Raw genomic sequence first — 56,924 nt, 5'->3', positions numbered from 1 at the left:
GGAACTGGTTGCGGCGCAGCGCATCCACGACATGGACCGGGTGCCCTCGCTCGTGCAGCGCGACGATGAGCGGCTCCAGGAAGCGCCAGGTCTCGTAGACACCGGCGAGCACCACGATCGGGGCGCGGTCTCCGGTGGTGAAGTCATCCGCCTGGTCACGGCCGAAGAACGATCGGACCTGCCAGAACCCCGCGTAGGCGTAGTCCGCGGCCCACCAGCCCAGAATCCTCAGGACGCTGATCGTGCCCTCCCCCGCCGGATGGGTGCGGCCGGCACCGCCGTCGGCCATGCTCCGGTCGTGTGGGCCAGGATCGCGGAAGCCACCGCCCGGGGCGCGGACTGCTGCGCGACATGATGGTGACCGGGGATCTCCACCAATCGCGAGACGGCCGCCGCGTCGCGCAGGCGCCGGCACCACGCGCGTCCTGCGATCGGATCGTCACTCCCCCGGACGACGAGCACCGGCATGGTGAGAGCCGCGACCCTCTCCTCCAGGGGATACGCGAGCATGTGCCGGAGCTGGCGGAGATACCACCGCACGCCGCAGCGCAGGTAGTCGGTGAAGACGACCGTGTTGATCGCGGGGGTCTCGCCGACGGTGTCGACGGCCAGGGCCCGGGCCTGCGCGCCGAGAGTCCGGTGGGCGTCGTCGGTGACGGGACCGATCGTCACGACGGTCCGGACGTACTCGGGATGCCGCAGCGCCGTCTCCACGGCCCACTGCACGCCCATCGAGTGTCCGACGAGCACGACCCGGTCGTCGTCGAGGCTCGCCACCACCTGGGCCAGGCCCGCCGCCATTTGCGGGATCGAGACGTCGAACCGGGGCTTGGGCAGGCCGCCGAAGCCCGGGAGGTCGACGGAGACCACTCTGGTCGTGTCCGCGAGCACGGCGTGCAGCCGCGACAGATACCGATGCGACATCCCGATCCCGTGCACGAGGACCACGGTCGGGGCGGTGCTGCCGGCGGGCCGGGGACTCTCCAGGATGCGGAACGTCAGCCCGGAGGTGACGAGGAGACGACGGAGGACCATGGCAGCACGCTAACCGAGGCCGCCGTCACGGCCGAGAGGCTTGACGCACCGGCCCGGAGATGACAGGGAGGGGCGAGGCCGAAGCCCCGCCCCTCCCGGAACGCCCTGCGTCAGACGCCGGCCTTGTAGATCGGCGCGGCGCCACGGAGCGCATCGCCGACCTTGTGCACGCGCAGGTCGTTCGTGGAGCCGATGATCCCGGGAGGGGACCCGGAGATGACGACGACCTTGTCCCCCTCGACGGCGAGGCCGTTCCCGAGGAGGTACTCGTCGACCTGGTGGTACATGAGGTCGGTGTGCTGCACCATGTCGACGAGGGTGGAGCGGAGACCCCAGGTCAGCGCCATACGACGACGGATGCCGGGCTCCGGCGTGAAGGCCAGCATCGGGATGCGGGAGCGCAGACGGGACAGGCGGCGCGCCGAGTCGCCCGACTGCGTGAACACGCACAGGAACTTGGCGTCCACGAACTCCGCGACCTCGAGGGCCGCGAGCGTGATGGCACCACCCTGCGTGCGGGGCTTCGTCGTGAGCGGCAGGATGCGCTCCAGGCCGTGCTCCTCCGTCGACTCGATGATGCGGGCCATCGTCTCGACGACGACGACCGGGTAGTCGCCCACGCTGGTCTCGCCGGAGAGCATGACCGCGTCGGCGCCGTCGAGGACGGCGTTGGCGACATCGGAGGTCTCGGCGCGGGTCGGCACCGGGCTGTTGATCATCGACTCGAGCATCTGCGTCGCCACGATGACAGGCTTCGCGTTGCGACGGGCCAGCTCGACCGCGCGCTTCTGCACGATCGGGACGGCCTCGAGGGGCAGCTCCACGCCGAGGTCGCCGCGGGCGACCATGATGCCGTCGAACGCGTCGACGATCTCTTCGAGGGCGTCGACGGCCTGCGGCTTCTCGATCTTGGCGATCACCGGGACGCGGACGCCCTCCTCCGCCATGATCTCGTGCACGCGGGTCACGTCCGAGGCGTTGCGCACGAACGACAGCGCGATGAGGTCGGCACCGGTCCGGAGGCCCCAGCGGAGGTCCTCCTCGTCCTTCTCGCTGAGCGCGGGGACGTTGACGGCGACGCCGGGCAGGTTGATGCCCTTGTTGTTCGAGACGGCGCCGGCGACGACGACACGCGTGGTGACGGTCACGCCGTCGGTCTCGACGACCTCGACGCGCACCTTGCCGTCGTCGATCAGCAGGAAGTCCCCGGGCTTGACGTCCTGGGGAAGGCCCTTGAACGTGGTGCCGCAGATCTCCTTGTTGCCAATGATGTCCTCGGTGGTGATCTTGAAGATGTCGCCCTTGGCGAGCTCGTACGGTCCGTCCTCGAACCGGCCGAGACGGATCTTCGGCCCCTGGAGGTCGACGAGGATGGCGACGGCACGACCGGAGTCCTCCGCCGCGCGGCGCACGTTCGCGTAGTTGTTCTCGTGCACGGAGTAATCACCGTGACTGAGGTTCAGTCGGGCGACGTCCACACCCGCATCGATCAGTGCGCGCACCGTCTCATACGTGGAAGTGGCGGGGCCCAGGGTGGCGACGATTTTCGCGCGTCTCAACATGTCTCCAGGGTAGAAGTGGGGGATTACAAACAGGCGACACTGCCGGCCTCAGCCTACGCGGGCTGGAGGCCGATCGCGACATCGCTCGGGCGCACGGGCTCCGGCAGCACGGTGGTGCCCATGAGGAAGCGGTCGACGTTCGCCGCCGCCGCCCGGCCCTCCGCGATCGCCCAGACGATGAGCGACTGCCCGCGTCCCGCGTCGCCGGCCACGAACACGCCGGGGATCGACGACTCGTAGCTCGCGGCACGACGGAAGGCGCCGCGCTCGGTCACCTCCGGACGGGTGTCCTCGGTGTAGCCGTCCTGCTCCGGTCCGGTGAAGCCCATCGCGATGAGCACCAGGTCGGCCGGGATCTCCCGCTCCGTGCCGCTCTTGGGCACGCGGCGACCGTCGATGTACTCTGTCTCGGCCACGCGCAGTGCGCGGACCTCGCCGACCTCGTTCGACAGGAACTCCACGGTCGAGGCGAGGAAGACCCGCTCCCCGCCCTCCTCGTGCGCCGAGGCCACCTCGAAGATCGTCGGCATCATCGGCCACGGCTGGTGATCCGGGCGCGTTTCGCTCGGCTGCTTGCCGATGGCGAGGTTGGTGACGCTGAGCGCGCCCTGGCGGTGCGCGGTGCCGATGCAGTCGGCGCCCGTGTCGCCGCCGCCGATGACGATGACGTGCTTGCCCTCGGCGGTGATCTGGTCCGGGACGGTGTCGCCGGCGACCGCGTGGTTCGACTCGACGAGGTACTCCATCGCGAAGTGCACGCCGTCGAGGTCGCGACCAGGGATCGGCAGGTCGCGCGGGACCGTAGCGCCGGTGGCGATCACGACCGCGTCGTACCGGGCGCGCAGGTCGGCCCAGGAGATGTCCTTGCCGATCTCGACGCCGGCGCGGAACCGCGTGCCCTCCTCCTGCATCTGGCGCAGGCGGGCCTCGAGCTGGCTCTTCTCCATCTTGAAGTCCGGGATGCCGTAGCGGAGCAGGCCGCCGATGCGGTCGTCGCGCTCGAAGACGGCGACGGTGTGCCCCGCGCGGGTGAGCTGCTGGGCGGCCGCGAGACCGGCGGGGCCCGAGCCCACGACGGCCACGGTCTTGCCCGTGAGGCGCTCCGGCGGCTCCGGCTCGACCCAGCCCTTGGCGAACGCCTCGTCGATGATCGAGACCTCGATCTGCTTGATCGTCACGGCCGGCTGGTTGATGCCGAGGACGCACGAGCTCTCGCACGGCGCCGGGCAGAGGCGCCCCGTGAACTCCGGGAAGTTGTTGGTCGCGTGCAGACGCTCGATCGCCGCGCGCCCCTCGCCGCGCCAGGTGAGATCGTTCCACTCGGGGATGAGGTTGCCCAGCGGGCAGCCGGAGTGGCAGAACGGCACCCCACAGTCCATGCACCGGCCGGCCTGGCGGCGGAGCACGGCCTTGTCGCCGGGCTCGTACACCTCTTTCCAGTCCATGATGCGCACGGGCACCGGACGGCGAGCGGGAAGTTCCCGCTCGGTCACCTTCAGAAAGCCTTTGGGGTCAGCCACCGGTCACCTCCAGGATGCGGTTCCAGACGATGTCGCCGTCGGGGTCGATCCCCTCGGCCAGTGCCTCCTCGCGCATGCTGCGCACGGCGGCGAAGTCACGCGGGAGCACCTTCACGAACTCCGCCGCGCTGGCGTCGAAGTCCTCCAGCAGGGCGGCGGCGCGCGGCGATGCCGTGCGCTCCACGTGCTCCACGAGCAGCCCGCGCAGCACTTCGAGATCGGCGCGGTCCAGCGGCTCCAGCCGGAGCTCGCCGCTGCCGAGCGACTGCGCGTTCACCTTGCCGGTGTCCAGGGCGTGCACGTACGCCACTCCCCCGGACATTCCGGCACCGAAGTTGCGCCCGGTCGAACCCAGGATCACCGCGAGGCCGCCGGTCATGTACTCGAGCGCGTGGTCGCCCACGCCCTCGACCACCGCGGTCGCACCGGAGTTGCGGACGAGGAAGCGCTCGCCCACCACGCCGGAGATGAACATGGTGCCGGATGTGGCGCCGTATCCGATGACGTTGCCCGCGATGACGTTCTCGTGCGGGGCGATCGCGGAGCCGCGCGGCGGCCGGATCGTGATGTCGCCGCCGGAGAGGCCCTTGCCGACGTAGTCGTTCGCGTCGCCCTCCAGCCGGAGGATGATGCCCGGCGGCAGGAACGCGCCGAGCGATTGGCCCGCGGTGCCGGTGAGGGTGACATCGATCGTCTCCTTCGGCAATCCGGTGGCGCCGTGGCGCGAGGTCACCTGATGGCCGAGCATCGTACCGACCGCGCGCTCGGTGTTGGCGATCGGGAGCTCCGCCATGACGGGCTCTCCGTTCAGCAGCGCCGCCTTCGCGATGTCGATGAGCTGCACGTCGAAGTGCTTGTCGAGCTCGTGGTCCTGGGCGCGGCCGCTGCGACGCGGCTCGCCAGCCGGGAACGCCGGTCCCTCCAGCACCGGGCTGAGGTCGAGCCCCTCGGCCTTCCAGTGCGCGATCGCCGCGTTGGTCTCCAGCAGCTCGGTGCGGCCGACGATCTCGTCGATCGAGCGGTAGCCGAGCTCGGCGAGCAGCTCGCGCACCTCCTCGGCGATGAACTCCATGAAGTTCACGACGAACTCGGGCTTGCCCGTGAACCGGTCGCGCAGGACGGGGTTCTGCGTCGCGACGCCCACCGGGCAGGTGTCGAGGTGGCATACGCGCATCATGATGCAGCCGCTGACCACGAGGGGTGCGGTGGCGAAGCCGAACTCCTCGGCACCGAGCAGGGCGCCGATGATGACGTCCCGTCCGGTCTTGAGCTGCCCGTCGACCTGCACGACGACGCGGTCGCGCATGCCGTTGAGCATGAGCGTCTGCTGCGTCTCCGCGAGGCCGAGCTCCCACGGCGTTCCCGCGTGCTTCAGCGAGTTCAGCGGGCTCGCGCCCGTACCGCCGTCGTGACCGGACACGAGGATGACGTCGCTGAGCGCCTTGGCGACACCGGCCGAGACCGCTCCGATGCCGGACTGGCTGACGAGCTTCGTGTGGATACGGGCCTCGGGGTTGGCCCGCTTCAGGTCGAAGATGAGCTGCTTGAGGTCTTCGATCGAGTAGATGTCGTGATGCGGTGGCGGCGAGATGAGGCCGACCCCCGCGGTGGCGTGGCGGGTGCGCGCGACCCACGGGTACACCTTGGTCGGCGGGAGCTGGCCGCCCTCACCGGGCTTGGCGCCCTGGGCGAGCTTGATCTGGATGTCGTCGGCCTCGGTGAGGTAGAGGCTCGTGACGCCGAACCGGCCGGAGGCGACCTGCTTGATCGCGCTGCGCCGCTCGGGGTCGACGAGACGGTCGGGGTCTTCCCCGCCCTCCCCCGTGTTCGACTTGCCGCCGATCCGGTTCATCGCGATCGCGAGCGTCTCGTGCGCCTCCTTGGAGATGGAGCCGTAGCTCATCGCCCCCGTGGAGAAGCGCTTGACGATCGCCGAGACGGGCTCGACCTCGTCCAGCGGCACGGGCTTGCGCGTGCCGGTCCGCAGCGAGAACAGGCCGCGCAGCGTCTTCAGCTCCGCGGCCTGGTCGTCGACGAGCTTCGTGTACTCGCGGAAGATGTCGTAGCGGCGGGTCCGCGTGGAGTGCTGGAGCTTGAACACCGTCTCCGGGTTGAAGAGGTGCGGAGAGCCGTCGCGACGCCACTGGTACTCGCCTCCGGTCCACAGGCGCTCGTGAGCACGGGCTGCGGCGTCCTCCGGGTACGCGTAGTCGTGGCGGGCCTGGTTCTCGGCGAAGATCTCCTCGATCCCGATGCCGCCCAGCTTCGACTCGGTACGCGTGAAATAGGCGTCGATGAACTCCTGGCTCAGGCCGACCGCCTCGAACACCTGCGCGCCCGCATAGGACGACACCGTGGAGATGCCCATCTTCGACATGATCTTCAGCACGCCCTTGCCGAGCGCGTAGATGAGGTTCTTCACGGCCCTCTCCGGGGAGATGCCCGTGATGTAGCCGGTGCGCACGAGGTGCTCGACCGTCTCCATGGCCAGGTAGGGGTTGATCGCGGAGGCACCGTAGCCGATGAGCGTCGCGACATGGTGCACCTCGCGCACGTCGCCGGCCTCGACGATCAGCCCGACCTTCATCCGGTTCTCGCGCCGGATGAGGTGGTGGTGGATGGCCGACACCATGAGCAGCGACGGGATCGGCACGAGGTCCTTGTTCGAGTCGCGGTCGGACAGGATGATGAACTCCGCACCGTCCTCGATGGCCTGATCGACCTCGGCGCACATCTCGGTGAGGCGCTCGGCGAGGGTGTGGGGTCCTGCGTCGAAGTGGTAGAGGCCGCGGATCGTGGCGCTCGACCGCCCCGGCAGGGCCTTGTCGATGTGCCGGATCTTCGCCAGCTCGTCGTTGTCGATGACCGGGAAGTCGAGCGACACCGTGCGCGTGTGCTCCGGACCCCAGGTGAGGAGGTTGACCTCAGGGCCCAGACCGAGCTTGAGGCTCGTGACGACCTCTTCGCGGATCGAGTCGAGCGGCGGGTTGGTCACCTGCGCGAACTGCTGCGTGAAGTAGTCGAAGAGCAGCCGCGGGCGCTTGCTGAGCACGGCGATCGGGGTGTCCGATCCCATGGCTCCCAGAGGCTCCACGCCCGTCTGGCCCATCGGGGTGAGGAGGATGCGGACCTCCTCCTCGGTGTAGCCGAAGGTGCGCTGTCGCCGCGTGATGGAGGCCGGCGGGTGCACGATGTGCTCCCGCTCGGGGAGGTCGGCCAGGCGGACGGAACCGGCGTCGAGCCACTCCTGCCACGGGTGCATCGTCGCGAGATCGTGCTTGATCTCCTCATCCTCGACGATGCGGCGCTGGGCCGTGTCGACGAGGAACATCTTGCCGGGCTGCAGCCGGCCGCGGCGCTTGATGCGCTCCGGCTCGAAGTGCAGGACACCGGTCTCGGAGCCGATGACGACGAGTCCGTCGGTGGTCTCCGTCCAGCGTCCGGGGCGCAGGCCGTTGCGGTCCAGGGTCGCGCCGACGAGCGTGCCGTCGGTGAAGATGAGGGCGGCCGGGCCGTCCCACGGCTCCATCTGGTTGGAGTGGTACTCGTAGAACGCGCGCAGCTCCGGCGAGATGTCGGCCTGCTTCTCGTACGCCTCCGGCACCATCATCATGATCGCGTGCGGCAGGCTGCGGCCGGTGAGGGTGAGCAGCTCCAGCACCTCGTCGAATGAGGCGGAGTCGCTGGCGCCGTCCGTGCAGATGGGCAGCAGGGGCGAGATGTCGCCGAGGAGCTCGGACTCGAGCTGCGACTGGCGGGCGCGCATCCAGTTGCGGTTGCCGCCGACGGTGTTGATCTCGCCGTTGTGGGCCAGCATCCGCAGCGGCTGCGCGAGCGGCCACGACGGGAACGTGTTCGTCGAGTACCGCGAATGCACGACGGCGAGCTCGGAGGCGAAGCGCTCGTCCTGCAGATCCGGGTAGAACGGCTCGAGCTGGAGCGTGGTGACCATGCCCTTGTAGCCGAGCGTGCGGCTGGACAGGGAGACGAAGTAGGCGCCGAGCTCGTGGCCCGCGCGCTTGCGCAGACGGTAGGCGACGCGGTCGAGCGCGATGCCGGTCAGCGGCGCATCGGCGAGGGTGGCGCCGCCTGCGCTCACGAAGAGCTGCTCGAAGGCGGGACGGGCCTCGTCGGCGAGCTTGCCGAGGTTCTCGTTGGCTGTGGGGACCTCGCGCCAGCCGAGGACGCGGAGCCCCTCCGCGCGGGCGATCTTCTCGATCCCGGCCTTCTGCTGGCGGCGCTCGCTCGAATCGCGAGGCAGGAAGGCCAGCCCGGCCGCGTACTCCCCCACGGGCGGCAGTTCGAAGCCGGTGACCGCGCGGAGGAAGGCGTCCGGCATCTGGGTGAGGATGCCGGCTCCGTCCCCGGTGCCCGCGTCGGACCCGATGGCCCCGCGGTGCTCCAGGTTGCGCAGGGCCTCGAGGGCCAGCGCGATGATGTCGTGCCCGGCTTCGCCGCGCAGCGTTGCGACCATGGCCAGGCCGCAGGCGTCCTTCTCGAACGCCGGGTTGTACATGCCCTGCTTCGGGGGGTATGCGCCGGAGGCGCCGTAAGGGGGCTGGAAGTACACCAGTTACCGTCCTCAGATCTTCAGTGAAACCCGGGGACGTCGTCGGCCCGCTCGTTCAGTGCAATGGTTCTCCCGCCGCGAGTCGGCGTTATCGGGAGCCGTCCCCGCTCGAGGGAGCAGCGCTTGTGGCAGTGGCTCCGGCGGCGACTTCTTCGGCCGGAGGCTCGCTCACGTCCACGAAATCAGAGGGATTGTCCTGCGATTGTACATCAGCGTCCAGGTCCTTCCGTCCGCGGCCCGGCCGGTACGGCGACGGCTCGAGGCCGGGGTGACGACGGGTCTGCACCACGAGGATGACCAGTCCCACCACCACGCCGATGATCGCGGCCCAGACGTTGCTGCGCAGACCGAGGATGATCTCGCTCGGGTCGATGCGGATCGACTCCCACAGGATGCGTCCGGCGCTGTACCAGATGAGGTAGATCGCGAAGAGGCGACCCCACTGGAAGAACAGCTTACGTCCGAGCCACAGCAGCACGAGGACGCCGAGGCCGTTCCAGATGACCTCATACAGGAAGGTGGGGTGGAACAGGGTGCCCTCGGGGAGACCGGGAGGGAAGGCCGAGTTGTCGGACGGGATCTCCAGTCCCCACGGCAGGTCGGTCGGCAGGCCGTAGAGCTCCTTGTTGAACCAGTTGCCGAACCGGCCCATCGCCTGCGCGAGGAGCAGCCCGGGAGCCAGCGCGTCCGCGAACGTCCAGAAGCGGATACCCGTCCACCGGCAGCCCAGGTAGGCGCCGACGGCACCGCCGATGAGCGCCCCGAAGATGGCGATGCCACCCTCCCAGATCGCCCAGACGGAGCCGGGCTCGAAGGGGTTCCAGGTGTTCTTGCCCTCGCCGAAGTAGAAGTTCGGGTGGGTGAGCACGTGGAAGATACGCGCGCCGATGATCGCGAGCGGCACCGCGAGGATGGAGATGTCGATGACCACCCACGGCTCTGCGCCGCGCTTGGTGAGACGGTGGTTCGTCATCAGCACGGCGACGATGATGCCGGCGATGATGCACAACGCGTAGAAGTGGATCCGGAGCGGGCCGAGATCGATGTACGACACGGACGGACTCGGGATGCTGGCGAGCACGCCGGCGGCGGTGCTGTGGAGCGCGGAGGACATGAGTGCGATCCTACTTCTCTGAGACGAAGCGCGCCGACGCGGTGCCGGCGGCCAAGGTTCGGGTGACTTCGGCGAGGGCCGGCACGCCGCCGTCGCGGAGGGCGCGGACGAGAGCGGTGCCCACGATGGCGCCGTCGGCGTACTCGGACACGCCCGCGATCTGCTCCGGCGTCGAGATGCCGATGCCCACGCAGGCGCGGCGGGCGCCGTGGTCGCGGAGCCGCGACACGAGGGTGCGCGCCGCGCGGTCGAGCTCGGCCCGCTCCCCCGTGATCCCCATGGTCGAGACGGTGTAGACGAAGCCCGTCGAGGACCGCACGACGAGGTCGAGGCGCTCGTCGGACGAGGTCGGAGCCGCGAGGAAGACCCGATCGAGACCGAGCCGCTCGCTGGCCGCGATCCACTCGCCGGCGGCCTCCGGCGTGATGTCCGGGGTGATCAGACCCGCGCCGCCCGCGGCGAGCAGGTCCTCGGCATAGCGGTCCACCCCGTACTGCAGCACCGGGTTCCAGTAGGTCATCACGAGGACGGGGACGTCGGTGGCAGCGGTGATCGCACGGATCGCCGTGAAGAGGTCCTTCATCCGGAAGCCTGCAGCGAGGGCCTTGGTCGTCGCTTCCTGGATGATGGCGCCGTCCATGACGGGATCGCTGTAGGGCGGGCCGAGCTCGATGATGTCCACGCCGTTCTCGGCGAGGGCGATCGCCGCCTGGATGCTGGTCTCCAGGTCGGGGAAGCCGACGGGCAGGTAGCCGACGAAGGCGCTGCGGCCGGCGTCGTGTGCGCGCTGGATGGCCTGTTCGACGCGGCTCACAGCTGCGGCTCTCCCTTCGAGGCCGCGTCCTCGGCGGCGCTCTCCTCGGACACATCGTGCGCGAGGGCGTCCTCGTCGTAGAGCTCGAAGTACCGCGCGGCAGTGTCCATGTCCTTGTCCCCGCGGCCGGAGAGGCAGATGGCGATCAGGCCGTCCGGGCCGAGCTCGCGGCCGATCCGCAGCGCGCCGGCGAGGGCATGGGCAGACTCGATGGCGGGGATGATCCCCTCGGTCCGGCTGAGCAGCCGCAGGGCCTGCATCGCCTCGTCGTCGGTGGCCGGGATGTACTCGGCGCGACCGATGTCGGCCAGCCAGGAGTGCTCGGGGCCCACGCCAGGGTAGTCGAGACCCGCGGAGATCGAGTGCGATTCGACGGTCTGGCCGTCTTCGTCCTGCAGCACGTACGTCTTCGCGCCGTGCAGCACACCGGGGCGACCGCGTTCGATGGACGCGGCGTGCTTGTCGGTGTCGACGCCGTCGCCCGCCGCCTCCACGCCGTACAGACGCACGCCCTCGTCGTCCAGGAACGCGTCGAACATGCCGATCGCGTTGGACCCGCCGCCGACACAGGCGACGACCGCGTCCGGGAGCCGGCCGACCTCGTCCAGGATCTGGGCGCGCGCCTCCTCCCCGACGATCTTCTGGAAGTCGCGGACCATCGCCGGGAACGGGTGCGGGCCCGCGGCGGTGCCGAAGATGTAGTTGGTGGTCTCGACCGAGGCCACCCAGTCGCGGTAGGCGTCGTTGATCGCGTCCTTCAACGTGCGCGAGCCCGAGGTGACCGCGACGACCTCGGCGCCCAGCAGACGCATGCGGGCGACGTTCAGCGCCTGCCGCTCGGTGTCGACCTCGCCCATGTAGATGGTGCAGTCCAGGCCGAACAGCGCGGCGGCGGTCGCCGTGGCGACGCCGTGCTGACCCGCTCCGGTCTCGGCGATGACCCGGGTCTTGCCGAGGCGCTTGGTGAGCAGCGCCTGGCCCAGCACGTTGTTGATCTTGTGCGAACCGGTATGGTTGAGGTCCTCGCGCTTGAGGAAGACCCGCGCGCCCCCTGCGTGCTCGGCGAACCGGGGCACCTCGGTGAGCGCGGAAGGGCGCCCGGCGTAGGAGGACAGCAGATGGGCCAGCTCGGCTCGGAACTCCGGGTCGGCGATGGCCTCCTCGTAGGCGACCGTCAGCTCGTCGATCGCGGCCACGAGAGACTCCGGCATGTACCGTCCGCCGAAGTCGCCGAAGAACGGACCGTGCTGGTCGCGCAGACTCACTTCGCCTCCAGGAAGCTCTCGAGAGTGGCGACCGGGTCTCCGGTCACCAGGGCCTCGCCGATCAGCACGACGTCGGCACCGGCCGAACGGTAGTGCGCGACATCGGCGGGGGTGAGCACCGCGGACTCCGCGATCTTGATCGCCGAGTCGGGGATGCGGTCCACGAGCCGGCCGAACAGATCGCGGTCGAGCTCGAGGGTCTTGAGGTTGCGGGCGTTCACGCCGATCAGGGCGGCGCCGAGGTCGATCGCGGCCTCCAGCTCCTCCGCCGAGTGGGTCTCCACGAGCGGCGTCATGCCGAGCTCGAGGATGAACCCGTAGAGGTCACGCAGGACGTCCGGCTCCAGGCCCGCCACGATCAGGAGGACGAGATCGGCACCGGCGGCACGCGCCTCCAGCACTTGGTACCGGGTGGCGATGAAGTCCTTGCGCAGCACGGGCAGCGAGACCCGGGCGGTGACCGCCTCCAGATCGGCGAGACTGCCGCCGAAGCGGCGCTCCTCGGTGAGGACGCTGATCGCGGAGGCGCCGCCGGTCTCGTAGAGCGCGGCCTGGTGCGCGGGATCCGGGATCTCCGCGAGGGCACCGCGGGACGGACTCGCCCGCTTCACCTCGGCGATGACCTTCACCCGGTCGGCGGGAGCGAGAAAGGACAGCGCGTCCTTCGCCGCGGGGCGCACGAGGGCGTCACGCTCGACGACCACGAGCGGACGGGACTGGGAGCGACGCTCGGCGTCTGCGACAGCGCCGGCCGTCAGGTCGGCGAGGACCACTAGTGCGCCTTCGGAGCGTACTTGGGACCCTTCACGCCGTAGCCCGCCTTCGCGAGCACCCAGCCGACGATCGCCCCGATCGGGATCAGTGCGGCGGCGATCCACACCAGGGTCGGCTGCTCGAAGCAGAACGCGACGGTCGCGGCGGCGAAGCCGACGAGCATGATCACGACGGCGGTCCAGGCCGCAGGCGAGTGTCCGTGGCCGGGGTCAGCGATCGGGTTGGTCATGTTCTCCTCCGGGGGACGACGTGGGATCTGGATTCAGTCTATCGGGGTCAGCGTGTCGGGTCGGACCCGCGGGACAGCTCGTCCCAGGAATCGACCGCGTCGACGGGGCCGTCGTGCGGCGCACCGGTCGGCGCGTCGGTGCGGTAGCGGCGGCCGCCGACCTTCCAGCGCCGCCAGGTGGTCAGCACGAGGACGGCGGCGGCGAGCAGGATCACCCAGCCGATGAGGGAGAGGAACGGCCAGGCCGACGGCACGATGCTCGCCGCGACCTCGTGGACTGCTCCGCTTCCGGCGAGTCCCGTCGTCTCGGTGACCGTCGCAGCGACAGCGCCGAAAGCGTCGCCGAGGAGGAGCTGCAGCGTGGACCAGCCCAGGAACAGCGCTGCCGCGGCTGCCAGGACCCCGAAGACGACGCGCACGACCCGGCCGGCGATCGCGAGGGCGGCACCGAGCGCCAGGACCGCGAGGCTCAGCGGGGCGAGGAGCACGAGGGCGGAGGCACCGGGGACGAGGATGTCCTCCCCCGCGTCCGCCCGCTGCACCGTGAACCAGGTCTGCGTGGAGGAGATGATCCCGATGGCGCCGGCCAGCAGGAACCCCGTCACGGAGAGGGAGCGTCCGCGCTGCGCGATGCTCACGAGGCGCTCACCCCGTCGACGGCGTCCAGGTCGGTGGTATCGAAGCACGTCCGCGTCCCGGTGTGGCACGCGGGTCCGGTCTGGTCGACGAGGAGCAGGAGCGCATCCCCGTCGCAGTCGAGGCGGGCCTCCCGCACGACCTGGATGTGCCCGGACGTGTCTCCCTTGCGCCAGTACTCCTGGCGGGAGCGGGACCAGTACGTCGCGCGTCCCGAGGTGAGCGTGCGGCGCAGCGCCTCGGCGTCCACCCACGCGAGCATGAGCACCTCACGCGAATCCCACTGCTGCACGATGATCGGGGCGAGCCCATCGTCGTTGAAGGCGACCTGCGCGATGCGGTCGTCGATGGAGACCTGGTCCTGCTTCGGCGTGTCGGTCATCGGACGAGCACTCCTTCCGCGCGCAGCGCTTCCTTCACATCGCCGACGGTCAGGGCCCCGGTGTGGAACACGCTCGCCGCGAGCACGGCGTCGGCCCCCGCCTTGATGGCCGGAGCGAAGTCCGTCGCGCGTCCGGCACCGCCGGAGGCGATCACGGGGATCGGCGCCACCTCGCGCATGAGGCGGACGAGCTCGAGATCGAAGCCGTCGCGGGTGCCGTCGGCGTCGATCGAGTTCACGAGCAGCTCCCCCGCGCCGCGCTCGGAGGCCTCGCGCGCCCAGTCGAGCGCATCCAGCGTGGTCTGCGTGCGGCCGCCGTGCGTGGTGACGACGAAGCCGGATCGCGTGGTGTCGGCACGCTTGACGTCGAGCGAGAGCACGAGCACCTGGGCACCGAAGCGATCCGCGATCTCGCCGATGAGCTCGGGACGGGCGATCGCCGCCGAGTTCACGCCGACCTTGTCCGCACCGACCGCGAGGAGCCGCGCGACGTCGTCGACGCTGCGCACCCCGCCGCCCACCGTCAGTGGCACGAAGACCTGCTCCGCGGTGCGCTGCACGACGTCGTAGGTCGTGGCCCGCGCATCCACCGTCGCGGTGACGTCCAGGAACGTGATCTCGTCGGCGCCCTGGGCGGCGTAGTGGCGGGCGAGCTCGACCGGATCGCCCATGTCCCGGAGATTCTCGAAGTTGACGCCCTTGACGACGCGGCCGTCCGCGACGTCCAGGCACGGGATGACGCGACTCGCGAGGGTCATCAGAGCCTCGCTGCGTGGATCGCCGTGACGAGGATGGCCCGGGCGCCGAGGGCGTACAGGTCGTCCATCACCTGGTTGACCCGGCGACGCGGGATCATGACGCGCACGGCCACCCAGGCCGGGTCGCGGAGCGGCGAGATGGTCGCGGACTCGCGACCCGGGGCGATGGCCACCGCCTGATCGACGAGCTCTGTGGGAAGGTCGTAGTCGAGGAGCACGTAGCGACGCGCCACCATCACACCGCGGAGCCGGCGCAGCAGCGTATCCACGCCGTCGGCCTCACCGGGACGGCTGATCAGCACCGCCTCGGACTCCAGGATCACGGGGCCGAAGATCTCCAGCCCGGCCTGCCGGAGGGTGGTCCCGGTGGACACGACGTCGGCGACCGCGTCGGCGACACCGAGGCGCACCGCGGACTCGACGGCCCCGTCGAGCTGCACGAGCTCCGCGTTCACACCCTGGTCGCGGAGGAAGGAGCCGACCAGACCAGGGTAGGCCGAGGCCACGCGGACGCCGTCGAGATCCTGGACGGAGGTGAAGCGTCCCGGAGGACCGGCGAAGCGGAACGTGGACGCCCCGAAGCCGAGCTGCTCGATCTCGCGCGCCGGCTGCTGCACGTCGAGGAGGAGATCACGACCGGTGATCCCGACGTCGAGGGCGCCGGAGGCCACGTAGGTGGCGATGTCGCGCGGGCGGAGGAAGAAGAACTCGACGTCGTTCTCGGCGTCGATGACATGGAGGGTCTTGGGGTCGCGGCGGCCGGCGTAGCCCGCCTCCGCGAGCATCTCGGCGGCGGTGTCGGAGAGCGAGCCCTTGTTGGGAACAGCGATGCGCAGCATGAACGGCTTTCAGTTCGAAGGAGTGGGACCGGAGCGCATCACAGATGTCGGTAGACGTCCTGCAGGGTGAGGCCCTTCGCGAGCATCATCACCTGCAGGTGGTAGAGGAGCTGGGAGATCTCCTCGGCGGCAGCGGCATCCGACTCGTACTCCGCCGCCATCCAGACCTCGGCGGCCTCTTCGACGATCTTCTTGCCGATCGCATGCACGCCGCCGTCGAGCTCCGCCACGGTGCCCGATCCCTCGGGTCGGGTCTCGGCCTTGACGCTGAGCTCGGCGAACAGCTCGTCGAAAGTCTTCACCCCTCCAGGCTACCGGCTCGCGCGAGGTCCCTGAGCCGGGTGACGGCCGCCTCCACGTCGTCCGCACCGTAGACCGCGGATCCGGCGACGAAGGTGTCGGCTCCCGCTTCGGCCGCCTGGGTGATCGTCGCGTCGGAGATGCCGCCGTCGACCTGGAGCCAGACGGACGAGCCGCGGCGCCGCGCCTCGGCGGACAGCGCCTGCAGCTTCGGCATGGTCTCGGGCAGGAAACCCTGCCCCCCGAACCCGGGCTCCACGGTCATCACGAGGATCTGATCGAACTCGTCCAGGAGCTCGAAGAGTCCCTCGACGGGCGTCGCCGGCTTGACAGCGACCCCCGCACGGGCGCCGATGTCGCGCAGGCGACGCGCGAGGGCCACCGGCTCCCCCGCCGCCTCCAGGTGGAAGGTCACGCTCGCGGCGCCGAGCTCGGCGTAGCCCGGAGCCCAGCGATCCGGATCCGTGATCATGAGGTGCACATCCAGCGGGACCGGGCTCGTCTCCTGGATGCGCTGGACCATCTGCGGGCCGAACGTGAGGTTCGGCACGAAGTGGTTGTCCATGACGTCGACGTGGGCGAAGTCGGCCGTCGCGATGCGAGCGAGCTCCGCCTGCATGTTGACGAAGTCGGCGGCGAGGATGCTGGGGTTGATGCGCGGGGCGCGGGGCAGATCCATGGTCTCAACCTTCCTTCGGGGCGTCTGTCGCCTCCAGCGGGCGCTGCAGGAGCGCGAGGAACATCGCGTCGGTGCCGTGCCGATGCGGCCAGAGCTGAGCGCTGCCCGTCTGCGCCCGCCCGTCATCGGCGAGATCGATCGGCGACTGCGCCACGCCGTGCAGCACCACGCGGGCATCGAGCTCGACGAGCTCCGGCCGGAGGCGCCGCACCTCCTCGACCACAGCCGTGGTCTCCGCGAGATGGGGCGAACAGGTGACGTATGCGACGACGCCTCCGGGTGCGAGAGCGTCCACAGCCGCCGTGAGCAGGCCCACCTGCAGCGGCACGAGCTCGGCGACGTCCGCCGGGGACTTCCGCCATCGGGCCTCCGGACGCCGCCGGAGGGCGCCGAGACCGGTGCAGGGCGCGTCCACGAGGATCCGGTCGAACGCCTCCGGCCGCTCAGCCGCCAGCTCCCGGCCGTCGCGCTCGTGCACGGTGACCTCGCCCGGGACGGCACGCAGGGCGTTGCGCACGAGCCGGGCGCGGGTCGGCACCACCTCGTTGGCTTCCAGGACCGCGTCGTTCTGCCGAGCGACGGCAGCGAGCAGAGCCGTCTTCCCGCCGGGACCCGCGCACAGGTCGAGCCACCGCTCCCCCGTGCGCAACGGCGTCGCCGCGGTCAGTGCGAGCGCGACGAGCTGAGATCCCTCGTCCTGCACCCGGACCGCACCGTCGGAGGCGGCCAGCGCGAGACGCGGATCGCCTCCCGGAGACGCGAACGCCGTGGCGGCGTAGGGCCGGCGGGGCTCCTGCGGCTCCGCGAGCCCGGGGAGGGCGACCAGGGTGACCTCGGGCGAGACGTTGTCGGCCTCCAGCAGGGCCTCCAGCTCCTCGACGCGCCCCTCGGCGGTGAGGGCGCGCCGCAGCGCCCGGATGATCCACACGGGATGCGCGGCTCGGAGGGCCAGGCGTTCGTCGTCCGATCGCGCCGCCGCCTCGATGCGCGCCAGCCACTCGCCCGGCGACTCACGGGCGATCCGCCGGAGCACCGCATTGGCGAAGCTCGATGCGCCACGCCCCGCCGTAAGGGCCACGAGGTTCACGGACTCGTTCACGGCCGCGTGCGAGGCCACCCGCGTCGCGAGAAGCTGGTGCACCGCGAGACGGAGGGCGTCGAGCACCGCGGGGTCGATCGCGTCGGCCGGGCGGTCGGCGGCGGCGGCGATGATCGCGTCGTAGGTGCCCCGGCGACGGAGCGTGCCATAGGTCAGCTCGGTTGCGAGAGCCGCGTCCTGCGGATCCAGCCCTGCCTCGGCGATCGCCGTCGGGAGGAGCAGGTTGGCGTAGGCATCGGAATCCGACACCGCCCGGATCACGTCGTAGGCCACGCGGCGCGCCGGCTGGACCGACCGGTTCGGGCCGCGGCCGTTCCGCTCCCGGCCTGCGTGCTGCCGACCCGAGCCGGGGCGCCGTCCGTCGTTCGCGTTCACGAGCCGGCCACCGGGGTCGTGCCCTGCAGTCCCCGCCACCAGTCGGCGGCGTTCATGGGGCCCTTGCCCGCGGGCTGCAGCCGCGTGACGGCCAGCGGCGAGGTGGCCGTCCCGATCAGGACCTCTGCTCGCGTGCCCGCCATGGCACCCGGTCGCAGGTCCTCCGCCTCGGCACCGGCGGGTCGCGCCTCGAGGATCTTCAGCCGCTGACCGTCGATCGTCGTGTGCGCTCCCGGCTCCGGCGTGACTCCGCGGAACCGGGCGTACACGGCGTCGAACGGCTCGCGGAAGTCGAGGAGACCGTCCTCGAGCGTCAGCTTGCCGGCGAACGTCGGCTCGCCCTCCTGCGGGACGGCGCGGGCACTGCCGTCCGCGATCGCTGCGACCACATCGGCGGTGAGAGCGGCACCGTCGAGAGCCAGAGCTTCCAGCACCTCCCCCGCCGTGGCGGTCGCCGGGAACTCGACGGCGCGCATCGCGAACACGTCGCCGGCGTCGAGCTCGGCGACGAGCTGGAAGACGCTCGCGCCGAGGACGGCATCTCCCGCGATCAGAGCCCGCTGCACCGGCGCGGCGCCGCGCCAGGCCGGCAGGAGCGAGAAGTGCAGGTTGATCCACCCGGCATCCGGCGCCGACAGGAGCGGCTCGCGCACGAGTCCGCCGTACGCGACGATCACGCCGAGCTCCGGGCGGAGGGCCGAGATCTCGGTGGTCACCGCCTCGTCCAACCGGGCAGCGTGGATGACCGGCAGGCCGAGTTCAACCGCAGCCTGAGCGACCGGCGACGGGGTCAGCACACGCTTGCGCCCGAGGGGGGCGTCGGGGCGCGTCACCACGGCGACGATGTCGTGCTCGGCGGCGAGGCGTCGCAGAGTGGGGACCGCGGCGGCGGGAGTGCCGGCGAAGACGAGGCGCATGAAGGTTCTCCGGAAGGGTCAGAGTTCTGGATCGAGGATATCGAGGCGGACCGCGAGCGTGCTGCGGGCGGCCTTGGTCCGGCCTCGGCGTCCGCTCACCGCCTCCGCCACGACGGCAGCACGGAGGGTGGTCGCGACGCGGCTCCCCGCGCCGTAGTCGAAGCGCACGAGCGCCCGGACCCGGGGCGGGACGTCATCCGATTCGACGGGGACGGGACCGAGCACCGCGTCGGAGGGCAGGGAGAGTTCGGACAGGGCTTCCAGAGCGCGCGCCACGGCGGCGGACGAGCCTTCCACGAGCGCGACTCGGGCGGTCGGCGGCATGTGCAGCGGCGCGCGCTGCTCCAGCTCGGTGCGCGCGTAGGCGGGATGGTTCCACGTGGCGAGGGCTCTGGCGACGGCGCCGTCGACCCCGACGAGGTGGACGGGGGCGCCCGGCGCGGCGAGGGCGGCGGCGTTCGACCACCACCGCAGACACGCTTCGCCGATGCGCAGATCCGGCGCCTGCAGCATCCGCGGGCCGTCCAGTAGGACGACGGCCCGGTAGCCGCCCTCCGCGAGGGGCTCGGCGCCGCGCGTCGCGACCACGAGGGCCGGGCGCGCGTCGACGCGCTCCACCGGATGGCTGCCGTCGGCGACGATGACGCGGACGCCGGGGAAGGCGCGGCCGAGCTCGTCGGCGGTCCGCTCGCTGCCGGATGAGGCGAGCCGGAGACGGGTCGAGGAGCACGCCGGGCAGGTCCACGCCCTGGCACCACGCCCGCACCACCCGCACACCGGGACCGCGCCACGATGGCGGGCGCCGAGAGGACCGCCGCAGTGAGGGCATCGGGCGGGAGCCCGGCAGTCGGCGCAGACGAGGGACGGCGCGAAGCCGGGCCGCGAGACCTGGACGAGCACCGGCCCTTGCGCGGCCGCATTCCGGGCGGCGAGGAAGGCCGACGACGGCATGCGCTGGGGCGTCGGCTGCTCCATCTCCTGCGGTGTGCTCAGCACCACACGCGGGAGCACGCGACGGGTCGCGCGGACATCCCGCAGCCAGCCGTGCACGACGAGCCGCTCGATCTCGGTCGTCCGCGTGTGACCGGCGAAGAGTAGGGCCGAGCCCTCCCCCTCCTGCCGCAGCAGCGCCGCATCCCGGGCGTGGACGTAGGGTGCGAGCGGCTCACCCAGAAGGCTGTCGCCGTCGTCCCACAGCGCCACCAGACCGGCGACGACAGGGGCGTACACGGCGGACCTGTTCCCGACGACGATGCAGGGCGCGTCCTCGAGCGTGCGCAGGAAGGAGCGGTAGCGATCCGGGTTCGACTGTCGGGAGTCGTACCGCGCGATCGCCTCCGCCGGGACGAACGTGTCGAGGGCGGCGAGCAGCCGATCGAGGTCACGGTGGTCGGGCACGACGAGGATGGTCGACTTCCCCGCCGCGAGCGTCATCGCGGCGGAGGCAGCGAGCATCCGCGCCCAGCCCGGTGTGTCGTCGCTGAGCTGCGGGATGGCCTCGACGGCCGCGCGTCCGTTCTCGTCGAGCACCGCCTGCAGTCCGTCGTACAGTCCGACCACGGACGCGGCCGCGTCGCGGGCCTCGGGTTCGAGGAGCGGCGTCGGAGCGTCGGCGGTCCAGGCCTTCTCGACCCGCACCTGCCGCTTCGGGATCACCAGCCGCAGCACGTCCGATGCCGACCCTGCCGCGCGATCGGCGACGCGCCGCGCCAGTCGGTACAGACGATCCGGCAGCACGGGGACGGCCGACACGATGCTCTCGACCTCGGAGAGCGGACGATCGGCGTCGTCCTCCACGTCCAGCTCCACCACGAACCCGTCGACCACGCGCCCGGCGGTCCGCAGGGGCACGCGCACCCGGACCCCGGGCTCGACATCGCCGAGTTCGGGCGGAAGGGCGTAGTCGAACAGGCGGTCGAGCTGCGGCAGCGGCGATTCCAGAAGCACCCGCGCGATGCGCCTGCTCTCCGGAGAGATCAGCACCGCGGACCCGTCAGAGCCCGGCAGCGCGCCGCAGCTCCTCGGCCCGGTCCGTCCGCTCCCACGTGAAGTCCGGCAGCTCCCGGCCGAAATGCCCGTACGCGGCCGTCTGCGCATAGATCGGCCGCAGCAGGTCGAGCTGCTCGATGATGGCCTGCGGTCGGAGGTCGAACACCTCGTCGATGGCGCGGGTGATGACCTCGTCGGACACCCGTCCGGTGCCGAAGGTCTCCACGTACAGGCCGACGGGTCGGGCGACGCCGATCGCGTAGGCGACCTGCACCTCGAGGCGGTCGGCGAGTCCCGCGGCGACCGCGTTCTTGGCGACCCAGCGCGTCGCGTAGGCGCCGGAGCGGTCGACCTTCGACGGGTCCTTGCCGCTGAAGGCACCACCACCGTGCCGTGCGGCGCCGCCGTAGGTGTCGATGATGATCTTGCGACCGGTGAGCCCGGCGTCTCCCTTGGGGCCGCCCGTGACGAAGGGGCCCGCGGGGTTGATGTAGTAGGTGACGTCGTCGAGGTCGAGGCCGGTCGTGGCGAGGACCGGATCGATGACGTGCTCGCGGATCTGCGCCTTGAGGTCGTCCTGGGCGATGTCCGGGTTGTGCTGCGTGGAGAGCACGACGGCGTCGACGGTCTTCGGGGTGAAGCCGTCGTAGCCGAGGGTGACCTGCGTCTTCCCGTCCGGGCGCAGGAAGGGCAGCAGCCCGCTGCGGCGCACCTCGGTCAGCCGCTCGGCGATGCGGTGCGCGGTCCATGCGGCCATCGGCATGAGCTGCGGGGTCTCGTTGGTGGCGAACCCGAACATGATGCCCTGGTCTCCGGCGCCGAGGCCGTCGAGCGGATCGACCGACGAGCCGTCGCGGTGCTCCTGGGCGTTGTCGACCCCGTGGGCGATGTCCGTGGACTGCTCCCCCACCGAGACGCTGACGCCGCACGAGTCGCCGTCGAAGCCGGTGTCGGACGACGTGTAGCCGATGCCGTTCACGACCTGGCGGACGATCGTCGGGATGTCGACGTAGGCGTCGGTGCGGATCTCGCCGGCCACATGCACGAGCCCGGTCGTGACGAGCGTCTCGACCGCGACCCGGGAGGCCGGGTCCTTCGCGAGCAGTCCGTCGAGGATGCTGTCCGAGATCTGGTCGCAGATCTTGTCCGGATGCCCTTCGGTGACGGACTCGGACGTGAACAGACGCAGCGCGCTCATCGATGCTCCAGAACGGGGACGGACGGTGGGAGGGTGTGGCACCCATTCTGGACCGCGCCACCGACGTTGCGGCGGCGCGGTCGTCGAGTTACTCCGCGTGACGCAGGCGGAGCTTGTCCTCGTTGATCTCGTGCAGGGCGATGGTGAGCGGCTTGTCCTCGACCGACGAGTCGACGAGCGGGCCCACGTTGTCGAAGAGGTTCCCCTCGTGCAGGTCGGAGTAGTAGTCGTTGATCTGACGGGCGCGCTTGGCCGCGTAGATCACGAGCTCGTACTTGGAGTCGACGCGCTCCAGCAGGTTGTCGATGGGGGGATCGATGATGCCGTTGTTGCGTCCGGCCATGGGTGGACCTCCTGATCAGGCGACGGGATTCGCCGCGAAGACGGTGCTGCGGGCGCGCGACCCTTCGACGAGCTCAGGGACCGGCGTGGTGCTCGACCCTGGAATCAGGTCAGCGCGCAGAGCTTGTAGACAAGTCTACGACCTCGCGAGCGGCGGTGGCGACGTCCTCGTTCACGATGAGGTGGTCGAACTCGTTCTGCGCCGCCAGCTCGACCTTCGCGGTCCGCAGCCGGCGTGCTCGCTCCTCGGCGTCCTCGGTGCCACGGCCGACCAGTCGGTGCACCAGCTCGTCCCAGCTCGGCGGCAGGAGGAAGATGAGGGTCGCCGAGGGCTCGGCCTCGCGCACCTGACGCGCGCCCTGCAGGTCGATCTCCAGCAGCACGGTCTTCCCCTCGGCCAGGGCGGCGTCGATGGGAGCGCGCGGGGTGCCGTAGCGCGAGCGGTTGTGCACGACCGCGTATTCCAGCAGCTCGCCGTCGGCGATCAGGCGGTCGAACTCGGCGTCGTCCACGAAGTAGTAATGCACGCCGTCGATCTCGCCCGGGCGTGGCGGTCGGGTGGTCGCCGAGACGGACAGATGGATTTCGGGGTTGTTCTCGCGGATGTGCGCGGCGACGGTCCCCTTGCCCACCGCCGTGGGGCCAGCGAGGACGAGCAGTCGGCTGCGCGCCCCGCGGGGGGCGGGTACGGGGAACCGGTCGTCCAGCCACTCCTCCAGCACCCGGCGCTGCCGGGCGCCCAGCCCCCCGAGCCGCTTGACCGGCGAGATGTGGAGCTGCTCCAGCACGCGGTCGCGCTTCCCCGCGCCGATCGCCGGGAGGGCCAGGAGGAAGTCGGTGATGCGCATGGAGCCCTCGACCGAGTCCGGGTCGTCGGTCGCGCGATGCAGCACGGCCTGCGGAGTGACGACGCGCATCGTCAGATCCCGCTTGAGCGAGGCCCTGGCACGTCGTCTCTCGACCGCACGGCGGGCGGCGGCGGCCCTGTCGACCTCGGGGACGGTGCGGCGTTCCTCAGCCACGGCTGACCTCTCGATACTGGGCGGCACGGTCGGCGATCGTCTCGGCGAGGGCCGCCGGGCCCGCGGAGAGGAGGCTGCGGCTCTCGCTCGCGATCACCGAGGCGGCCTGGGGGCCGAAGCGGCGGGCGAGATCCGCGGGAGTGGCGCCCTGCGCGCCGAAGCCGGGGGCGAGGATCGGGGCGACGGGCGCGAACGGCACGAGGCCGGCATCCGCCGCGTCCACGGTGGCGCCGATGACGAAGCCGAAGCTCCCCCACTCCCCCTCGGGCGTCGCGGCGGCGTTCCGGCGCGACACCTCGGCGACCACGGCCGCGGACACGGTCTCGCCGTCCGCGGTCGTCGCGCGCTGCAGCACGGTCGCCTCGGGGTTGCTGGTCGCCGCGAGGACGAAGAGCCCCTTGCCGTGCTCCTCGGCCAGGGCGAACGCGCCCTCCAGCGCACCGACGCCGAGGTACGGGTTCACCGTCAGGGCGTCCGCCTCCAGCGGCGCACCGGCGGGCAGCCAGGCCTGAGCGTAATCGGCCATCGTCGATCCGATGTCCCCGCGCTTGGCATCGGCGATCACGAGCAGTCCGGCCGCCCGCGCGGCGGCGAGCACGTCCTCCAGCGCGGCGAACCCGGCGGCGCCGTACCGCTCGAAGAACGACACCTGCGGCTTCACGACACCGACGCGACCGGCGGCCGCCTCGACGGTACGGAGCCCGAACTCCCGGACTCCGGCGGCGTCGGCGGTCAGCCCCCACGCCGCCAGCAGAGCGGCGTGGGGGTCGATGCCGACACAGAGCGGACCGTGCGCCTCCAGAGCGGCGCGGGCTCGCCCGCCGAAGCGTTCCGTCATACCGCGGCCATCCGGTCCTGGGCGTACTCCTGCAGGCTCTTGACCTGGAAGCCCTCGTGCGCGGCGTCCATCCCGCTCACCGCCGCGCCGAGCACGGCGATGGTCGTGAAGAGCGCCTTGTCCGCGGCGACGGCGGCGGCGCGGATCTCGTAGCCGTCCGCGCGAGCGGCACCACCGGACGGGGTGTTCACGACGATGTCGATCTCCCCGTCGTTGATGAGGTCGACGATGTTCCGGGCTCCGCTCTCCTGGGTCTCGCTGTACTTCTCGACCACCGTGACGGCGATGCCGTTGCGGGACAGGATCTCCGCCGTGCCCTCGGTCGCCACGATCGTGAAGCCGAGCTGCTGGAGGCGGTGCGCCGGGAGGATGACCGCGCGCTTGTCGGAGTCGGCGACCGAGATGAACACGGTGCCCGAGGTCGGCATGCCGCCGTAGGCCGCGGCCTGCGACTTCGCGAACGCGGTCGGGAAGTCGCGGTCGATGCCCATGACCTCGCCGGTCGAACGCATCTCCGGGCCGAGGACCGAGTCGACCGTCTTGCCGTCGGCGGTGCGGAACCGCTTGAAGGGCAGCACGGCCTCCTTGACCGAGACCGGGGCGTCCAGGGGGACGCGCGAGCCGTCCTGCGCGGGCAGCATCCCCTCGGCGCGGAGCTCGGCGATCGTGGAGCCGGCCATGATGCGGCTGGCGGCCTTCGCCATCGGGATGCCCAGCGCCTTGGAGACGAAGGGCACCGTGCGGCTCGCCCGGGGGTTGGCCTCGATGACGTAGAGCACGCCGGCGCTGATCGCGAACTGCACGTTCAGCAGACCGCGCACGCCCACGCCCTGTGCGATGGCGAGGGTGGCCTCGCGGACGCGGTCCACGTCGCTGCGGCCGAGCGAGACCGGCGGCAGCGTGCAGCTCGAGTCGCCGGAGTGGATGCCGGCCTCCTCCAGGTGCTCCATGACGCCGCCGATGAAGAGGTCGGTGCCGTCGTACAGGGCGTCCACATCGAGCTCGATCGCGTCGTCGAGGAAGCGGTCGACCAGGAGCGGCTTGCCCTCCTCGATCACGACCTCGCCGGCGGTCCGCACGAAGTAGTCACGCAGCGCGTCCGTGCCGTAGACGATCTCCATGCCGCGACCGCCGAGCACGAAGCTCGGGCGCACGAGCACCGGGTAGCCGATCTCCTCGGCGATGCGCACCGCGCCCTCCACGTCGATCGCCGTGCCGTTACGCGGCGCGAGGAGCCCGGCCTCGTCGAGCAGGCGCGAGAACAGCTCGCGCTCCTCGGCCAGGTCGATGGCCTCCGGGCTCGTGCCCAGGACCGTGTAGCCGGCCGCCTCGATGCCCTTCGCGAGCCCGAGCGGGGTCTGCCCGCCGAGCTGGCAGACGACGCCGAGGATGGTGCCGCTCGCGGCCTCCGCGTCCAGCACCTCGAGCACGTCCTCGAGCGTCAGCGGCTCGAAGTACAGCCGGTCGGACGTGTCGTAGTCGGTCGACACGGTCTCCGGGTTGCAGTTGATCATCACGGTCTCGAAGCCCGCGTCGGACAGCGCGAACGAGGCGTGCACGCAGGAGTAGTCGAACTCGACGCCCTGACCGATGCGGTTCGGGCCCGAACCGATGATGACGACCTTGGTGCGCTCGGACGGCGCGACCTCGGTCTCGGCGTCATAGCTCGAGTAGTGGTACGGCGTCAGCGCGGGGAACTCCCCTGCGCAGGTGTCGACCGTCTTGTACACGGGGCGGATGCCGAGGCCGTGGCGCACGCCGCGGATCTCGGCCTCGCTCTCGCCGCGGAGCTGCGCGATCTGCGCGTCGGAGAAGCCGTGCTCCTTGGCGTAGCGCAGCGTCGCGTCATCCAGCTCGCCGGCGGTGCGGACGACATCGGCGACCTCGTTGATGAGGACGATCTGGTCGAGGAACCAGGGGTCGATGGCCGTGGCCTCGAACGCCTGCTCGACGGTCGCGCCCTTGCGCAGCGCCTGCTGCAGGGTGACGATCCGGCCGTCGGTCGGGGTCTTCGCGATCTCGAGCAGTTCCTCGACGGTGCGCGGCTCCTCGCCCCAGTGGAAGCTGGAGCCCCGCTTCTCGAGCGACCGCAGCGCCTTCTGCAGTGCGGTGGCGTAGTTGCGGCCGATGGCCATCGCCTCGCCGACGGACTTCATGGTCGTGGTGAGGGTCGCGTCGGCGGCCGGGAACTTCTCGAACGCGAAGCGCGGGACCTTGACGACGACGTAGTCGAGCGTCGGCTCGAAGCTCGCCGGGGTCACGCCGGTGATGTCGTTCGGGATCTCGTCGAGGCGGTAGCCGAGGGCGAGCTTGGCCGCGAGCTTGGCGATCGGGAAGCCGGTGGCCTTCGAGGCCAGGGCGCTCGACCGGGAGACGCGCGGGTTCATCTCGATGACGATGATGCGCCCATTCTCGGGGTTGACCGCGAACTGGATGTTGCAGCCACCGGTGTCCACGCCCACGGCGCGGATGATGTCGATGCCGATGTCGCGGAGCTTCTGGTACTCCCGGTCCGTCAGGGTCAGCGCCGGCGCCACCGTGATCGAGTCGCCGGTGTGCACGCCGACCGGGTCGACGTTCTCGATGGAGCAGACGACCACCGTGTTGTCGGCGGTGTCGCGCATGAGCTCGAGCTCGTACTCCTTCCAGCCGAGGATCGACTCCTCCAGGAGCACCTCGGTCGTCGGGGAGTCGCGCAGGCCGGCGCCGCCGATACGGCGCAGGTCCTCCTCGTCGTAGGCAAACCCGGAGCCCAGGCCGCCCATCGTGAAGGACGGGCGCACCACCAGCGGGTAGCCGAGCTGCTCGGCCCCGGCGAGGAGGTCGTCCATGGTGTGGGCGATGACGCTCTTGGCGACGTCCGCGCCCGCCTCGAGGACGAGCTCCTTGAAGACCTGACGGTCCTCGCCCTTCTTGATGGCGTCCACCTTCGCGCCGATGAGCTCGACGTCGTACTTCTCGAGGATCCCCTGCTCGTGCAGCGCCATCGCGGCGTTGAGCGCCGTCTGACCGCCGAGCGTCGGCAGGATCGCGTCGGGCTTCTCCTTCGCAATGATCGTCTCGATCACCGCAGGGGTGATCGGCTCGATGTACGTCGCGTCGGCGAAGTCAGGGTCGGTCATGATCGTCGCGGGGTTGGAGTTGACGAGGATGACCCGGACGCCCTCCTCACGGAGGACGCGGCACGCCTGGGTGCCGGAGTAGTCGAACTCGCAGGCCTGGCCGATGACGATCGGGCCGGAGCCGATGACGAGGACGGAGCGGATGTCGTCGCGCTTGGGCATTACTTTGCATCTCCCTGGGTGGGTCCCTGAGCGGGTCGAAGGGTCGCGATGACCATGTCGCGGAAGCGGTCGAAGAGGTAGTTGGCGTCGTGCGGTCCGGCCGCGGCCTCGGGGTGGTACTGCACCGAGAACGCGGGGATGTCGAGGGCGCGCAGGCCCTCCACGACGTTGTCGTTGAGGCCGACGTGGCTGACCTCGACCTTGCCGTAGCCGTGCGGGCTGTCGAAGGAGCCCTCCAGGGGCGCCTCGACGGCGAAGCCGTGGTTGTGCGCGGTGATCTCGACCTTGCCCGTCTGCTTGTCCAGCACGGGCTGGTTGATGCCGCGGTGGCCGAACGGCAGCTTGTACGTGCCGAGACCCAGGGCCCGACCGAGGAGCTGGTTGCCGAAGCAGATCCCGAAGAAGGGCAGCCCGTCGTCGAGGACCGCGCGCAGCAGTTCGACGTGGTCGCCCGACGCCGCGGGGTCGCCGGGACCGTTCGAGTAGAAGACGGCGACCGGCTCGATCGCCCGGATCTCGTCGATGCCCACGTCCTGCGGGAGGACGTGCACGTCGAAGCCGCGGGCCGCGAGGTTGTCGATCGTCGCCTGCTTCACACCGAGGTCGAGCACGGCGAGGTTGCCGATGCGCTCCCCCACCGCCGGGGTGACGGTCGCGCTATGGACGGACACCTGCGCGGAGAGGTTGAGGCCGGTCATCTCCGGGGCCTCGCGGACGATGCGCAGCTGCTCCTCCGGGTCGAGCTCCGCCTCCGCACCCGAGAAGATGCCGCCCCGCATGGAGCCGGCCGAGCGGATGTGGCGGGTGACCGCGCGCGTGTCGATGCCGCTGATGCCGACGATGCCGTCCTCGACGAGGACGTCGTCGAGAGAGGCGTTCGCCCGCCAGTTCGAGACGACGCGCGAGGGGTCGCGCACGATGTAGCCGGCGACCCAGATGCGGCGGGACTCGGTGTCCTCGTCATTCATGCCGGTGTTGCCGATGTGCGGGGCGGTCTGCAGGACGATCTGCCCGGCGTAGGACGGGTCGGTGATGGTCTCCTGGTATCCCGACATGCCGGTGGCGAACACGACCTCGCCGAGGGTGCGCCCGCGCGCGCCGTACGCGCGTCCGCGGTGTCGGGTGCCGTCCTCCAGGACGAGGACGGCGGGGTCGGGAAGGCGGGCCGCAGAGGCCTGCGGGGAGGAAGTCGAGAGGGTCATGACGAGGCTCCTGTGTCAGGGGCGGCGGGGATGAGCCGCTGCAGGTCGGAGATGAGGGTCGGGAGGTCGCCGCCGGTGAGGCGCACATAGCTGTCGACGACGGTCGTGTCGTCGACGCGCCACGAGATGCGCGCGAGCCCGCCGGGCTCGACGACGCGATCGATCGTGACGGTCGCGCGATCGACGGAGACGAGGCGGTCGGCGGCGAGGAAGACGGTGGGGGCACCGTCCAGGGCCAGCGCGATGCCGCGATCGGTCACAGCCAGCTCGCCGCGTGCGCGGAACGCCAGCGGGGTGATCGCGAGCCGTTCGAGGGGCTGCTCGTGCCGGGTGGTGGACACGTAGAGCACCTCGTCACGGCGCGTCACCTCCGCGTGCTCCGGCACCCCGAGCGGGGCCGTGTACGCGGCATCGCGCCGCACTCGTCGTCGCCAGGCGAACAGCATGGAGAGCAGGATCAGCAGCGCGACGGCGATGATGATCGCGACCGCGAGGTCCCGTGCGCTCATGCGCCGAGCTCCTCGACGACGGCGCCGCCGTCGACCGTGAGGACGCCGCCGTGCACCGTGTACTCCACGCGCCCGGGCAGTGCGCGGCCCAGGTAGGGCGAGTTCACGCTGCGCCCGTGCAGGTCCGCGGCGGTGAACACGCCGTCGACCGCGGGGTCGTACAGCGTGATGTGCGCGGGCTGCCCGGCAGTGAGCGGCGTGCCGTGGCCGGAGAGCCGTCCGATGCGGGCGGGCGTCGCGCTCATGACGCGGGCGACATCGGCCCAGCCGATCAGGCCGGTCTGCACCATCGACTGGTGCACGACCCGCAGGGCGCTCTCCAGACCGACCATGCCGTTCGCGGCGGCCTGCCACTCGCACGCCTTGTGCTCGCTGGGGTGCGGTGCGTGGTCGGTCGCGACGATGTCGATCGTGCCGTCGGCAAGGCCCTCCCGGACCGCGAGGACGTCCTCTTCGCGGCGCAGCGGCGGGTTGACCTTGAACCGCGCGTCGTAGCCGCGGACGAGTTCGTCCGTGAGCAGCAGGTGGTGCGGCGTGACCTCCGCCGTCACGTTGACACCGCGCTTCTTGGCCCAGCGGATGATGTCGACGGAGCCGGCCGTCGACAGGTGGCACACGTGCAGTCGCGAGCCGACGTGCTCGGCGAGGAGCACATCGCGGGCGATGATCGACTCCTCGGCGACCGCCGGCCATCCGGCCAGCCCGAGCTCGGCCGAGACGGTGCCCTCGTTCATCTGGGCGCCCTCGGTGAGTCGCGGGTCCTGCGCATGCTGGGCGATGACGCCGTCGAAGGACTTCACGTACTCCAGAGCCCGGCGCATGATCAGCGGGTCCCACACGCAGAAGCCGTCGTCGCTGAAGACCCGAACCTGGGCACGGGAGGTGGCCATGGCGCCCAGCTCGGCGAGGCGCTCGCCCTTCTGCCCCACGGTGACGGCGCCGATCGGCTGCACGGTCGCGTAGCCGGCCGCCTCGCCGAGGGCGAGCTCCTGCTCGACCACGCCCGCCGTGTCGGCGACCGGGGAGGTGTTCGGCATCGCGAACACGGCGGTGAACCCGCCCGCGGCGGCCGCTCTGGTGCCGGTGAGGATCGTCTCAGAGGCCTCGAACCCCGGCTCGCGCAGGTGGGTGTGCAGGTCGACGAGGCCCGGCAGCGCGACCAGGCCCGCGGCGTCGATCACCCGCGCGCCGGTGCGGGTGAGCCCCGTCCCGACCTCGGCGATGACGCCTTCCTCGATCATGATGTCGGCGCCGTCCGCGTCGAGCAGCTGTGCACCGGTGATGACGAGGGTCTCGCTCACAGGTCTCCCCCTCGTTCGTCGTCTCGTTCCCCTGCCAGCAGCAGGTACAGCACCGCCATGCGCACGGAGACCCCGTTCGACACCTGTTCCAGCACCGTCGAACGGGGGGAATCGGCAGCTTCGGAGGAGATCTCCAGTCCCCGGTTCATGGGTCCGGGGTGCAGGACAATGCTACCGCCCGGCAGAGCCGCCACGCGCCGTGCGTCCAGGCCCCACCGGCGCGAATACTCCCGCTCAGTCGGGAAATACGCCGCGTTCATGCGCTCGAGCTGGATGCGCAGCATCATCACGGCGTCCGGCCCCTCCGCGAGGGCTTCGTCCAGGTCGTAGACCACGCGGACCGGCCACAGGGACACGTTCTGTGGAACCAGGGTCGGCGGCGACACGAGCGTGACCTCGGCGCCGAGCGTGGTGAGCAGCCAGACGTTGGAGCGCGCCACCCGCGAATGCAGCACGTCACCGACGATCGTCACCCGGAGACCGGAGAGGTCGCGTCCGCGACTGTCCACGCCGAAGCGACGCTTGCGGATGGTGAAGGCGTCGAGGAGCGCCTGGGTGGGGTGCTCGTGGGTGCCGTCGCCCGCGTTGACGACGCCGGCGGAGATCCAGCCGCTCGTCGCCAGGGTCTGCGGCGCCCCGGAGCCGGGGTGCCGCACGACGACCGCGTCGGCACCGATGGCCTCGAGCGTCTGCGCGGTGTCCTTCAGGCTCTCGCCCTTGGAGACGCTGGAACCCTTGGCGGCGAAGTTGATGACGTCGGCGGACAGGCGCTTCGCGGCGGCCTCGAACGAGATGCGGGTGCGCGTCGAGTCCTCGAAGAAGAGGTTCACGACGGTCTTCCCGCGGAGCGTGGGAAGCTTCTTGACCTCGCGGGACTGCGTGTCGGCCATGTCCTCCGCGACATCGAGGATGCGCAGGGCGGTCGCTCTGTCGAGCGTGCGGGTGTCGAGGAGATGCCTCATTCGCCGATCGTCACCTCCTCGGCGCCGTCGTTCTCGAACAGACGCACGTTGACGCGCTCGGTGCGCGCGGAGGGGATGTTCTTGCCCACGAAGTCCGGGCGGATGGGAAGCTCCCGGTGTCCGCGGTCGATGAGGATCGCGAGCCGCACGACGGCGGGACGGCCGATCGACTGGAGGGCGTCGAGCGCGGCGCGGATGCTCCGGCCGGAGAACAGAACGTCGTCGACGAGGACGACCGTCTTCCCGTCGATGCCGCCCGCGGGGATCTCCGTCGGCTGCGGCGATCGCGTCGGGTGCTTGGCGAGGTCGTCGCGGAAGAGCGTCACGTCGAGGGAACCGACGGGGACGGAGACCTGGGCGATCTCGCTGATCAGGACGGCGAGCCGGTGACCCAGCGTGACACCGCGGGTCGGGATGCCCAGCAGGACGAGGTCGTCGGCCCCGCGATTGGACTCGAGGATCTCGTGCGCGATCCGGGTCAGCGCTCGTGAGATGTCGGCTTGGTGCAACACAGTGCGCACACCCATCAGCCGCTCCCTTCTCCGCCTCACAGGACGGTGTTAAAGGTTGCTTGTGATCTCAGTCTATCGGAGGGATCAGACGCCTACGACCTCGACACCGCGCTCTCTGGCGACCGTCGCGAGACGACGGTCGAAGGTCGCCAGCGTCGCGCCGAACGCCTCCGCTGTGACGAGTACCGCGCAGTCCGGGAGCTTCAGGGAGGTCGCGGCGCGGAGCCGCGCGATATGGACCGGTTCGTCGACCGTCTCCTCCCGACGCAGCAGCCCGAGGGAGTCGATCTTGGCGAGATCGGCGAGCTCTGTGCCCATCCGCGCCGGATGCACGAGCGTCTCCGCGAGGGTGATCGGGTGGATCAGAAGGTCTTCCTCGGTATCGAGGATGTCGAACGCCGCCTCCTGGTGGACATCGTCGGTGGAAAGGTGCGCGATGAGGACACCGGCGTCCACGACGATCACTCCGGCCAGTCCTTCCGAAGAGCGTCGAGATACCCCGGTGGATAGGCGATCGATCCCCGCGTCGCCTCGAGCGCCGCCCGCCGGGTCGCGCGCCGGTGGGATCCTCGCTCTGCGAGCCGCTCCGCCCCCAGCACCGCGAGCCTCGCCACCTGCTCCGACTTCGGCAGTCCTGGCCACTCGCTTTCCGCGAGTTCCAGCGCCTCGCGCAGCGCGGCGGTCTGCGTCACCTGGATGCGGGTCAGAGCGGTCGGCATCGCCTCACTGTACCACCGGCTGCACTCGGTGGTACAGGCGCAGATCAGCTCGCCTCGCGGAGCACCGGATCCGTCACGTCGTCGATCTTCGAGGAGCGGATCGGGTGGCCGCTCGTGGAGAGGCAGCGTCCGGTCTTCAGGTCCCACTTCCAGTCGTGCATGCTGCACGTGAGGATGCCGTCCTCGTCGACCTTCCCGGTCTTGGTGAGGTCGGCGCGCAGGTGCGGGCAGCGGCGCTGGACGACCCAGTCGCCGATCTCCGCGTCCTCGGTCTGGTCGGTCTGCTCCTGGTACCAGTTCTCGACGTACTCGATCCGGTCGACCGAGAGGCACTTCAGGAACGTGGTGAGGAACTCGTTGAACTTGCCGCTGCGGCCGACCGAGAACTGCATCGACAGGAAGATCGAGTTCGACCAGTCGATCTCGTGGTCGCGGATGTTCGTCGAGACGAGGTCGGCCGGGATCGTGTACCAGTACACGCACTCCTCCCCCGCGTACTCGCGGACCTTGGCGCGCGGGAAGTCGACCACCATGTCCAGCTCCCCGATGCGGAAGCGGACGTGCCCGCCGACCCCGAGGCGGATGGTGCGCGACTTCTTCAGCAGCGGCTCCCACCACTCCTTGATCGCGGCCAGCATCTCGTCGGGCGGGATGATCTCGGCGCGCGAGGCCTCCTCGTCGCGGATCTCCTGCTGGCGGGTCGCGCGCTGCTCCTCCAGGTACTCCCACTTCTCGTCGAAGATGTGGGTGAGCTCGGCCTCGGTGTAGAGCGTCTGCTCGGTGGTCACCGCACCACCGTCGATCGTGACGAGCGTGCCGGGGACGAAGAGCTGCCCGTCGTACTTCGGGGCCAGCTCCTTCATGTGCGCGATGAACTGCTTCTGGTCCGTAAAGATGGACTCGCCGTTGCGGCCCATCCCGTTGAAGTCGAAGAGGTCGTCGCGGAGGAACATGGGCGGGCCCGCCATAGGGAAGACGTGCGGAGCGTCGACCTTCTCGATGTAGTACATCGCGCGCTTGTTCTGCGCCTCGCGCTTGAGTCGGGCGAAGTTCTGCTTCGCATCCAGCGGGAGGTCGTAGACCATGGGCCACCAGATCGCTCCGGAGACCTGCGTGAAGTAGGCGTCGGGCTTCCCGAAGTGCAGCAGCTTGTCGAGATCGAGCGGGTGCGAGTCGTTCTGGTTCAGCATCGAGCCGGTGCCGTCGTCCACGCTGAGCGACGAGTCGCCGATCGGGCCGTCGCTCGGCGCGCGCAGCGGGGTGATCATCATCTTGAGCGCCCCGCGCTCGATGACCTCGCCGGCGGGCGCGTAGGTGATGTTCGTGTAGCCGAGCGCCCGGATGTCCTGCTCCAGGTCGTCGATCGGATACTCCGGCAGGAGCACCTCGATGTCCTTGCGGATGTACCGCTCCAGCAGCGCCGGGTCGAAGTGGTCGCGGTGCCGGTGCGAGATGTAGAGGAAGTCGGCTTCACGACCGTAGCGCTCCCAGTCGAGGGCACGGTTGTCCGGGAACGGGAACCAGGACCCGAAGAAGGACGGGCCGAGCACCGGGTCGCAGATGATGTTGCCGCCCACCGTCTCGATGAACATGCCGGCATGGCCGAGTCCCGTGATCCGCATTGCATTCCTCTCGAAGATGAACCGTTCGATTGTACCGACGGCTCCCTGAGCACCCGGCGGGACGGGCCGGGGAAAACGGTCTAGTCGTCGAAGAGACCGCGGATGTCGTCGGCGGTGAGCGCCTGCGCGAAGAGCGCGTCGTCGTCGAGCACGGCGGTGAACAGCCGCGCCTTACGGCGTTGCAGCGCGAGGACCTTCTCCTCGATCGTGCCGGTGGCGATCATGCGGTAGACGAACACCTGGCTGCGCTGGCCGATGCGGTGCGTGCGGTCGACGGCCTGGGCCTCGGCGGCGGGGTTCCACCACGGGTCGAGGAGGAAGACGTAGTCGGCCTCGGTCAGCGTGAGCCCGAACCCGCCGGCCTTCAGGCTGATGAGGAAGACGGGCTGCTCCCCCTCCGCGAAGTCCGCGACCACCTGCTCGCGATGACGCGTCGAGCCGTCGAGGTGCGCGTACGGGATGCCGGCGGCGTCCAGACGCGCGGCCGCCATGTCGAGGAAGGACGTGAACTGGCTGAACACGAGCGCGCGGTGCCCCTCCGCCTGCAGCTCGACGATCCGCTCCAGGAGCTCGTCAAGCTTGCGGGAGCCGAGGCGCGCGTCGGCCGGGTCGATCAGCGCCGGAGCGAGACTCAGCATCCGCAGCAGCGTCAGGGAGCGGAACACGATGAAGCGGTTGCGGTCGAGATCCTCCAGCAGGCCGAGCACCTTCTGCCGCTCCCGCTGCAGCACCGTCTCGTAGAGCTCGCGATGCCCGGCGCTCAGCTCGATCTCCAGCACCTGCTCCTGCTTCGGCGGGAGGTCCGGGGCGACGAGTTCCTTGGTGCGGCGGAGCACGAGCGGGCGGATCCGTCGTCGGAGCTGCGCGAGGCGGCGCTGCCGATACGGTCCGCCCTCCGCGTCCTCCGGCACCTTCCCCTGCTCGATCGGCTGGATGTAGTGCTCGCGGAACTTCCGCGCGGAAGCGAACAGGCCGGGTGCCGTGAGCTTCAGCAGCGCCCAGAGCTCCTCGAGGCTGTTCTCCAGCGGCGTGCCCGTGACAGCGATGGTGACGTCGGCGGGGAAGCGCGCGACGGCACGATGCAGCTTCGTCGCCGGATTCTTCACGAACTGGGCCTCGTCGAGGATCAGGCCGGCCCAGGTAACGCTCGCGAACCCCTCTTCGTCGAGTCGGGCGACGGCGTAGGTGGTCAGGACCACATCGGCCTCGCGAGCCACGGCGGCCACCGCAGGCCCGGCGGTGGAGTCCCGGGTGATCACGCGGAGACCCGGAGCGAACCGCGCCGCCTCGGTGCGCCAGGTGGCCAGCACGGACGTCGGGACCACGACGAGGAACGGACGTCCCTCCCCCGCCGCACGGGCATGCAGGATGAGCGCAAGCAGCTGGACCGTCTTCCCGAGACCCATGTCGTCGGCGAGGATGCCGCCGAGCCGATGCGACCAGAGGAACGCGAGCCAGTCCAGCCCCTCCTTCTGGTACGGCCGCAACTGTGCGGTGAGTCCCGGAGGGAGGGGCACCGCCGGCACCGCGGTGGCGCTGCGCAGTCCGTCGGCGCTGGCCCGCCAGCTCACCGCGGGAAGGGCCTCGTCCGCCAGATCCTCGAACTCCTCCCACAGATCCGTCTGATGACGGCTGATCCGCGGGCCCGTCTCCCACTCGTCCAGATCCCCGGCCTCGTCGAGGAGGTCGCGCAGGCGGTCGAGCGCCGGGTGGTTCAGGGAGAAGTAGCTGCCGTCGACGAGCAGGAGCTTTCGCCGGCCCGCGCTCAGCGCCGTGAACAGCGGCTCGAAGGGGATGTTCCGCCCGTCGATGCGGACGATCACGCCGAGGTCGAACCAGTCCGGGTCGGTGCTCTCCATGGTCGAGACCGTGATCTCCGGCTCCCCGGCGAGCTCGCGATACGTCTTGCGGCGGCCCGACACCTCCACCTCGACGCCCTCCGCCTCCACGGCGGGGACGACGCGGGTCATGAACTCCGCGGCCCCCACGTCGTGGAACGCCCCCGCGGGGGCGAACGCGACGCCGTGGTCCTGCCAGACGCTCCGGATCCGATGCGTCGCAGAGGCTTCGGCCTCCGGATCGCGCACGGCCTCCGGACCCGGCGTGAACGGCACCCGCCCGAAGCCGCGATAGTCCCACTCGATGGCGTATTCCACAGTGTCGCCGCGACGGAACGCCACCCGGAGCACAGCACGAGGTGGCGGGAGGTCGGGTAGCGCGACGCGGCCGACCGCGCGGACGGGGAGGCGACGCGCGAGGAGCGGATAGGCATCCTGGAGGAAGGCCGTCTCCTCCTCCGCGGGGACGACGAGCGTCCGGGCCCGGAGCAGCGACGGCGCCGGCCCTGCGAGCGGAAGCTCCGCGAGCGTCACCTGCAGGCGCGACCCGCTCTGCGCGACCTCGTACACGCCGGAGCGCCCGAGGGCGCGGATGCTGCCCGGCGGCGTCTCGCGCCCGTCCAGGGTCACGACCGGACGGACGACGAGGCCGCCGTCGTCGTCACGGGACACGGTCGCCGTCAGTTCCGCGGTGTCGGCGAGGACGAGCGTCGTCGACCGCTGCGCCGCCACGAGCGGGATGCCGAGGTCGGTCGCCGACCGCAGATGCCCCCAGAGGAGCCGCGACTCGATCAGGTCGGCGACGAGCCAGTCCCCCGCCGTGCCGGAGAGCAGCGTGTCGCGCGCGATGCTCAGCAGATCGGCGAACCACCGCGACCGTTCCCGACCGTACTGGTCCGGCGCGCGGCGGACCGCGTCCCAGGTGGCGGAGCCGAGCACCCAGGACCCCGTCGCCGCGCTCTGCTCCAGCGGACGGATGCCGAGGAGGATCTCCCCCACACCCTTGGCGACGTCGCGGGGGGTCGCGGTGCGCTGCGGGCGTGATGCCCACGGATTGGCTCCTCGGGCGTCGCGGACGCGCACCTCGAACCCGAGGGCGAGCGGGGTCGCCGCCGCCGGAGCAGTGCCGGCGTCGAACAGGGCACGCCAATCCCGCGCGCCGTCTCCCGGGGTGGCGGAGGCGGGCGGGCGGATCATGACACGATCCTGCCCGCCACCGCCGACACCGCCGCTGCGGCGCTCAGGCCGAGCGGGCGACGCGGGCGAGCACGCCGTGCACGAACGCGCCCGACTCGTCGGTGGAGAACTCCTTCGCGAGCTCCACCGCCTCGTCGATCGCGACCGCGGTCGGCACCTCGTCGTTGTAGAGGATCTCCCACGCGCCGATGCGCAGCAGGGCGCGGTCGACGGCGGGCATCCGCTCGAGCTTCCAGTCGCGGCTGTGGGTCGTGATCTGCTCGTCGATCTCGTCGCGCTGGTCGATGATGCCGTCGACGATCTCGCGGGCGTACAGCCACGACGCCTCGCGTGCCGGCTCGTTCGCCGCGCGCTTCGCCTCGGCGGCGAGGGCCACCGCGACCTCGTCGCCGCGGACGTCGGCGGAGAACAGGATGTCGAGCGCGCGCTTGCGCGCCTTCGTGCGGGCGCTCACGCCTTACTTCTCGCGGCCGAGGTACTCGCCCGTGCGGGTGTCGACCTTGACCTTCGTGCCGGTCTCCAGGAACAGCGGGACCTGGATCTCGTAGCCGGTCTCGAGCGTGGCGGGCTTGGTGCCGGCGGACGAGCGGTCGCCCTGCAGGCCGGGCTCGGTGTAGGTCACCTCGAGGATGACCGACGCCGGGAGGTCGATGTAGAGGGGGTTGCCGTTGTTGAGGGCGATGGTGACCTGCTGGTTCTCGAGCAGGAAATTCTTCGCGTCGCCGACCGTGGCCGCAGGCAGCGTGATCTGGTCGAAGTCGGTCTGATCCATGAACACGAACCCGTCACCGTCGGTGTAGAGGTAGGTGTAGTCCCGGCGGTCGACGTTCTCGATGTCGATCTTCGCGCCGGCGTTGTACGTGCGGTCCACGGTCTTGCCCGAGACGACGTTCTTCAGCTTCGTGCGGACGAACGCGCCGCCCTTGCCGGGCTTGACGTGCTGGAACTCGATGACGCTCCAGAGCTGCCCGTCGATGCTGAGGACGACGCCGTTCTTGATGTCTGCGGTGGATGCCATGTGCGAGGAGTTCCGTTCCTGAGTCCGTGGGGGCCGGGGTCGGCCGACAGTCGATTCTACGGGATGCCCGGCGCGGGCCGTCGCGGGGCACGATAGACGCTCCTCCGCGAGAGCGGAAGCCCCGTGACGATGCCCGTGGCCCCGGGCAGCGTGGACGGACAGGAGGAATCGACATGAGCGAAGACGATCGCGACCAGGACCCGACCAGGATGGCGAATCAGCCGGCGCTGCGGACGTCGTCTGGGGCGGTGTGGCTCATCGTCGCCACGATCTTCACGGCGGTCAGCCTCGTGCCCCTGATCGGGATCGTCCGCAGCGGCGGCGCCGCGGGGACCGTCGGCCTGGTGACCGCGATCGTCCTGGTCCTGGGCCTGGTCGCGATGGTCGTCATCCGCCTCACGGTGTCGAGCGTGCGTCCGCGGCTCCGTGCCCTGGCCGTCTGTTTCCTCGCCATGGCCCTCCTGACGCTCGTGGGCATCACGGTGTGCGTGCTGCTCGTCGGCCTGCCCTGATCCCGCGCGCTCAGAGCTGCGCGACGAGTTCTCGCACCGCTTCGGCGTAGCCCTCCACGCCGCGTCCGATGACACGGACCGCGGCGACGTCGTGCAGGTACGAGTGGTGACGGAACTCCTCACGGGCGTAGACGTCGGAGATGTGGACCTCGGCGAAGGGCAACGCGACGCCGGTGAGCGCGTCGCGCAGGGCGACGGAGGTGTGGGTGAGGCCGCCCGGGTTGATGACGATGCCCGCGCAGTCCGCCCGCGCATCGTGGATCGCGTCGATGAGCACGCCCTCGTGGTTGCTCTGCAGCGCCCGCACCTCGAACCCCAGGGCGGCAGCGGTCTCGGCGGTGATCCGCTCGACGTCGGCGAGGGTCGCGGTGCCGTACACCTCGGGTTCGCGGGTGCCGAGGAGGTTGAGGTTGGGGCCGTTGACGAGCAGCAGTCGACGCGGGGCGCTCATGCGGGCACGCTCCCGGTGTCGACCAGCTCGCGGCGCATGACCCATTCCCGCCCGAAGTTGGCCGTCTCGATCTCCCCCGTCCGGACGAAGCCGCCTCGGCGGTACACGGCCTGCGCCCGGGAGTTGTCCACGTGCACCTCGAGCACGAGCGCGCGGAGGCCGCGATCGCGGGCCCAGGCCGCCGCGGCGTCGAGGAGCGCATCGATGACGCCCGCACCGCGATGCGTGTCCACCACGTAGACCCCGACGACCAGCCCCGCGTCGTGCTGCTCGCGATGCGGGAGCACGGACACGGTCCCGGTCCAGGCGCCGTCGTCGGCGATCGCGACGAACTGCGCCGCGGCGGCGTCGCCCGCGGCATTCGCGGCGCGCTCCTGCCAGAAGCGGTCGGGCTGTGCGGCGGCGTGCTCGACGGTGTCGAGGAAGGCCATCGGTGCGGCCGGGTCGGCGAGGGCCTGCAGCCGCAGCGCCTTGACCTCCCGCCAGTCCTCCGGTGTGATGCGCCGGACGGCGATGCTCATGCGCCGATCTCCTGGTAGGCGGCGAACAGCAGCGATTCGTCCGGCGCCTGGAGCACGGTGGGCTTGGCGATGTCGTCGAGGAGGATGAATCGGAGCATCCCGCCGCGGCTCTTCTTGTCGCGCTGCATCGTGGCGAGCAGCTGCGGCCAGGCGCCGGCGCGGTACGACGTGGGCAGGCCCAGCGACTCGAGGATCGTACGGTGGCGCTCCGCCGCGGCGTCCGACAGCCGCCCCGCGAGCCGGGAGAGCTCCGCGGCGTACAGCATGCCGATCGAGATGGCCGCCCCGTGCCGCCAGCGGTATCGCTCGGCGTGCTCGATCGCGTGGCCGAGCGTGTGGCCGTAGTTCAGGATCTCGCGCTGTCCGGCCTCGCGGAAGTCGTCAGAGACGACCTGCGCCTTCATGTCGATCGCGAGCTCGACCGCCCGGCGGAACTCGTCCGTCGTGGAGTCGACCGCGCGCGCCGGATCGGCCTCGACGATGTCGAGGATCTCCGGCGCCCAGATGAAGCCGGCCTTGACGACCTCCGCGAAGCCGGCCGTGGCCTCGTTGGGGCTCAGGCTGCCCAGTTCGTCGAGGTCGCCGATCACCGCGCGCGGTGCCCAGAAGGAGCCGACGAGGTTCTTGCCCTCCGCGGTGTTGACCCCGGTCTTGCCGCCGACGGCGGCGTCCACGAGACCGAGGACGGTGGTGGGCACCTGGACGATCTGGATGCCGCGCAGCCAGGTCGCCGCGACGAAGCCGGCGAGGTCGGTCACCGCTCCCCCGCCGTAGCCGACCACGGCGTCCGTCCGCGTGAGGTCGGCCTGGCCCATGACCTGCCAGCAGAAGGCGGCGACCTCGATGCGCTTGCCCTGCTCGGCGTCCGGGATCTCGGCGAGCAGCACCTCGCGCGGCCCGTCCGCGGTGTCGGCGAGGAGCCGGTCGCGGAGCTCGGCGGCCCGGGCCGCGAGGGTCGGCGGGTGCACGACGAGGATCTTGCGGACGCCCGGCGCGAGAGCCGCGGACACCTGGTCGAGGATCCCCCGTCCGATCGTGATGTCGTAGGCGTCGTTCCCGGTGACGCTGATGGTCGTCGTGCTCATCGCTGTTCTCTCCTCCATGCCACGATCTCGTCGGCGATGCGCTGCATCGGACGCCGTGAGGTGTCGAACGTGGCCGACGCCACCTCGTCGTACCATCCTCGCCGTTCGGCGAAGATGCGCTTCCACTTCTCGACCGGGTCCTCGCCCGCCAGCAGCGGGCGCGTCCCGCCGCGCAGGCGGTCGGCGACGGCGGCCTCGCTCACGGTGAGGAAGACCACGGGGTGGGCGCGCAACAGCGCGCGCGTCTCCGGATCCGTGACGGCGCCGCCGCCGAGGGAGATCACGCCTCCCTCGGCGAGGGCCTCCCGGACCGCCGCGCGCTCCAGGTCCCGGAAGTGGGCCTCGCCATGCGCGGCGAAGATCTCGGGGATCGGGCCGTGCGCGGCGACGATGCGCTTGTCGGTGTCGACGAAGGCGGCCCCCAGCCGCCGCGCGACCCGTCGCCCGACGCTGGTCTTACCGGCCGCCATCGGTCCGACGAGGACCAGCGTCAGCGGCTCAGCCCCGTTCGTCATGCGCGATGAGCGCCGCCTCGGACGCGGGGGCCGTGCGCAGCTCCGCCGGGATGCCGTCGAGGTACCCCTCCAGGTTGCGGCGCGTCTCGCGGATGCTGTCGCCGCCGAACTTCTCCAGCACGGCGCGGGCCAGTTCGATGGCGACCATGGCCTCCGCGACGACGCCCGCCGCGGGCACCGCACAGACGTCGGAACGCTGGTGGTGCGCGGTCGCCTCGTCGCCGGTCGCGACGTCGATCGTGCGCAGCGCGTGGGGCACGGTCGCGATCGGCTTCATGCCGGCCCGCACGCGCAGCACGGTCCCGGTGGACATGCCGCCCTCGGTGCCGCCGGCGCGGTCCGTGCCGCGGGCGATGCCGTCGGCGGTGGCGAAGAGCTCGTCGTGGGCGGCGGAGCCGCGGCGGCGCGTGGTCTCGAAGCCGTCGCCGACCTCCACGCCCTTGATGGCCTGGATGCTCATGAGCGCCTGGGCCAGCCGGGCGTCCAGGCGGCGATCCCAGTGCACGTGGGAGCCGAGCCCCGGCGGCAGGCCGTACGCGAGGACCTCGACGATGCCGCCGAGGGTGTCGCCGTCCTTCTTGGCGTCGTCCACCTCCGCGACCATGAGCGCCGAGGTCGCGGGGTCGAAGCACCGCAGCGGGTCGGCGTCCAGGGCGTCCACGTCGTCCGGGGTCGGCAGCGCCGCGCCATCCGGCACGCGCACCGGACCGATGGAGAGCGTGTGGCTGACGAGTCGGATGCCGAGCTCGCCGAGGAAGGAGCGGGCGACGGCGCCGAGCGCCACGCGGGCGGCGGTCTCCCGCGCGCTCGCACGCTCGAGGATCGGACGGGCCTCGTCGAAGTCGTACTTCTGCATGCCCACGAGGTCGGCGTGGCCCGGACGGGGCCGGGTCAGCGGGGCGCCACGACCGCGCGAGCGATCGGTGAGCTCCACCGGCTCCGGGTTCATGACCTCGATCCACTTCGGCCACTCGGTGTTGCCGATGCGCAGGGCGATGGGGCTGCCCAGCGTCTTCCCGTGCCGGACGCCGCCGGAGATCGTGAGCTCGTCCTGTTCGAACTTCATCCGGGAGCCGCGTCCATAGCCGAGCTTGCGGCGGGCGAGGTCGGCCTGGATGGCCTCGGACGACACCGGGACGCCGGAGGGCAGACCCTCCATGACGGCGATGAGTTCTGGGCCGTGCGATTCGCCGGCCGTGAGCACGCGGAGCATGTGCTCTAGTCTCCCATGCGTTTCCCCCCGCGCCGTGCCGCGTTTCGTCCGGCGGCGCTCAGAGAGTGGCGCGCATCGCGGCGAGGACGGCCTCCTCGTCCGGCAGCGGCGAGACCGGGTCGCCGTGCAGGAAGATCCGGATCTGCCGCACCGCCTGATGCAGCAGCATCCCGAGCCCGGAGACCACCGGCTGATCGCCCCACTCCGTCGCGAGCGCGGACGGCCACGGGGCATAGGCCGCATCGAAGAGCGTCCCGCCCATTTCGGACAGGCGGGAGGCGACGTCCGGTGGCAGCGCGGTGCCGGAGGGCAACGTCGCCACCGTGAGGTCCGCGTCGCCGTCCACCTCCTCGAACGATCGCGGGGTGACCACGACGCCGCGTCGCTCCCCGATCCCGACGAGCCCCGCGGCGCGCTCCGGCCGACGGGCGGCGACCTCGACCCGTGTCGCCCCTAGATCGGCGAGGGCGACGAGGGCCGAGGCCGCCGTGGCTCCGGCGCCCAGGATCCGCGCCGTCCCGACCTCGCGGATGCCGGCGTCCCCGAGCGCATCGACGATCCCGCCGACGTCGGTGTTGAATCCTGCCGGGGTCTCCGAGAGCAGGAGCGTGTTGACCGCGCCGGTCAGCTCCGCGTGGGCGTCTCGGGTGGCGGCGTATCGGTACGCCTCCTCCTTGAGCGGCATCGTCAGGGACAGGCCGCGCCAGGTGTCGTCGAGGGCGTCGACCGCGTCCGTGAAGCCCTCCGCGCCGACCTGACGGCGCCCGTACTCCCAGTCCAGTCCGAGCACCGCGTAGGCCGCAGCGTGCAGCTCCGGCGACCGTGAGTGCCCGATCGGGTCGCCCCAGACCGCCAGCCGTCTCCGGTTCACCGCGTCAGCAACCGGCGTCGGGGTTCGCGCGGCACCAGTCCCGCCACTTCTCCACGCCCTGCTCGTGCTCCGCGAGGGTCTCCGAGAACTGCGTCTCGCCGGTCTCGAGGTTGACGGTGACGAAGTAGATCCACGGCCCGTCCGCGGGGTGCATCGCGGCATCGATCGCGGCATCGTTCGGGCTCGCGATCGGCGTGGCCGGAAGCCCCTTGTTCACGTAGGTGTTCCACTCGTTGGGGTCTTCCAGAGCCTCGGCCGAGCTCGAGACCACGCCCTCGTGCAGGGAGCCGTACCCGTACTGCGCCGTCGAGTCCATCTGGAGCAGCATGTCGTCGTCGAGGCGGTTCTGGATCACGCGGGACACCTTGGCGAAGTCGTCCGTGCGGCCTTCGCGCTGGATGATCGAGGCGATCGTGAGGATCCGCTGCGCGTCCTCGTCCGGGACGCCGGCGGCGGCGAGCGATTCGCGCGTCCGGTCGACCATGCGCTGGATGACCTGCGTCGCGGTGACCTCGGGGTCGAACGTGTACACCGCGGGGAACAGCCACCCCTCCAGGCTCTGCGCCTGCACCCCGTACGCGGACGGATCGGCGACGGCTGCCTCGAGGTCGGCCAGCGACATCCCGAGAGTCTCCGCCATGGACGGCAGGGCCGATTCGATCGTCCCGCCCTCCGGCATGGAGACGGTGTTCTCGAGCTTGTTCTCCTCGTTGCGGAGCGCGGCGAGGGCATCCTCCGCTGTCATCTTCTTCTGCAGGCGGTAGACGCCGGGATAGAAGGTCACCGCGATGTTCTCGTCGATGAGGTAGTCGTAGAAGACGTCCTCGGTCTTCGTGACGCCGGCTTCGTACAGCGCCGTCGACACGGGGCCGCCCGTGTCGCCCTGCTTGATCGTGACGTACACCTCACCGGTCGCCTGACCGGGCTCCCAGTCCTTCGGCTCCCCCCACCCCATGGCGTCGGCGATGCGGTCGCCGAAGGTGTTGGCGACCCAGACTCCGCCGGCGGCGATGCCGCCGAGGATCACCAGGACGATGATCAGGGCGACGAGGCAGCCCTTGCGGCGCTTCTTCTTGGTCGGCGCGCCGTGATCGCGGCCGTCGTCCTGGGCGGCGAAGATCTCGTCGAGCCCGCCGCCCAGCGCGGGTGCGGGGTCTTCGGTGCCGGTCGACCGGCGCGGCCCCGGAGCGGGGGTCTCATCCGCGCTCGTCGCGGCGACGGGCATCGCGCGGGTCACGACCGGTTCGACGTCTGCGGCATTCGCCTGCGGCCGGTGGTCGGTCACGGCCGCATCCGCGGTGGTCGCCGCCGACGCCGAGACCGGGCGGGCGGGCACATCGGCACCGGGCGCGACCCCGGCGTCCGGAGTGGGCGAGGCGTCCTGCTCGCGTGCCGCGGCCTCCCTGGCCGCGCGGCGGGATCCGGGTGCCGGCGTGTCGTCTCCGGCGGTCGGGACCTGCGGGGACGGAGCGGGGAGGTTCTCGAACAGATCCCCCAACCGGGTGCTCTGCTCGTGCTCGGGCGCACGGCTCTCGCGTTCGGACATGTTCAGGCGGGCTCCTCGTCAACGGGGACCGGGGCACCGGCCGGGTTTCCGGTGCTCTTCTCCGTGTCGATCGCCTGCTGCAGCAGCACCACGGCGGCGACCTGATCCACAATGCTACGAGAGTTCTTCTGTGATCGCCCAGAACTCCGCAACGCCGCATGCGCCGAGACCGTGCTCAGACGCTCGTCGACGAGGCGGACCGGCACGCCGCTGCGCGCTTGGAGAGCCGCCGCGAACTCGCGCGCATCCACCGTCGACGGCGTGTCCGCACCCTGCATGTTCACCGGCAGACCGACGACGATCTCCAGCGGCTCGTGCTCCGCAGCCAGCTCCGCGATGCGCGTGAGCGAGCGCTCGTCGCGGGGTACGGTCTCGACGGGGACGGCCAGCATGCCGTCCGGATCGGACCGCGCCACGCCCACGCGGGCCCGGCCGACGTCGATGCCGAGCCGGACCCCGCGGCGATAACCGCTCACGCGCCGCGCAGCCCCTGGGAGACGGCCTCGAGCGCGGCGGGCAGTGCCGCTGCGTCGGTACCGCCACCCTGGGCGACGTCGTCCCGACCGCCGCCGCCTCCGCCGAGCACACCGGCGGCGCGCTTCGCGAGCGCACCCGCCTTCGCACCGGCACCGCGCGCGGCCTCGTTCGTGGCGACGACGACGACAGGGCGACCGTTGACGACCGCACCGAGCGCCACGACCGCGGGGTCGGAACCCAGCCGGTCGCGCACGCCGTTGACGAGCTCGCGGACATCGTCCGCGGAGGCCACGTCCCCCAGCGTCTGCGCCGCCACGCGGTAGTCTCCGACGCGCGTCGCGGCCTCGGCGATCGCGGGGATGCGCCCCGCCCGCTCCTTCGCCTCGAACTGCGCGATGCGCTTCTCCGCGGCCTTGAGGCTCGCGGCGAGATCGGCGATCCGCTCCGGGAGCTGCTCGCGCGGGGTCTTCAGAGAGGCGGTGAGCTGCGAGACGAGAGCCCGCTCCGCCGCGAGCTCACGGAAGGCATCCGCGCCGACGAGAGCCTCGATCCGGCGGTTGGAGGCGCCGACCGACGACTCCCCCACCACGCTGACCAGACCGATCTCCGCACTGGTCGACACGTGCGTGCCGGCGCAGAGCTCTCGCGACCACGGGCCGCCGATGTCGACCATCCGCACGACGTCGCCGTACTTCTCGCCGAAGAGCGCCATGGCGCCCGCTTCCTTGGCCTCGTCGAGCGTCACGATGCGGGTGGTCACCTCGAGGGCGTCCTGCACGGCGCGGTTCGTGATCTCCTCGATCTCCGTGCGGGTGTCGGTCGACAGCGCCTGCGACCAGGCGAAGTCGAACCGCATGTACCCGGCACGGTTGAGCGACCCGGACTGTGTGGCCGTCGGACCGAGCGTGTCGCGGAGGGCGGCGTGCACGAGGTGGGTGGCGGAATGCGCCTGCCGAGCGGCGCGCCGGTTCGCGGCGTCGACGATCGTCGTCGCGATGTCATCGACCGCGACCGTGCCGCGGGAGACCTCGACCGTGTGGCTGATCAGCCCCGGGACCGGACGCTGCACGTCGAGCACCTCGAGCTCGTAGCCGGGGCCCACGATGGTGCCCTTGTCGGCGACCTGACCACCCGACTCGGCGTACAGCGTCGTCTCGGCGAGCACGACCTCGGCGATCTGCCCCTCGGCGGCGCTGCGCACCGGCGCCCCGTCGACGAGCAGGCCGAGCACACGGGACTCCACCTCGAGGGCCGTGTAGCCGTCGAAGCCCGTCTCGCCCAGCGCACGCAGGTCGCGGTAGACCGAGACATCCGCGAGCTGGCGCTTGCGATTGCGGGCGTCGTCCTTTGCGCGCTGACGCTGCTCCTGCATGAGGGAGTCGAACGCGGCACGGTCCACGTCCAGCCCGGCCTCTTCGGCGACCTCCAGGGTGAGGTCGATCGGGAAGCCGTAGGTGTCGTGCAGCAGGAACGCCTCGGAACCGCTGAGGGTCTTCCCGCCACTCTTCTTCGTCTCGTCGAGCGCGAGGTCGAGGATGGTCGATCCCTGCGCCAGGGTGCGCCGGAAGGTCTCCTCCTCGGCGAAGGCCGCCGAGGAGAGCACGGACCAGTCGCGCTCCAGCTCCGGGTACGCCGACTTCATCGCATCGCGGGAGGCGGCGAACAGCTCGGGGAACGCGGGGTCGTCGACACCGAGGAGACGCATCGCGCGCACGGTCCGGCGCATGAGGCGCCGCAGGATGTAGCCGCGGCCCTCGTTCGACGGACGCACGCCGTCGGAGAGGAGCATGAGCGAGGAGCGCACATGATCCGCGATCACCCGGAAGCGGACGTCGTCCTCGTGGACCGCACCATAGCGGCGGCCGGAGAGCTCGACGGCGCGGTCGAGCACCGGACGCACCTGGTCGGTCTCGTACATGTTCTCGACGCCCTGCTTGAGGAAGGCGACACGCTCCAGCCCCATGCCGGTGTCGATGTTCTTCATCGGCAGCTCGCCGACGATGTCGAACTCGGTCTTGCCGCGGATGTTCTCGATGAAGTCCTGCATGAACACGAGGTTCCAGATCTCCAGGAACCGCGAGTCGTCGACCGCAGGGCCGCCGTCCTTGCCGTAGGCAGGGCCGCGGTCGAAGAAGATCTCGGAGTCAGGGCCGCCGGGACCGGGCTGGCCGGTGTTCCAGTAGTTGTCCGCGCGACCGAGGCGCTGGATGCGCTCCGGCTTGAGCCCGATGATGTCGCGCCAGATCGCCTCGGCCTCGTCGTCGGTCTCGTAGACGGTGACCCAGAGGTCCTTCTCGTCGAAGCCGAGGCCACCGTCGGCCTCCGAGCTCGTGAGCAGCTCCCAGGCGTAACGGATCGCGCCTTCCTTGAAGTAGTCGCCGAACGACCAGTTGCCGAGCATCTGGAAGAACGTGCCGTGACGCGCGGTGCGCCCGACCTCCTCGATGTCGTTGGTGCGGATGCACTTCTGCAGGTCGGCGATGCGCGGATGCGGCGCCGGGACCACGCCCGTGAGGTACGGGATCATCGGGACCATGCCGGCGACCGTGAACAGCAGAGAGGGGTCGTCGCTGACCAGGGATGCCGAGGGGACGATGAGGTGGTCGTTCTTCTCGAAGTAGGAGAGGTAGCGCTGCGCGATTTCCGCAGTTTTCATAGGAGTGCCGGATGTCCTTGCGTGAGGGGGCGCGCCGAGGCGCAGATGCGGGGGGTCAGTTCTCGCCCGGCTCGGTCAGCCGAGCCTCCTGCGCGCGATACGCGTCGCTGAGGATCGCGGCGAGGCCGTTGAGGCGGGCGTCGACGTCGGCCAGGATGTCGTGGCCCCGCGGGTCCTTGTTCATGAAGTGAGCCGCGACGAAGCCGCCGATCACGCCGATCAGGAACCACAGCACATTCTTCATGTCGTCATCCTTGCCCTAGAGCCGCGAAGGCGCGGTCTCTCCATCGTAGGCGGAAACGACAGGAGGCGTCGGGAACCCCGACGCCTCCTGCCTGATGCTCTTCCGCTGGATCAGCGAGCCGCGTAGTACTCGACGACGAGCTGCACTTCACAGGTCACGGGGACCTCGGCGCGCTTCGGACGACGGACCAGACGGGCCTGGAGCTTGTCGAGCTCGACCTCGAGGTAGCCCGGAACGGCGGGAAGGACCTCGGCGTGGCCGCCGGCGGCCGCCACCTGGAAGGGCTCGGTGCCCTCGCTCTTGGGCTTCACGTGGATGAGCTGACCCGGCTTCACGCGGAACGACGGGCGGTCGACGAGCTGGCCGTCGACGAGGATGTGACGGTGCACGACGAGCTGGCGAGCCTGCGCGGTGGTACGGGCGAAGCCCGAACGCAGCACGAGGGCGTCGAGACGCATCTCGAGCAGCTCGACCAGGTTCTCACCGGTCAGACCGTCCTGACGACGGGCCTCGTTGAACGTGTTGCGCATCTGCTTCTCGCGGATGCCGTACTGCTCGCGCAGACGCTGCTTCTCGCGCAGACGGACGGCGTAGTCGCTGTCGGCCTTGCGCTTGGTGCGGCCGTGCTCGCCCGGAGCGTAGGGACGCTTCTCGAGGTAGCGGGCGGCCTTCGGGGTGAGAGCCACGCCGAGAGCGCGGCTGAGACGCACCTTGCGGCGGTCCTGGGACTTCGTGGTCACGAAGCTGTCCTTCCGATGACGCGGTCGCGACTTTCGCGACTCGCGGACGTATCACCCGCGTTCTGCCTTGGAGCGCACGCCGGGGCGCCAGCAAGGTGGGGTATGAACGAGGAGATGCCCGAAAACTCGGTTTCGAGCCGCTCAATTCTATCAGACGGCGGCCGAAGCCCGGGGCCGGCGGTTCAGCGGTCGCCGAGGATGCGGCGGATACGCTCCAGCCGCGCGCTGATGTCGCGCTCCGCGCCGAGGTTCTTCGGCTCGTAGTAGTGCCGCCCGTCGAGCTCGTCGGGCAGGTACTGCTGCGGCACGATCCCGAACTCGCTGTCGTGCGCGTAGCGATAGCCGCGGCCGTGCCCGAGGCGCTTCGCTCCGGGGTAGTGCGCGTCGCGGAGGTGAAGCGGCACGCGCCCGAATCCCCCTGCGCGGATGTCGGCGATGGCGGCGTCGATGCCGACGTAGGCCGCGTTCGACTTCGCGGTCGTGGCGAGATAGACGGTGGCCTCGGCGAGCGGGATGCGCCCCTCCGGCATCCCGATGAAGGCCACCGCGTCGGCCGCGGCCACGGCGATGCCGAGGGCCTGGGGGTCGGCGAGCCCCACGTCTTCGGAGGCGGAGATGACGAGCCGACGGGCGATGAACCGCGGGTCCTCCCCCGCCTCGATCATGCGGGCGAGGTAGTGCAGCGCGGCGTCCGGGTCGGAACCCCGGATCGACTTGATGAAGGCGCTGATGACGTCGTAGTGCTCGTCGCCCTGGCGGTCGTAACGGAGCAGAGCCTTGTCGACGGCCTGCGCCACGTCGTCGGCGGTGACCTCCGGGACGACCGTCTCCGGGTCTTCGCCGTCGTGGTCGGCTTCGGAGGCGGCGGCGTGCGAGAGCGCCACGGCAGCGGCGGCCTCCAGTCCGGTGAGGGCACGACGGGCGTCCCCCGACGCGAGGCGGATGAGCGCCGACCGCGCCTCGTCGCTGAGCGCGACCGTACCGGAGAGTCCGCGGGCATCCGACACCGCGCGGTCCACGAGCACGCCGATGTCGTCATCGGTGAGCGGCTGCAGCGTGAGCAGCAGCGACCGGGACAGCAGGGGCGAGATCACCGAGAACGAGGGGTTCTCCGTGGTCGCGGCGATGAGGATGACCCACCCGTTCTCCACGCCGGGCAGCAGCGCGTCCTGCTGGGCCTTGGTGAAGCGGTGGATCTCATCGAGGAAGAGGATCGTCGTCTGCCCGTACAGGTCGCGCTGGGTGATCGCCTCCTGCATGACCTCCCGCACATCCTTGACGCCGGCGGTGATCGCCGAGAGCTCGACGAACCGGCGACCGGACGAGCGGGCGATGGCCTGCGCGAGCGTGGTCTTTCCGGTGCCCGGCGGACCCCAGAGAATGATCGACACCGCGCCGGGCGAGCTGGCCTCCGGATCGGCGAGGGCCACGATGGGCGACCCGGCCCGCAGCAGGTGGCGCTGCCCCGCGACCTCGTCCAGCGACACCGGGCGCATGCGCACGGCGAGCGGTGTCTGCCCGGAGAGCAGGGCGGAGGGAGAGGACATTCCTCCAGGCTAACGGCGGCCGGGGACACGAGGCGAGGCCGTGCCCCCGGTAGGCTCTCAGGCGACGTCGTGGAACGGCGTCGGACGGGAGAGACAGGGCATGGCCGCACGCGGTTCCAAGAAGGCGCAGACACGCACCGAGGCGGAGCGCGCCCGGCTGCACACCGCCCGTACCCGCTGGCACCAGGACCAGATCCGCCGGCGCACCCGCGACAACATCATCGCGGTCACGGTCGGCTCCCTCATCGTCGTGGGCGCCATCGTCAGTCAGGTCGTGCACGCGCAGGTGACCACACCGGAGCCGACGCCGTCGCCCTCGTCGTCGACCGCTCCCTCCCCGGCGCCGAGTGACACCCCGAGCCCGGCACCGACCGCTCCCGAGACCCCCTCGGAGTGAGGCTCTCCGGCGTCGTCAGTCCTCGTCGAGGACGGCGAGCCGGTACCCGCGTTTGACCACGGTCTGCACGAGGTCCCCGTCGCCGAGGGCCTCCCTCAGCCGCGCAACCGCGACCTCGACCGCACGCGCACTGCGTCGACCACCGGGGAGCACCTGGCCGATCTCGGCCCTGGTGAGCACGCGCCCGTCGGCGACGAACAGGGCCTCGAGGATGCTGACCGCGCCGCGGGAGAGCGGGACGAAGCCGCCGTCGATCAGCGCGCCGCCGCTGCGCACCGCCAGCCGACCCGCCGCAGTCCGCCGCTCGAGGACCCCGTGTGTGAGAGGGGCGAGCGCGCTCCGGGCAAGATCGTCCGCGGTGGGCCCGCACGACGTCGATGCCGGCAGGCCGTTCTCCACCAACCGCGCGGTTGCAGCGGCATCGCTGGTGGCGAGAAGCAGGCGGGACGCGCGCGACCGCTCGCGGATGGCGTCGAGCATGCCCAGTCGTTCCACCGTCCCGAGCCACCCGGGCAGGGCCTCCGCCGCGGGGAACAGCACCGCGTCCACCTGACCGGACGCGATCCGGTACAGCGTCCGCTTGGAGCCGGCGGGGATCGCGTGGTCCGCCCGCGGCGGAGTGATCCGCACGACCTCCGAGCCCGTCGCCGCGAGGATCCGCAGAAGCGTGTCGACGTCGACCGGCTCCGGACGCACCGGCCGCGGCACCTCGACCACCACGACGCGGCAGCCGACCAGCGCCGGAGCGGGACGCGGGGGCGCACTCATGCCGAGCCCTCCGCCGACCTTGCACCACCGGCGCGCCGTCCTGTCCGTGACGGGTGCCGGACGACGGCGATCGGGCCTCCGGGCCGCGCGAGGTCCGCCCCGCCGATCAGGGTCTCCGGAACGAGGGCGCCGGCGCTTCGCAGGTCCGCGAGTGCGTCCGGCATGTCCTCCGCCCGGAGGCCGCTGACGGCGAGGAGCCCTCGATCGATCCGTACCGTCGCCTCCCGTCGTGCCGCGAGGCGACCCACGACGAGGAGCAGCGCCCCGTCGGAGTCGGCGCCGACGCGCACCTCCAGGACAGGAGCGGCCGTCGTCCCGCGGAGACGCACCTCGGGGCGAAGGGTTCCGCGGTCGCCGGGCCGTGCGCCGAAATTCACCTCGGCGCGCTCCTGCAACGCGAGCGCGAGACGGCGGAGGCAGGGGCCGCATCCGCGGCTCTCGACCGCACCGTCCAGGGCCTCCGCGACGGTCCGGATTCCTCGGTCCGTGAGCTCCGCTGCCAGCACCTCCAGCGGCGCGGACGGCAGCCCATGTGTGCAAGCCTCCGCACCGTCCTCGGCCACGGCGGCGGCCAGCAGCGCCCGCGCCGCCCTCTGACCGTCGAGCGACCCGGGCGCGAGCCCGGCGAGCGACGCATCCGCCGACGCGCCGATGACCGTCACGCGGTGCACCACGCGGGCGTCCTCGGAGAGCACGACCTCCCCGAACACGCGGTCTCCGCGGCTCGGAAGCGGGACGTCGACCGTCGGTTCGTCACCGTCCGCGACACGCAGGGTCACGACCTCGATACCGCCGGGGCTCCCGTGCCACCCGTGTCCCACGGGGCTCGCGACCCGAGCGCCGAGCAGGGTGGCCGCCGCTCGATCCGCGGACGCCAGGGCAGCCTCCGTGCCGCCGGATGCCGGGTCCGCGGCGACGTCGCCGATCGCGAGGACGCGCGGGTCGGACGTCCGCCCGTCCGCGTCCACGAGGACACCGCCGCCCGGCCGCGTGCGGAGCCCGGCGTTCCGTGCCAGCTCATCGCGTGCCCGCGCACCCGTCGTCACGATGAGGTCGGTCCGTGCGAACGTGCCGTCCTGGAACTCCACGGCCGTCACCGCGCCCGTCGCGTCGGGGTCCACGCGGGTCACCCGCGTCCGCATCCGGACCGCGATACCGCGCGCCTCGATGATCCCGCGGAGTGCGCTCGCCGCCGGAAGCGTGAGGTGCGTGGGCAGCAGGCGATCCGCGGCGTCCACGATCGTCGTCTGCACCCCGGCGTCGTGCAGCGCGCATGCGGCGTCCACTCCGCCCTCGTCGCCGCCGACGACGACCGCGCGTAGCGCCCGCGGCATCTCCGTCGCACGGACCGCGAGGAACGCACGCAGCATGTGCGCGTCCTCCATCGTGCGAAGGAGGAAGGAGCCACGGGCACGGATCCCCGGCAGGTCGAGCCGATGGGCGTGGGTCCCCGTCGCGAGTACGAGCGCGTCGTAGTCGTACCACCGCTGCGAACGCGTCCGCACGCGGTGCCCTCCCCTGTCGATCCGCAGGACCCGGTCGTCGTCGATGAGGCGGACGCGGTCGTCGCGGAACGGCGCGCGGTCGAGCTCCCCCGCCGACGCCGGGCTGCCGCCGACGACGCGCGCCAGTCCGGAACGGTCGTACGGCAGGCGTCCCTCGTCCCCGAACACCGTGATCCGCACGGCACGGTCCGGGTCCTCCAGCATCCGCGCGACGAAACGATGCGCCGCGATGCCCGCCCCCACGACGACGATGTCCACTGTGCGCGCTGGGATGTCGTCCATGGAACTCCTGTCGACCTGGGGACTGTCGTGGTCGCGACGATAGGAGCGCCGTGTTACCCGCAGATGACGCGCAGTGTGTCCTGCATCGAACGTTCTGCTCACGAAACGGTAACGTCCCACCCCGCGAGACCCCGCCTCGTCGCCGAGACCCCGCCTCGTTCGCGCACGAATCACGGGGTCTCGGCGGGAAGACGGGGTCTCGCGGATCAGAGAGTGCGTACTAGGCTGAGCCTCGTCCTTTCCGCCTCCCGCGGCCTGACCGCGCAAGGAGAATCACCGTGTCTGCCAACGAGCCCGCGAAGCCGACCCCGCCCGTTCCCACCCCGCCCGCCGTGCCGATGCCGCGGAAGACGCCGACTCCGGCCGCCGTCACACCGGCCGCAGCGAAGCCGACTCCGGTCTCGTCCGCCGGCGAATGGGGCCGCGTCTCCGAAGATGGCACCGTCGAGGTGCGCGAAGGCGAGTCCTGGCGCGTCGTCGGCCAGTACCCGGACGGGACCCCCGACGAGGCTCTCGCCTACTACGTCCGCAAGTACGACGACATCGCGTTCAAGGTCGTCGCCCTGGAGCAGCGCCACCAGGCCGGCGGTGCCTCCGCGAGCGACCTGTCCAAGCAGGCCGCGCACCTCATCGACGAGGCCACGGATGCCGCGGCCGTCGGCGACCTCGCCGGTCTCCGCGATCGTCTCACCGCGCTGACCGCGTCGCTGTCCGAGGCCACCGCCCAGGAGGCGCAGCAGGCGAAGGAGCTCGTCGAGCAGGCCGTCGCCGAGCGCACCGCCCTCGTCGAGCGTGCCGAGGCCATCGCCGCCCGCGACCTCAGCAAGGTGCAGTGGAAGCAGGTCACCGCCGAGCTCAACGAGCTCTTCGAGTCCTGGCAGGCCCAGCAGCAGAACGGTCCGCGCCTGTCGAAGGGCGTCTCGCAGCAGCTCTGGAAGCGGTTCCGCGACGCGAGGGCCGTCGTCGACAAGCACCGCCGGGCGTTCTACTCCGAGCTCGACGATGCGCACAAGGCGGCGCGTGATGCGAAGTCGCGACTGGTCGAGCGCGCCGAGGCCCTGGCCCCGCGCGGTGTCGACGGCATCCCCGCTTACCGATCGCTCCTCGACGAGTGGAAGACGGCCGGTCGCGCCGGACGCAAGGCCGACGACGCCCTCTGGGCACGTTTCAAGGCCGCCGGCGACGCTCTCTACGCCGCTCGTGCCGAGCAGGCCGCAGCGGAAGAAGCCGACTCCGCTCCGAAGATCGAAGCCCGCCAGGCGCTGCTCGAGCAGGCCAAGGCTGTCGCCGACGAGCCGAACATCAAGCGCGCCCGCGCCCTGCTCACGCGCATCCAGCGCGAGTGGGACAAGGTCGGCCGCATCTTCCCGCGCGACAAGGAGCGTGCGCTCGACGACAAGCTCCGCGTCATCGAGCAGGCACTCAAGGCCCGCGAGGACGTCGACTGGAAGAAGAACAACCCGGAGACCAAGGCGCGGGCGAACGACATGAGCTCGCAGCTCCACGAGGCGATCGAGAAGCTGGAGGCGGAGCTCGCAGCCGCCGAGGCCTCCGGCGACAGCAAGGCCGCCAAGGAGGCCGCGGACGCCCTCGAGGCCCGTCGCGCCTGGCTCAACGCCCTGGGTGGCTGAGCTCTCCACAGATCCACCGATCTCCGCACGAGCGGGGTGCAGGCCGCCACACTGGCGGGATGCACCCCGCTCTGCTGTATCTGCCCGGCGCGCGACTCAGCGTCTGTGAACTCAGCGCCGCCCGCCTCGACGGACATGTCATCGAGGTCGGCGACGCCTACATCCCCGCTGATCTTCCCGAATCCGCCGATGTCCGTGCGAGCAGCATCGCCGCCCTGGTCCAGGAAGGTGCCGCCGCGTGCGGGCCGAGCGCCGCCTGGATACACGGGGCGGGCGATGCCCCGCCGTCGATCCATCACGTGCGTCGCTGTGTGGAACGTCGTGTGCGCCCGCGGGTGCACACCCGCGTGTCCTTCCACGACACGATGGTCCCGGAGAAAGACGTGCGCCGCCTCGGCGGGATCTTCGTGACGTCTCCCGTCCGCACGATGTGCGATCTCGCCACGACGCTCCACCGCGATCCGCGTGTGCTGTCCTGGATGCAGGCGCTCGCCCCTGCCCACCCCACGGCTCTCGAGGGTGCGATCCGGGCCCTCAAGGGAGCGCACCGGGTTCCCGGGAGCGTCAGCGGCCTCGCCGCGCTGGAGAGGCTCCTCAGGAGGAGGTGACGCGGTAGACGTCGTAGACCGCGTCGATCCGGCGCACCGCGTTCAGGACCCGGTCGAGATGCACCGCGTCGCCCATCTCGAACACGAAGCGACTCAACGCCAGGCGCTCGTCGGTCGTCGACACGGTCGCCGAGAGGATGTTCACGTGATGCTCGCTGAGCACCCGCGTGACGTCCGAGAGGAGGCCGGAACGATCGAGGGCCTCGACCTGGATCTGCACCCGGAAGACGCTCTTCGTCGTCGGTGCCCAGGAGACCTCGACGAACCGATCCTGCTCGCCGCTGAGGGCCTTCACGTTCACGCAGTCCGCCCGGTGCACGGAGACGCCGCTCCCCCGCGTGACGAACCCGACGATCGGATCGCCGGGGACGGGCGTGCAGCACTTCGCCAGCTTCACCAGGATGTCGTTCGCGCCGCGCACGAGCACACCGGAATCGCCGCCCCGGGACTCGCGGGTCTGGATGCTTCCCGGGAGGTCGATCGCGCCGGTCGTGGGCTCGTCGGTGGCGACGAGCGCGGTGACCTTCTCGAGCACCGACTGCGTCGAGACGTGCCCCTCGCCGACGGCGGCGTAGAGACCCGAGACGTCCTCGTAGTGCATCTGGTGGGCGACCTCGGTGAACGAGTCCTGGCTCATCAGACGCTGCAGCGGCAGGTTCTGCCGGCGCATCGCGCGCGCGATGGCCTCCTTGCCCTGCTCGATGGCCTCTTCGCGGCGCTCCTTGGTGAACCAGCCGCGGATCTTGTTCCTGGCGCGCGTGCTCTTGACGAAGCCGAGCCAGTCCTGGCTGGGTCCCGCATCCGGGTTCTTGGACGTGAAGACCTCGACGACGTCGCCGCTCTTCAGCTCGGACTCCAGCGGCACCAGGCGTCCGTTGACCTTGGCGCCCATGGTGCGGTGCCCGATCTCGGTGTGCACGGCATAGGCGAAGTC

The 56,924-nt window shown here is 70.9% G+C and carries 54 protein-coding genes (2 of these 54 only partly in view); 4 read left to right on the top strand and 50 right to left on the bottom strand.

What is annotated here, in order from left to right; translation table 11 throughout:
* The 35 genes from KVS71_RS15050 to efp all read right to left on the bottom strand — a co-directional run.
* Nucleotides 1-289: the 5' end (the start) of a triacylglycerol lipase gene (locus KVS71_RS15050; protein WP_051582192.1), read on the bottom strand. Its footprint begins 422 nt before the window's first position; 289 of the gene's 711 nt are visible here — the first part of the coding sequence; it begins with the start codon at nt 287-289; its stop codon lies off the left edge, out of view.
* On the bottom strand, nt 229-1,035 hold the full coding sequence (locus KVS71_RS15045) for an alpha/beta fold hydrolase (RefSeq protein ID WP_025103471.1): 807 nt from the start codon (nt 1,033-1,035) through the stop codon (nt 229-231). The genes KVS71_RS15050 and KVS71_RS15045 overlap by 61 nt, the downstream gene beginning before the upstream one ends.
* 110 nt (nt 1,036-1,145) lie before the next feature.
* Nucleotides 1,146-2,594, bottom strand: coding sequence for a pyruvate kinase (gene pyk, locus KVS71_RS15040; RefSeq protein WP_025103472.1), 1,449 nt, complete (start codon nt 2,592-2,594; stop codon nt 1,146-1,148).
* A gap of 56 nt (nt 2,595-2,650) precedes the next feature.
* Complete coding sequence (locus tag KVS71_RS15035; protein ID WP_060921660.1) at nt 2,651-4,117, bottom strand: glutamate synthase subunit beta; 1,467 nt, start codon at nt 4,115-4,117, stop codon at nt 2,651-2,653.
* Nucleotides 4,110-8,633: a glutamate synthase large subunit gene (gene gltB / locus KVS71_RS15030; protein WP_217584943.1), complete on the bottom strand. Its 4,524-nt coding sequence runs from the start codon at nt 8,631-8,633 to the stop codon at nt 4,110-4,112. Before gltB ends, KVS71_RS15035 begins: the two co-directional genes overlap by 8 nt.
* Before the next feature lie 142 nt (nt 8,634-8,775).
* Nucleotides 8,776-9,801 (bottom strand): prolipoprotein diacylglyceryl transferase, encoded by a 1,026-nt coding sequence (gene lgt, locus KVS71_RS15025; RefSeq protein WP_060921662.1) that lies wholly within the window; start codon nt 9,799-9,801, stop codon nt 8,776-8,778.
* Between the two features lie 10 nt (nt 9,802-9,811).
* Entirely contained in the window at nt 9,812-10,615 is an 804-nt protein-coding gene (gene trpA / locus KVS71_RS15020; protein WP_083370860.1) for a tryptophan synthase subunit alpha, read from the bottom strand.
* On the bottom strand, nt 10,612-11,880 hold the full coding sequence (trpB, locus tag KVS71_RS15015; protein ID WP_217584918.1) for a tryptophan synthase subunit beta: 1,269 nt from the start codon (nt 11,878-11,880) through the stop codon (nt 10,612-10,614). Before trpB ends, trpA begins: the two co-directional genes overlap by 4 nt.
* Entirely contained in the window at nt 11,877-12,653 is a 777-nt protein-coding gene (gene trpC / locus KVS71_RS15010; protein ID WP_217584917.1) for an indole-3-glycerol phosphate synthase TrpC, read from the bottom strand. The genes trpB and trpC overlap by 4 nt, the downstream gene beginning before the upstream one ends.
* Nucleotides 12,653-12,883, bottom strand: a complete 231-nt coding sequence (locus tag KVS71_RS15005) for an HGxxPAAW family protein (RefSeq protein WP_025103479.1) — start codon at nt 12,881-12,883, stop codon at nt 12,653-12,655. Before KVS71_RS15005 ends, trpC begins: the two co-directional genes overlap by 1 nt.
* A 47-nt stretch (nt 12,884-12,930) precedes the next feature.
* Entirely contained in the window at nt 12,931-13,521 is a 591-nt protein-coding gene (locus tag KVS71_RS15000) for a Trp biosynthesis-associated membrane protein (protein WP_217584916.1), read from the bottom strand.
* Nucleotides 13,518-13,901 (bottom strand): phosphoribosyl-AMP cyclohydrolase, encoded by a 384-nt coding sequence (hisI, locus tag KVS71_RS14995; RefSeq protein ID WP_060923194.1) that lies wholly within the window; start codon nt 13,899-13,901, stop codon nt 13,518-13,520. Before hisI ends, KVS71_RS15000 begins: the two co-directional genes overlap by 4 nt.
* Nucleotides 13,898-14,659 carry an imidazole glycerol phosphate synthase subunit HisF gene (hisF, locus tag KVS71_RS14990; protein WP_060923195.1) on the bottom strand — a complete coding sequence of 254 codons (762 nt, stop codon included), beginning with the start codon at nt 14,657-14,659 and terminating at the stop codon, nt 13,898-13,900. The genes hisI and hisF overlap by 4 nt, the downstream gene beginning before the upstream one ends.
* A complete protein-coding gene (gene hisG, locus KVS71_RS14985) occupies nt 14,659-15,498 on the bottom strand; it encodes an ATP phosphoribosyltransferase (RefSeq protein WP_060923196.1) in 840 nt (279 codons plus the stop codon). The genes hisF and hisG overlap by 1 nt, the downstream gene beginning before the upstream one ends.
* 38 nt (nt 15,499-15,536) lie before the next feature.
* Complete coding sequence (locus KVS71_RS14980) at nt 15,537-15,800, bottom strand: phosphoribosyl-ATP diphosphatase (RefSeq protein WP_025103484.1); 264 nt, start codon at nt 15,798-15,800, stop codon at nt 15,537-15,539.
* Nucleotides 15,797-16,477, bottom strand: coding sequence for a ribulose-phosphate 3-epimerase (rpe, locus tag KVS71_RS14975; RefSeq protein ID WP_060923197.1), 681 nt, complete (start codon nt 16,475-16,477; stop codon nt 15,797-15,799). Before rpe ends, KVS71_RS14980 begins: the two co-directional genes overlap by 4 nt.
* Nucleotides 16,478-16,481: 4 nt before the next feature.
* Nucleotides 16,482-17,849 carry a transcription antitermination factor NusB gene (locus tag KVS71_RS14970; RefSeq protein WP_217584942.1) on the bottom strand — a complete coding sequence of 456 codons (1,368 nt, stop codon included), beginning with the start codon at nt 17,847-17,849 and terminating at the stop codon, nt 16,482-16,484.
* 98 nt (nt 17,850-17,947) lie between these two features.
* The gene (gene fmt / locus KVS71_RS14965) at nt 17,948-18,868 is read right to left on the bottom strand and encodes a methionyl-tRNA formyltransferase (protein WP_105949850.1); all 921 of its coding nucleotides are present in this window, start codon (nt 18,866-18,868) and stop codon (nt 17,948-17,950) included.
* Nucleotides 18,869-18,886: 18 nt separating this feature from the next.
* Nucleotides 18,887-20,845: a hypothetical protein gene (locus tag KVS71_RS14960; RefSeq protein WP_105950794.1), complete on the bottom strand. Its 1,959-nt coding sequence runs from the start codon at nt 20,843-20,845 to the stop codon at nt 18,887-18,889.
* Between the two features lie 16 nt (nt 20,846-20,861).
* Nucleotides 20,862-22,055 (bottom strand): methionine adenosyltransferase, encoded by a 1,194-nt coding sequence (gene metK / locus KVS71_RS14955; protein WP_105949851.1) that lies wholly within the window; start codon nt 22,053-22,055, stop codon nt 20,862-20,864.
* 88 nt (nt 22,056-22,143) lie between these two features.
* Nucleotides 22,144-22,398, bottom strand: a complete 255-nt coding sequence (gene rpoZ, locus KVS71_RS14950; protein WP_025103490.1) for a DNA-directed RNA polymerase subunit omega — start codon at nt 22,396-22,398, stop codon at nt 22,144-22,146.
* 109 nt (nt 22,399-22,507) lie between these two features.
* The gene (gmk, locus tag KVS71_RS14945) at nt 22,508-23,419 is read right to left on the bottom strand and encodes a guanylate kinase (RefSeq protein WP_060922167.1); all 912 of its coding nucleotides are present in this window, start codon (nt 23,417-23,419) and stop codon (nt 22,508-22,510) included.
* Nucleotides 23,412-24,257: an orotidine-5'-phosphate decarboxylase gene (pyrF, locus tag KVS71_RS14940; RefSeq protein WP_105949852.1), complete on the bottom strand. Its 846-nt coding sequence runs from the start codon at nt 24,255-24,257 to the stop codon at nt 23,412-23,414. Before pyrF ends, gmk begins: the two co-directional genes overlap by 8 nt.
* Nucleotides 24,254-27,541 carry a carbamoyl-phosphate synthase large subunit gene (gene carB, locus KVS71_RS14935; RefSeq protein ID WP_217584915.1) on the bottom strand — a complete coding sequence of 1,096 codons (3,288 nt, stop codon included), beginning with the start codon at nt 27,539-27,541 and terminating at the stop codon, nt 24,254-24,256. Before carB ends, pyrF begins: the two co-directional genes overlap by 4 nt.
* Complete coding sequence (gene carA, locus KVS71_RS14930; protein WP_217584914.1) at nt 27,541-28,743, bottom strand: glutamine-hydrolyzing carbamoyl-phosphate synthase small subunit; 1,203 nt, start codon at nt 28,741-28,743, stop codon at nt 27,541-27,543. The genes carB and carA overlap by 1 nt, the downstream gene beginning before the upstream one ends.
* Nucleotides 28,740-29,252 (bottom strand): hypothetical protein, encoded by a 513-nt coding sequence (locus KVS71_RS14925; RefSeq protein ID WP_060922163.1) that lies wholly within the window; start codon nt 29,250-29,252, stop codon nt 28,740-28,742. The genes carA and KVS71_RS14925 overlap by 4 nt, the downstream gene beginning before the upstream one ends.
* Entirely contained in the window at nt 29,249-30,553 is a 1,305-nt protein-coding gene (locus tag KVS71_RS14920) for a dihydroorotase (RefSeq protein ID WP_217584913.1), read from the bottom strand. The genes KVS71_RS14925 and KVS71_RS14920 overlap by 4 nt, the downstream gene beginning before the upstream one ends.
* On the bottom strand, nt 30,550-31,515 hold the full coding sequence (locus KVS71_RS14915; RefSeq protein ID WP_060922161.1) for an aspartate carbamoyltransferase catalytic subunit: 966 nt from the start codon (nt 31,513-31,515) through the stop codon (nt 30,550-30,552). Before KVS71_RS14915 ends, KVS71_RS14920 begins: the two co-directional genes overlap by 4 nt.
* Nucleotides 31,512-32,042 carry a bifunctional pyr operon transcriptional regulator/uracil phosphoribosyltransferase PyrR gene (gene pyrR / locus KVS71_RS14910; RefSeq protein ID WP_144881098.1) on the bottom strand — a complete coding sequence of 177 codons (531 nt, stop codon included), beginning with the start codon at nt 32,040-32,042 and terminating at the stop codon, nt 31,512-31,514. The genes KVS71_RS14915 and pyrR overlap by 4 nt, the downstream gene beginning before the upstream one ends.
* 69 nt (nt 32,043-32,111) lie before the next feature.
* On the bottom strand, nt 32,112-32,492 hold the full coding sequence (locus KVS71_RS14905) for a PIN domain-containing protein (RefSeq protein WP_060922160.1): 381 nt from the start codon (nt 32,490-32,492) through the stop codon (nt 32,112-32,114).
* Entirely contained in the window at nt 32,489-32,746 is a 258-nt protein-coding gene (locus tag KVS71_RS14900) for a hypothetical protein (protein ID WP_060922159.1), read from the bottom strand. Before KVS71_RS14900 ends, KVS71_RS14905 begins: the two co-directional genes overlap by 4 nt.
* Nucleotides 32,747-32,790: 44 nt before the next feature.
* Nucleotides 32,791-34,368 (bottom strand): Rieske 2Fe-2S domain-containing protein, encoded by a 1,578-nt coding sequence (locus KVS71_RS14895; RefSeq protein ID WP_217584912.1) that lies wholly within the window; start codon nt 34,366-34,368, stop codon nt 32,791-32,793.
* A gap of 80 nt (nt 34,369-34,448) precedes the next feature.
* Nucleotides 34,449-37,403, bottom strand: a complete 2,955-nt coding sequence (locus KVS71_RS14890; protein WP_217584911.1) for a DEAD/DEAH box helicase — start codon at nt 37,401-37,403, stop codon at nt 34,449-34,451.
* 43 nt (nt 37,404-37,446) lie between these two features.
* On the bottom strand, nt 37,447-37,857 hold the full coding sequence (gene nusB / locus KVS71_RS14885; RefSeq protein ID WP_060922157.1) for a transcription antitermination factor NusB: 411 nt from the start codon (nt 37,855-37,857) through the stop codon (nt 37,447-37,449).
* 3 nt (nt 37,858-37,860) lie between these two features.
* Nucleotides 37,861-38,421 (bottom strand): elongation factor P, encoded by a 561-nt coding sequence (gene efp, locus KVS71_RS14880; RefSeq protein WP_025103502.1) that lies wholly within the window; start codon nt 38,419-38,421, stop codon nt 37,861-37,863.
* A 173-nt stretch (nt 38,422-38,594) separates the two neighbouring features.
* Here efp and KVS71_RS14875 point away from each other — a divergent pair, with 173 nt between their 5' ends.
* The gene (locus tag KVS71_RS14875) at nt 38,595-38,933 is read left to right on the top strand and encodes a hypothetical protein (RefSeq protein ID WP_105949859.1); all 339 of its coding nucleotides are present in this window, start codon (nt 38,595-38,597) and stop codon (nt 38,931-38,933) included.
* A gap of 10 nt (nt 38,934-38,943) precedes the next feature.
* On the opposite strand, the gene aroQ is transcribed toward KVS71_RS14875, so the two are convergent.
* The 12 genes from aroQ to KVS71_RS14815 form a co-directional block, all read right to left on the bottom strand.
* A complete protein-coding gene (aroQ, locus tag KVS71_RS14870; RefSeq protein ID WP_060922155.1) occupies nt 38,944-39,384 on the bottom strand; it encodes a type II 3-dehydroquinate dehydratase in 441 nt (146 codons plus the stop codon).
* Entirely contained in the window at nt 39,381-39,905 is a 525-nt protein-coding gene (locus KVS71_RS14865; RefSeq protein ID WP_217584910.1) for a GNAT family N-acetyltransferase, read from the bottom strand. The genes aroQ and KVS71_RS14865 overlap by 4 nt, the downstream gene beginning before the upstream one ends.
* Nucleotides 39,902-40,990 carry a 3-dehydroquinate synthase gene (gene aroB, locus KVS71_RS14860; RefSeq protein ID WP_217584909.1) on the bottom strand — a complete coding sequence of 363 codons (1,089 nt, stop codon included), beginning with the start codon at nt 40,988-40,990 and terminating at the stop codon, nt 39,902-39,904. Before aroB ends, KVS71_RS14865 begins: the two co-directional genes overlap by 4 nt.
* Complete coding sequence (locus KVS71_RS14855; RefSeq protein ID WP_217584908.1) at nt 40,987-41,505, bottom strand: shikimate kinase; 519 nt, start codon at nt 41,503-41,505, stop codon at nt 40,987-40,989. The genes aroB and KVS71_RS14855 overlap by 4 nt, the downstream gene beginning before the upstream one ends.
* Nucleotides 41,489-42,718 (bottom strand): chorismate synthase, encoded by a 1,230-nt coding sequence (aroC, locus tag KVS71_RS14850; RefSeq protein WP_025103508.1) that lies wholly within the window; start codon nt 42,716-42,718, stop codon nt 41,489-41,491. The genes KVS71_RS14855 and aroC overlap by 17 nt, the downstream gene beginning before the upstream one ends.
* A 58-nt stretch (nt 42,719-42,776) precedes the next feature.
* Nucleotides 42,777-43,589, bottom strand: a complete 813-nt coding sequence (locus tag KVS71_RS14845) for a shikimate dehydrogenase (RefSeq protein WP_217584907.1) — start codon at nt 43,587-43,589, stop codon at nt 42,777-42,779.
* A gap of 4 nt (nt 43,590-43,593) precedes the next feature.
* Nucleotides 43,594-45,135 (bottom strand): endolytic transglycosylase MltG, encoded by a 1,542-nt coding sequence (mltG, locus tag KVS71_RS14840; RefSeq protein ID WP_217584906.1) that lies wholly within the window; start codon nt 45,133-45,135, stop codon nt 43,594-43,596.
* Nucleotides 45,136-45,137: 2 nt separating this feature from the next.
* Nucleotides 45,138-45,611 carry a Holliday junction resolvase RuvX gene (gene ruvX, locus KVS71_RS14835; RefSeq protein ID WP_217584905.1) on the bottom strand — a complete coding sequence of 158 codons (474 nt, stop codon included), beginning with the start codon at nt 45,609-45,611 and terminating at the stop codon, nt 45,138-45,140.
* On the bottom strand, nt 45,608-48,268 hold the full coding sequence (alaS, locus tag KVS71_RS14830; RefSeq protein WP_105949865.1) for an alanine--tRNA ligase: 2,661 nt from the start codon (nt 48,266-48,268) through the stop codon (nt 45,608-45,610). Before alaS ends, ruvX begins: the two co-directional genes overlap by 4 nt.
* Nucleotides 48,269-48,323: 55 nt before the next feature.
* The gene (locus KVS71_RS14825) at nt 48,324-48,512 is read right to left on the bottom strand and encodes a hypothetical protein (RefSeq protein WP_025103513.1); all 189 of its coding nucleotides are present in this window, start codon (nt 48,510-48,512) and stop codon (nt 48,324-48,326) included.
* 110 nt (nt 48,513-48,622) lie between these two features.
* On the bottom strand, nt 48,623-49,252 hold the full coding sequence (rpsD, locus tag KVS71_RS14820) for a 30S ribosomal protein S4 (RefSeq protein WP_060922265.1): 630 nt from the start codon (nt 49,250-49,252) through the stop codon (nt 48,623-48,625).
* Nucleotides 49,253-49,434: 182 nt separating this feature from the next.
* Nucleotides 49,435-50,799 carry a replication-associated recombination protein A gene (locus KVS71_RS14815; protein WP_082750059.1) on the bottom strand — a complete coding sequence of 455 codons (1,365 nt, stop codon included), beginning with the start codon at nt 50,797-50,799 and terminating at the stop codon, nt 49,435-49,437.
* A 100-nt stretch (nt 50,800-50,899) separates the two neighbouring features.
* Here KVS71_RS14815 and KVS71_RS14810 point away from each other — a divergent pair, with 100 nt between their 5' ends.
* Nucleotides 50,900-51,196, top strand: a complete 297-nt coding sequence (locus tag KVS71_RS14810) for a hypothetical protein (protein WP_144881107.1) — start codon at nt 50,900-50,902, stop codon at nt 51,194-51,196.
* Between the two features lie 15 nt (nt 51,197-51,211).
* Here KVS71_RS14810 and KVS71_RS14805 read toward each other — a convergent pair whose 3' ends face one another.
* Both KVS71_RS14805 and KVS71_RS14800 read right to left on the bottom strand, forming a co-directional pair.
* Nucleotides 51,212-51,964 carry a winged helix-turn-helix domain-containing protein gene (locus tag KVS71_RS14805; protein WP_217584904.1) on the bottom strand — a complete coding sequence of 251 codons (753 nt, stop codon included), beginning with the start codon at nt 51,962-51,964 and terminating at the stop codon, nt 51,212-51,214.
* Entirely contained in the window at nt 51,961-53,751 is a 1,791-nt protein-coding gene (locus tag KVS71_RS14800) for an FAD-dependent oxidoreductase (protein ID WP_217584903.1), read from the bottom strand. Before KVS71_RS14800 ends, KVS71_RS14805 begins: the two co-directional genes overlap by 4 nt.
* 278 nt (nt 53,752-54,029) lie before the next feature.
* Between KVS71_RS14800 and KVS71_RS14795 the strand changes: the two genes are divergently transcribed.
* Both KVS71_RS14795 and KVS71_RS14790 read left to right on the top strand, forming a co-directional pair.
* Nucleotides 54,030-55,382, top strand: a complete 1,353-nt coding sequence (locus KVS71_RS14795; protein WP_368874935.1) for a DUF349 domain-containing protein — start codon at nt 54,030-54,032, stop codon at nt 55,380-55,382.
* 59 nt (nt 55,383-55,441) lie between these two features.
* Complete coding sequence (locus tag KVS71_RS14790) at nt 55,442-55,990, top strand: hypothetical protein (protein ID WP_060922269.1); 549 nt, start codon at nt 55,442-55,444, stop codon at nt 55,988-55,990.
* Here the strand turns inward: KVS71_RS14790 and KVS71_RS14785 are convergent.
* A protein-coding gene (locus KVS71_RS14785; protein WP_060922270.1) for a bifunctional (p)ppGpp synthetase/guanosine-3',5'-bis(diphosphate) 3'-pyrophosphohydrolase crosses the window boundary here: on the bottom strand, nt 55,977-56,924 show its 3' end. The gene runs 1,305 nt beyond the window's last position; the window shows 948 of its 2,253 coding nt (coding positions 1,306-2,253); the start codon falls outside the window, past its right edge; its stop codon occupies nt 55,977-55,979. The two genes, KVS71_RS14790 and KVS71_RS14785, sit on opposite strands and share 14 nt — an antisense overlap.

It is taken from the genome of Microbacterium sp. GbtcB4 (genome assembly GCF_019091465.1).
GTDB lineage: Bacteria > Actinomycetota > Actinomycetes > Actinomycetales > Microbacteriaceae > Microbacterium > Microbacterium paraoxydans.
This window is presented reverse-complemented; position numbering and strand designations above follow the sequence as displayed.

Bases quoted from the DNA above. Each gene is read 5' to 3' on its own strand.
- KVS71_RS15045 (WP_025103471.1), bottom strand. From the start codon at position 1,035: ATGGTCCTCCGTCGTCTCCTCGTCACCTCCGGGCTGACGTTCCGCATC.
- gltB (WP_217584943.1), bottom strand. From the start codon at position 8,633: ATGTACAACCCGGCGTTCGAGAAGGACGCCTGCGGCCTGGCCATGGTC.
- lgt (WP_060921662.1), bottom strand. From the start codon at position 9,801: ATGTCCTCCGCGCTCCACAGCACCGCCGCCGGCGTGCTCGCCAGCATC.
- KVS71_RS15005 (WP_025103479.1), bottom strand. From the start codon at position 12,883: ATGACCAACCCGATCGCTGACCCCGGCCACGGACACTCGCCTGCGGCC.
- hisI (WP_060923194.1), bottom strand. From the start codon at position 13,901: ATGACCGACACGCCGAAGCAGGACCAGGTCTCCATCGACGACCGCATC.
- hisF (WP_060923195.1), bottom strand. From the start codon at position 14,659: ATGACCCTCGCGAGTCGCGTCATCCCGTGCCTGGACGTCGCGGACGGC.
- hisG (WP_060923196.1), bottom strand. From the start codon at position 15,498: ATGCTGCGCATCGCTGTTCCCAACAAGGGCTCGCTCTCCGACACCGCC.
- rpe (WP_060923197.1), bottom strand. From the start codon at position 16,477: ATGGATCTGCCCCGCGCCCCGCGCATCAACCCCAGCATCCTCGCCGCC.
- fmt (WP_105949850.1), bottom strand. From the start codon at position 18,868: ATGCGCCTCGTCTTCGCCGGCACTCCCGCCGCCGCGGTCCCCACTCTG.
- metK (WP_105949851.1), bottom strand. From the start codon at position 22,055: ATGAGCGCGCTGCGTCTGTTCACGTCCGAGTCCGTCACCGAAGGGCAT.
- rpoZ (WP_025103490.1), bottom strand. From the start codon at position 22,398: ATGGCCGGACGCAACAACGGCATCATCGATCCCCCCATCGACAACCTG.
- pyrF (WP_105949852.1), bottom strand. From the start codon at position 24,257: ATGACGGAACGCTTCGGCGGGCGAGCCCGCGCCGCTCTGGAGGCGCAC.
- carB (WP_217584915.1), bottom strand. From the start codon at position 27,541: ATGCCCAAGCGCGACGACATCCGCTCCGTCCTCGTCATCGGCTCCGGC.
- carA (WP_217584914.1), bottom strand. From the start codon at position 28,743: ATGACCCTCTCGACTTCCTCCCCGCAGGCCTCTGCGGCCCGCCTTCCC.
- KVS71_RS14925 (WP_060922163.1), bottom strand. From the start codon at position 29,252: ATGAGCGCACGGGACCTCGCGGTCGCGATCATCATCGCCGTCGCGCTG.
- KVS71_RS14915 (WP_060922161.1), bottom strand. From the start codon at position 31,515: ATGAGGCATCTCCTCGACACCCGCACGCTCGACAGAGCGACCGCCCTG.
- pyrR (WP_144881098.1), bottom strand. From the start codon at position 32,042: ATGGGTGTGCGCACTGTGTTGCACCAAGCCGACATCTCACGAGCGCTG.
- KVS71_RS14900 (WP_060922159.1), bottom strand. From the start codon at position 32,746: ATGCCGACCGCTCTGACCCGCATCCAGGTGACGCAGACCGCCGCGCTG.
- KVS71_RS14895 (WP_217584912.1), bottom strand. From the start codon at position 34,368: ATGCGGATCACGGGACTCGGCCATGCCGGCATGTTCATCGAGACGGTG.
- KVS71_RS14890 (WP_217584911.1), bottom strand. From the start codon at position 37,403: ATGATCCGCCCGCCCGCCTCCGCCACCCCGGGAGACGGCGCGCGGGAT.
- efp (WP_025103502.1), bottom strand. From the start codon at position 38,421: ATGGCATCCACCGCAGACATCAAGAACGGCGTCGTCCTCAGCATCGAC.
- KVS71_RS14875 (WP_105949859.1), top strand. From the start codon at position 38,595: ATGAGCGAAGACGATCGCGACCAGGACCCGACCAGGATGGCGAATCAG.
- aroQ (WP_060922155.1), bottom strand. From the start codon at position 39,384: ATGAGCGCCCCGCGTCGACTGCTGCTCGTCAACGGCCCCAACCTCAAC.
- KVS71_RS14865 (WP_217584910.1), bottom strand. From the start codon at position 39,905: ATGAGCATCGCCGTCCGGCGCATCACACCGGAGGACTGGCGGGAGGTC.
- aroB (WP_217584909.1), bottom strand. From the start codon at position 40,990: ATGAGCACGACGACCATCAGCGTCACCGGGAACGACGCCTACGACATC.
- KVS71_RS14855 (WP_217584908.1), bottom strand. From the start codon at position 41,505: ATGACGAACGGGGCTGAGCCGCTGACGCTGGTCCTCGTCGGACCGATG.
- aroC (WP_025103508.1), bottom strand. From the start codon at position 42,718: ATGCTCCGCGTGCTCACGGCCGGCGAATCGCACGGCCCAGAACTCATC.
- mltG (WP_217584906.1), bottom strand. From the start codon at position 45,135: ATGTCCGAACGCGAGAGCCGTGCGCCCGAGCACGAGCAGAGCACCCGG.
- alaS (WP_105949865.1), bottom strand. From the start codon at position 48,268: ATGAAAACTGCGGAAATCGCGCAGCGCTACCTCTCCTACTTCGAGAAG.
- KVS71_RS14825 (WP_025103513.1), bottom strand. From the start codon at position 48,512: ATGAAGAATGTGCTGTGGTTCCTGATCGGCGTGATCGGCGGCTTCGTC.
- KVS71_RS14815 (WP_082750059.1), bottom strand. From the start codon at position 50,799: ATGTCCTCTCCCTCCGCCCTGCTCTCCGGGCAGACACCGCTCGCCGTG.
- KVS71_RS14810 (WP_144881107.1), top strand. From the start codon at position 50,900: ATGGCCGCACGCGGTTCCAAGAAGGCGCAGACACGCACCGAGGCGGAG.
- KVS71_RS14805 (WP_217584904.1), bottom strand. From the start codon at position 51,964: ATGAGTGCGCCCCCGCGTCCCGCTCCGGCGCTGGTCGGCTGCCGCGTC.
- KVS71_RS14800 (WP_217584903.1), bottom strand. From the start codon at position 53,751: ATGGACGACATCCCAGCGCGCACAGTGGACATCGTCGTCGTGGGGGCG.
- KVS71_RS14790 (WP_060922269.1), top strand. From the start codon at position 55,442: ATGCACCCCGCTCTGCTGTATCTGCCCGGCGCGCGACTCAGCGTCTGT.